The sequence below is a fragment of the Neobacillus sp. GCM10027624 genome, assembly GCF_042675345.1.
Taxonomy (GTDB): Bacteria; Bacillota; Bacilli; order Bacillales; family Cytobacillaceae; genus Neobacillus; species Neobacillus cucumis_D.
Map to the genome: position 1 here is coordinate 230,685 of NZ_JBHTHD010000010.1, position 57,671 is coordinate 288,355.

50 protein-coding genes (2 of these 50 cut by a window edge) are annotated in these 57,671 nt (G+C 40.6%); 39 read left to right on the forward strand and 11 right to left on the reverse strand.

Annotation, left to right across the window (positions count from 1 at the left end):
- A protein-coding gene (locus ACFQZ9_RS15430; protein ID WP_498944480.1) for a ComFC family protein crosses the window boundary here: on the forward strand, positions 1-355 show its end. It extends 362 nt beyond the left edge of the window; 355 of the gene's 717 nt are visible here — the last part of the coding sequence; the start codon falls outside the window, past its left edge; its stop codon occupies positions 353-355.
- A 47-nt stretch (positions 356-402) separates the two neighbouring features.
- Here ACFQZ9_RS15430 and ACFQZ9_RS15435 read toward each other — a convergent pair whose 3' ends face one another.
- Entirely contained in the window at positions 403-897 is a 495-nt protein-coding gene (locus tag ACFQZ9_RS15435; RefSeq protein WP_498944481.1) for a spore coat protein, read from the reverse strand.
- A gap of 272 nt (positions 898-1,169) precedes the next feature.
- Here ACFQZ9_RS15435 and hpf point away from each other — a divergent pair, with 272 nt between their 5' ends.
- Together hpf and ACFQZ9_RS15445 are read left to right on the forward strand one after the other, a co-directional pair.
- On the forward strand, positions 1,170-1,718 hold the full coding sequence (gene hpf, locus ACFQZ9_RS15440) for a ribosome hibernation-promoting factor, HPF/YfiA family (RefSeq protein ID WP_133333938.1): 549 nt from the start codon (positions 1,170-1,172) through the stop codon (positions 1,716-1,718).
- Between the two features lie 108 nt (positions 1,719-1,826).
- Entirely contained in the window at positions 1,827-3,437 is a 1,611-nt protein-coding gene (locus ACFQZ9_RS15445; protein WP_498944482.1) for a gamma-glutamyltransferase family protein, read from the forward strand.
- Positions 3,438-3,532: 95 nt separating this feature from the next.
- Here ACFQZ9_RS15445 and ACFQZ9_RS15450 read toward each other — a convergent pair whose 3' ends face one another.
- The 6 genes from ACFQZ9_RS15450 to ACFQZ9_RS15475 all read right to left on the reverse strand — a co-directional run bounded on the left by ACFQZ9_RS15450 (position 3,533) and on the right by ACFQZ9_RS15475 (position 12,025).
- A complete protein-coding gene (locus tag ACFQZ9_RS15450) occupies positions 3,533-5,452 on the reverse strand; it encodes a multiheme c-type cytochrome (RefSeq protein WP_498944483.1) in 1,920 nt (639 codons plus the stop codon).
- A gap of 292 nt (positions 5,453-5,744) precedes the next feature.
- On the reverse strand, positions 5,745-7,709 hold the full coding sequence (locus ACFQZ9_RS15455; RefSeq protein ID WP_498944484.1) for a cytochrome c3 family protein: 1,965 nt from the start codon (positions 7,707-7,709) through the stop codon (positions 5,745-5,747).
- 114 nt (positions 7,710-7,823) lie between these two features.
- Positions 7,824-8,783: an NHL repeat-containing protein gene (locus ACFQZ9_RS15460; protein ID WP_498944589.1), complete on the reverse strand. Its 960-nt coding sequence runs from the start codon at positions 8,781-8,783 to the stop codon at positions 7,824-7,826.
- A 26-nt stretch (positions 8,784-8,809) separates the two neighbouring features.
- A complete protein-coding gene (locus ACFQZ9_RS15465; RefSeq protein WP_498944485.1) occupies positions 8,810-9,523 on the reverse strand; it encodes a tetratricopeptide repeat protein in 714 nt (237 codons plus the stop codon).
- A 34-nt stretch (positions 9,524-9,557) separates the two neighbouring features.
- Complete coding sequence (locus ACFQZ9_RS15470; RefSeq protein ID WP_498944486.1) at positions 9,558-10,718, reverse strand: cytochrome c3 family protein; 1,161 nt, start codon at positions 10,716-10,718, stop codon at positions 9,558-9,560.
- Positions 10,719-10,744: 26 nt separating this feature from the next.
- Complete coding sequence (locus ACFQZ9_RS15475) at positions 10,745-12,025, reverse strand: cytochrome c3 family protein (RefSeq protein ID WP_498944487.1); 1,281 nt, start codon at positions 12,023-12,025, stop codon at positions 10,745-10,747.
- Between the two features lie 543 nt (positions 12,026-12,568).
- On the opposite strand from ACFQZ9_RS15475, the gene secA reads away from it, so the two are divergent.
- Both secA and prfB read left to right on the forward strand, forming a co-directional pair.
- Entirely contained in the window at positions 12,569-15,082 is a 2,514-nt protein-coding gene (gene secA / locus ACFQZ9_RS15480) for a preprotein translocase subunit SecA (RefSeq protein ID WP_498944488.1), read from the forward strand.
- A gap of 378 nt (positions 15,083-15,460) precedes the next feature.
- A protein-coding gene (gene prfB, locus ACFQZ9_RS15485; protein ID WP_133333946.1) for a peptide chain release factor 2 occupies positions 15,461-16,562 on the forward strand; the annotation gives its coding sequence in 2 pieces (ribosomal slippage) (positions 15,461-15,532 and positions 15,534-16,562; 1,101 coding nt in all).
- A gap of 133 nt (positions 16,563-16,695) precedes the next feature.
- Here the strand turns inward: prfB and ACFQZ9_RS15490 are convergent.
- Complete coding sequence (locus ACFQZ9_RS15490; protein ID WP_498944489.1) at positions 16,696-17,001, reverse strand: hypothetical protein; 306 nt, start codon at positions 16,999-17,001, stop codon at positions 16,696-16,698.
- A gap of 296 nt (positions 17,002-17,297) precedes the next feature.
- Between ACFQZ9_RS15490 and ACFQZ9_RS15495 the strand changes: the two genes are divergently transcribed.
- From ACFQZ9_RS15495 to ACFQZ9_RS15540, 10 genes are all read left to right on the forward strand, one after another.
- Positions 17,298-18,164 carry a YitT family protein gene (locus ACFQZ9_RS15495; protein ID WP_498944490.1) on the forward strand — a complete coding sequence of 289 codons (867 nt, stop codon included), beginning with the start codon at positions 17,298-17,300 and terminating at the stop codon, positions 18,162-18,164.
- A 52-nt stretch (positions 18,165-18,216) separates the two neighbouring features.
- Positions 18,217-18,579, forward strand: coding sequence for a cytochrome c551 (gene cccB, locus ACFQZ9_RS15500; RefSeq protein WP_198310468.1), 363 nt, complete (start codon positions 18,217-18,219; stop codon positions 18,577-18,579).
- A gap of 290 nt (positions 18,580-18,869) precedes the next feature.
- Positions 18,870-19,556 carry a cell division ATP-binding protein FtsE gene (gene ftsE / locus ACFQZ9_RS15505; RefSeq protein ID WP_198310467.1) on the forward strand — a complete coding sequence of 229 codons (687 nt, stop codon included), beginning with the start codon at positions 18,870-18,872 and terminating at the stop codon, positions 19,554-19,556.
- Positions 19,546-20,439 (forward strand): permease-like cell division protein FtsX, encoded by an 894-nt coding sequence (ftsX, locus tag ACFQZ9_RS15510; RefSeq protein ID WP_498944491.1) that lies wholly within the window; start codon positions 19,546-19,548, stop codon positions 20,437-20,439. The genes ftsE and ftsX overlap by 11 nt, the downstream gene beginning before the upstream one ends.
- A 90-nt stretch (positions 20,440-20,529) precedes the next feature.
- Positions 20,530-21,813, forward strand: coding sequence for a murein hydrolase activator EnvC family protein (locus ACFQZ9_RS15515; RefSeq protein ID WP_498944492.1), 1,284 nt, complete (start codon positions 20,530-20,532; stop codon positions 21,811-21,813).
- Between the two features lie 157 nt (positions 21,814-21,970).
- A complete protein-coding gene (locus tag ACFQZ9_RS15520; RefSeq protein WP_498944493.1) occupies positions 21,971-23,410 on the forward strand; it encodes a S41 family peptidase in 1,440 nt (479 codons plus the stop codon).
- 302 nt (positions 23,411-23,712) lie between these two features.
- Positions 23,713-24,909, forward strand: coding sequence for a PDZ domain-containing protein (locus ACFQZ9_RS15525; RefSeq protein ID WP_498944494.1), 1,197 nt, complete (start codon positions 23,713-23,715; stop codon positions 24,907-24,909).
- Positions 24,910-25,094: 185 nt separating this feature from the next.
- The gene (locus tag ACFQZ9_RS15530) at positions 25,095-25,463 is read left to right on the forward strand and encodes an ArsR/SmtB family transcription factor (protein WP_498944495.1); all 369 of its coding nucleotides are present in this window, start codon (positions 25,095-25,097) and stop codon (positions 25,461-25,463) included.
- Positions 25,456-27,591: a heavy metal translocating P-type ATPase gene (locus tag ACFQZ9_RS15535; RefSeq protein ID WP_498944496.1), complete on the forward strand. Its 2,136-nt coding sequence runs from the start codon at positions 25,456-25,458 to the stop codon at positions 27,589-27,591. Before ACFQZ9_RS15530 ends, ACFQZ9_RS15535 begins: the two co-directional genes overlap by 8 nt.
- A 74-nt stretch (positions 27,592-27,665) precedes the next feature.
- Complete coding sequence (locus ACFQZ9_RS15540; RefSeq protein ID WP_498944497.1) at positions 27,666-28,592, forward strand: cation diffusion facilitator family transporter; 927 nt, start codon at positions 27,666-27,668, stop codon at positions 28,590-28,592.
- Between the two features lie 86 nt (positions 28,593-28,678).
- Here the strand turns inward: ACFQZ9_RS15540 and ACFQZ9_RS15545 are convergent, their stop codons facing one another.
- Both ACFQZ9_RS15545 and ACFQZ9_RS15550 read right to left on the reverse strand, forming a co-directional pair.
- Positions 28,679-30,046: a sensor histidine kinase gene (locus ACFQZ9_RS15545; RefSeq protein ID WP_498944498.1), complete on the reverse strand. Its 1,368-nt coding sequence runs from the start codon at positions 30,044-30,046 to the stop codon at positions 28,679-28,681.
- Positions 30,047-30,058: 12 nt separating this feature from the next.
- Positions 30,059-30,760, reverse strand: coding sequence for a response regulator transcription factor (locus tag ACFQZ9_RS15550; RefSeq protein ID WP_498944499.1), 702 nt, complete (start codon positions 30,758-30,760; stop codon positions 30,059-30,061).
- A gap of 227 nt (positions 30,761-30,987) precedes the next feature.
- Here ACFQZ9_RS15550 and ACFQZ9_RS15555 point away from each other — a divergent pair, with 227 nt between their 5' ends.
- Together ACFQZ9_RS15555 and ACFQZ9_RS15560 are read left to right on the forward strand one after the other, a co-directional pair.
- The gene (locus tag ACFQZ9_RS15555) at positions 30,988-31,392 is read left to right on the forward strand and encodes a hypothetical protein (protein WP_498944500.1); all 405 of its coding nucleotides are present in this window, start codon (positions 30,988-30,990) and stop codon (positions 31,390-31,392) included.
- Positions 31,376-32,761: a 4Fe-4S binding protein gene (locus ACFQZ9_RS15560; protein WP_498944501.1), complete on the forward strand. Its 1,386-nt coding sequence runs from the start codon at positions 31,376-31,378 to the stop codon at positions 32,759-32,761. The genes ACFQZ9_RS15555 and ACFQZ9_RS15560 overlap by 17 nt, the downstream gene beginning before the upstream one ends.
- 72 nt (positions 32,762-32,833) lie before the next feature.
- Here the strand turns inward: ACFQZ9_RS15560 and ACFQZ9_RS15565 are convergent, their stop codons facing one another.
- Positions 32,834-33,898, reverse strand: a complete 1,065-nt coding sequence (locus ACFQZ9_RS15565; RefSeq protein WP_498944502.1) for a YncE family protein — start codon at positions 33,896-33,898, stop codon at positions 32,834-32,836.
- A 295-nt stretch (positions 33,899-34,193) separates the two neighbouring features.
- On the opposite strand from ACFQZ9_RS15565, the gene copZ reads away from it, so the two are divergent.
- The 22 genes from copZ to ACFQZ9_RS15675 all read left to right on the forward strand — a co-directional run.
- Positions 34,194-34,400, forward strand: a complete 207-nt coding sequence (copZ, locus tag ACFQZ9_RS15570; protein WP_198310459.1) for a copper chaperone CopZ — start codon at positions 34,194-34,196, stop codon at positions 34,398-34,400.
- A gap of 85 nt (positions 34,401-34,485) precedes the next feature.
- Positions 34,486-36,897 carry a heavy metal translocating P-type ATPase gene (locus ACFQZ9_RS15575; RefSeq protein ID WP_498944503.1) on the forward strand — a complete coding sequence of 804 codons (2,412 nt, stop codon included), beginning with the start codon at positions 34,486-34,488 and terminating at the stop codon, positions 36,895-36,897.
- A 145-nt stretch (positions 36,898-37,042) separates the two neighbouring features.
- On the forward strand, positions 37,043-37,276 hold the full coding sequence (locus ACFQZ9_RS15580) for a DUF2198 family protein (protein ID WP_232490062.1): 234 nt from the start codon (positions 37,043-37,045) through the stop codon (positions 37,274-37,276).
- Between the two features lie 316 nt (positions 37,277-37,592).
- The gene (gene uvrB, locus ACFQZ9_RS15585) at positions 37,593-39,572 is read left to right on the forward strand and encodes an excinuclease ABC subunit UvrB (protein ID WP_498944504.1); all 1,980 of its coding nucleotides are present in this window, start codon (positions 37,593-37,595) and stop codon (positions 39,570-39,572) included.
- A gap of 8 nt (positions 39,573-39,580) precedes the next feature.
- On the forward strand, positions 39,581-42,457 hold the full coding sequence (gene uvrA, locus ACFQZ9_RS15590; protein WP_198310455.1) for an excinuclease ABC subunit UvrA: 2,877 nt from the start codon (positions 39,581-39,583) through the stop codon (positions 42,455-42,457).
- Positions 42,458-42,598: 141 nt separating this feature from the next.
- A complete protein-coding gene (locus ACFQZ9_RS15595) occupies positions 42,599-43,729 on the forward strand; it encodes a DUF4097 family beta strand repeat-containing protein (protein ID WP_498944505.1) in 1,131 nt (376 codons plus the stop codon).
- 53 nt (positions 43,730-43,782) lie between these two features.
- Positions 43,783-44,142: a phage holin family protein gene (locus tag ACFQZ9_RS15600; RefSeq protein ID WP_498944506.1), complete on the forward strand. Its 360-nt coding sequence runs from the start codon at positions 43,783-43,785 to the stop codon at positions 44,140-44,142.
- 458 nt (positions 44,143-44,600) lie between these two features.
- Positions 44,601-45,536, forward strand: a complete 936-nt coding sequence (hprK, locus tag ACFQZ9_RS15605) for an HPr(Ser) kinase/phosphatase (RefSeq protein ID WP_133333966.1) — start codon at positions 44,601-44,603, stop codon at positions 45,534-45,536.
- Between the two features lie 21 nt (positions 45,537-45,557).
- The gene (gene lgt / locus ACFQZ9_RS15610) at positions 45,558-46,379 is read left to right on the forward strand and encodes a prolipoprotein diacylglyceryl transferase (protein ID WP_498944507.1); all 822 of its coding nucleotides are present in this window, start codon (positions 45,558-45,560) and stop codon (positions 46,377-46,379) included.
- A gap of 19 nt (positions 46,380-46,398) precedes the next feature.
- Positions 46,399-47,043, forward strand: coding sequence for a pyrophosphatase PpaX (ppaX, locus tag ACFQZ9_RS15615; RefSeq protein ID WP_498944508.1), 645 nt, complete (start codon positions 46,399-46,401; stop codon positions 47,041-47,043).
- A gap of 5 nt (positions 47,044-47,048) precedes the next feature.
- Positions 47,049-47,576: an acyltransferase gene (locus ACFQZ9_RS15620; RefSeq protein WP_198310450.1), complete on the forward strand. Its 528-nt coding sequence runs from the start codon at positions 47,049-47,051 to the stop codon at positions 47,574-47,576.
- A gap of 174 nt (positions 47,577-47,750) precedes the next feature.
- Positions 47,751-48,935 (forward strand): ATP phosphoribosyltransferase regulatory subunit, encoded by a 1,185-nt coding sequence (locus ACFQZ9_RS15625; RefSeq protein WP_498944509.1) that lies wholly within the window; start codon positions 47,751-47,753, stop codon positions 48,933-48,935.
- The gene (hisG, locus tag ACFQZ9_RS15630) at positions 48,928-49,569 is read left to right on the forward strand and encodes an ATP phosphoribosyltransferase (protein ID WP_498944510.1); all 642 of its coding nucleotides are present in this window, start codon (positions 48,928-48,930) and stop codon (positions 49,567-49,569) included. The genes ACFQZ9_RS15625 and hisG overlap by 8 nt, the downstream gene beginning before the upstream one ends.
- Complete coding sequence (hisD, locus tag ACFQZ9_RS15635; RefSeq protein ID WP_498944511.1) at positions 49,569-50,837, forward strand: histidinol dehydrogenase; 1,269 nt, start codon at positions 49,569-49,571, stop codon at positions 50,835-50,837. Before hisG ends, hisD begins: the two co-directional genes overlap by 1 nt.
- 127 nt (positions 50,838-50,964) lie before the next feature.
- Positions 50,965-51,552: an imidazoleglycerol-phosphate dehydratase HisB gene (gene hisB, locus ACFQZ9_RS15640; protein ID WP_026575951.1), complete on the forward strand. Its 588-nt coding sequence runs from the start codon at positions 50,965-50,967 to the stop codon at positions 51,550-51,552.
- A 96-nt stretch (positions 51,553-51,648) separates the two neighbouring features.
- On the forward strand, positions 51,649-52,275 hold the full coding sequence (gene hisH / locus ACFQZ9_RS15645; protein ID WP_498944512.1) for an imidazole glycerol phosphate synthase subunit HisH: 627 nt from the start codon (positions 51,649-51,651) through the stop codon (positions 52,273-52,275).
- Complete coding sequence (hisA, locus tag ACFQZ9_RS15650; RefSeq protein WP_498944513.1) at positions 52,272-53,009, forward strand: 1-(5-phosphoribosyl)-5-[(5-phosphoribosylamino)methylideneamino] imidazole-4-carboxamide isomerase; 738 nt, start codon at positions 52,272-52,274, stop codon at positions 53,007-53,009. The genes hisH and hisA overlap by 4 nt, the downstream gene beginning before the upstream one ends.
- The gene (gene hisF, locus ACFQZ9_RS15655; RefSeq protein WP_198310443.1) at positions 53,000-53,761 is read left to right on the forward strand and encodes an imidazole glycerol phosphate synthase subunit HisF; all 762 of its coding nucleotides are present in this window, start codon (positions 53,000-53,002) and stop codon (positions 53,759-53,761) included. The genes hisA and hisF overlap by 10 nt, the downstream gene beginning before the upstream one ends.
- Positions 53,758-54,375, forward strand: coding sequence for a bifunctional phosphoribosyl-AMP cyclohydrolase/phosphoribosyl-ATP diphosphatase HisIE (gene hisIE / locus ACFQZ9_RS15660; protein WP_498944514.1), 618 nt, complete (start codon positions 53,758-53,760; stop codon positions 54,373-54,375). Before hisF ends, hisIE begins: the two co-directional genes overlap by 4 nt.
- 161 nt (positions 54,376-54,536) lie before the next feature.
- Positions 54,537-56,030 (forward strand): tetratricopeptide repeat protein, encoded by a 1,494-nt coding sequence (locus ACFQZ9_RS15665; RefSeq protein ID WP_498944515.1) that lies wholly within the window; start codon positions 54,537-54,539, stop codon positions 56,028-56,030.
- A 118-nt stretch (positions 56,031-56,148) separates the two neighbouring features.
- Entirely contained in the window at positions 56,149-57,099 is a 951-nt protein-coding gene (gene trxB / locus ACFQZ9_RS15670; RefSeq protein ID WP_198310440.1) for a thioredoxin-disulfide reductase, read from the forward strand.
- Positions 57,100-57,436: 337 nt separating this feature from the next.
- Positions 57,437-57,671, forward strand: the 5' portion of a protein-coding gene (locus ACFQZ9_RS15675) for an NUDIX hydrolase (RefSeq protein WP_026575958.1). The gene runs 224 nt beyond the window's last position; only the first 235 of its 459 coding nucleotides appear in the window; its start codon is at positions 57,437-57,439; its stop codon lies off the right edge, out of view.

The window sequence follows — 57,671 nt, forward strand, 5'->3', positions numbered from 1 at the left end:
AATTCAAGAAGTCCTTCAAAAAATGAAAGCTGATGTGTTCGTACCAATTCCATTAAGTGAGGAGCGCCTTTATGAACGGGGGTTTAATCAAGCAGAGGCTCTTTTATTAGAAGCAGGTTTTACATCAACATTGCTGTTAACCAGGGTTCACTCTGAAAAACAATCTAAAAAAAGCAGGTCCGAACGGATTCATCTTCCACAAGTATTTGCCATTAACCCGCAAATCGATATCCAAGGAAAAAACATTGTATTAATCGATGATGTATACACAACCGGTTCAACCCTTAGACATGCTGCAAAGCTTATAAAAAAAGAAGGAGCAGCCGGTATTCAATCGCTGACTCTTGGAAGATAGGAAGCAAAATAAAGGTGACAAGCATTGTATGCCGCCACCCCAAAACACTAATATTTCATTCTAAGCGCGTGCTGTGCATTGTGAACATCCTGTCCAAGCAAAGGACCTAAATCATAGGAAGGATAATAGCCGTGTTTGTGCATGTAGTTGTAGGCCCGTTCGTGCGCGTGAATTGCAGCAATCAACTGATTGGTAAAGGTTTTTCTTAACGCAGGTGTTGCCGTTTCCGTAATGGCGGCTGCCAGGCAGCGGACTAACTCTTTAGAGAGGGCTAGCAGATCGGCGGCAAAAAAGCTGACATCCTGACGGGATTCTGCCTCTCTCCCCTGATATCCCGGTGCTGAAGGGTAAAATTGAAGCAGTTCATTTAAGTTTCCTTCAAGCTCCCCAATGCATGTTCTGTAAAGCTCTCTTAATTCCTGGTCTTCAACCTTTTTAAACGACATTTTTAGTTTCATTAAGCCAATGGATTGAAACGCAACAATTTCGTGTAATTCCATTGTTTCATGCCATGCGAGTAATTTTCTTTCTTGCTGAGCCATTTGGATGCCTCCAATCATTTTTTCATCCTTTGTAACCTATTCTATGGGCATATGAGTGGTAAATTGTCCTATATAATATTAAAATTTAGTTAAAATAAATTATCCATTTTACCCAAATTTACCCATGCCCATTCCTCTAAAAACATGTTTGCTACTATATATGCATTGTTTTTGTCATGAAATCGACAAAATAATGTACTGTTTTAGCAGGATATTCATAGGGTAAAATAGAAATGTATTTACATAGTTTTAAAAAAAGGAGGAGTTCACTTATGAATTATAACGTTCGTGGTGAAAACATTGAGGTAACTCCAGCAATTCGCGAGTATATTGAAAAGAAAATTTCAAAATTAGAAAGGTATTTTACTGAAGCACCTGAAGCAAAGGTTAATGTTAACCTAAGGTTCAATCAAGATAAAACTTCCAAAGTAGAGGTTACTATTCCTCTTCCACATCTCGTCCTTCGTGCAGAAGAAACAAATGTAGATATGTATGCGGGGATTGACCTGATTTCTGACAAGCTTGAGCGTCAAATTCGCAAGCATAAAACAAAAGTGAACCGTAAATTCCGCGAAAAAGGCGATTTTCCAATCACCTTTGCAACAGCTGAAAATACAGAGTCTCACGATTTTGAGGATGACGAACTAGAATTGGTTCGTACAAAACGCTTTGACTTAAAACCGATGGACAGTGAAGAAGCAATCCTGCAAATGAACATGCTTGGTCATAGCTTCTACGTGTTCACCAATGCAGATACAAACCGTACAAACGTTGTTTACAAACGTAAAGATGGTCGTTATGGCTTAATTGAGGCACATTAATAAAAGAGAAGCGCAGTTCCAGACCAGGGGCTGCGTTTTTATTTTTCAATATACCAATTTCAGAATGTTCAGTATAATAGGGTTACTAGAAGTAAAGAGGTGTTGACAATGGACTTTGATTTTCATGATCATCCTTATTCATCTCAACGGACCACCGTTTTTGCGGGACGGGGAATGGTCGCAACCTCCCAGCCCCTTGCCTCCCAAGCAGGACTCGATATCCTCAAAAAAGGCGGAAATGCCATTGATGCAGCAATTGCGACTGCTGCGGCATTAACCGTGTTAGAACCAACCTCTAACGGGATTGGCGGTGATGCATTTGCGCTCGTGTGGACTGAAAATAAGCTTCACGGCTTAAATGCCAGCGGTCCTGCCCCAAAAACCTTGACCATTGATGCGGTAAAAGCGAAGGGATATAACAAAATTCCTGCCTATGGCTGGGTGCCTGTTACCGTCCCCGGTGCTCCTTCTGGCTGGGCGGAGCTTTCAAAGAAATTTGGAAGATTGTCCTTAAAGGAAGTTTTAAAGCCAGCGATTGAGTATGCTGAATATGGTTACCCGCTAACACCGATTTTGGCGAAATACTGGGGTTATGCCTATAAACGCTACAAACAAATATTAACAGGAGACGAGTTCCAGTCCTGGTTTGAAACCTTTGCCCCAAAGGGACGAGCACCAAAGATGGGGGAAATCTGGCGGTCGGAAGATCACGCTTCGTCATTACGCTCTATCGCTGAAACAGCCGGTGAAAGCTTTTATCGTGGTGAAATCGCGAAACAAATCGCTGCTTTTGCCGAACACTATAATGGGTTCATTTCTCAAGAAGATCTTGCCGGTTACCGTGCAGAATGGGTGACCCCAATCAGGGTTCATTACCGCGGTTACGATGTCTGGGAGATTCCGCCCAACGGACAGGGACTTGTTGCCCTTCTCGCATTAAATATTGTCAAGGGCTTCAACTTCTCCGAAAAGGAAACCGTCGATACATACCATAAACAAATCGAAGCGATGAAACTCGCCTTTACAGATGGAAAGGCACATATTACAGACCCATTTTTTATGAAAATGAACGTAGCTGACGTTCTCTCCGACGAATACGGGTCCATCAGACGGAGCGAAATTGCTGAAGAAGCCTCCCTGCCACTCCCGTACAAGCCTCCAAGTGGGGGCACGGTTTATCTCGCCACGGCAGACGGTGAAGGAAATATGGTTTCCTTTATTCAGAGTAACTATATGGGCTTCGGCTCCGGATTAGTGGTGCCAGGAACCGGAATTTCCCTCCAAAATCGCGGACATGATTTTTCGTTAGATCCGGCACACCCTAATGCGTTAATGCCAGGGAAAAAGACATTCCACACGATTATACCGGGATTTTTGACAAAGGGAGATCATGCCGTTGGGCCATTTGGCGTGATGGGCGGTTATATGCAGCCGCAGGGGCATCTGCAGGTTATTATGAACACGCTTGATTTCGGTCTGAATCCGCAGGCTGCTTTGGATGCCCCTCGTTGGCAGTGGATTGAGGGAAAAAAGGTTCAAGTCGAGCCGCATTTTCCGCAGCATCTTGCCCATGCTCTGGTACGGAAGGGGCATCAAATCGAGATGGCATTAGATACAGGGGGATTTGGCCGCGGTCAAATCATCTGGCGCGATCCGGAAACCGGCGTGTTAATGGGTGGTACCGAATCACGGACCGACGGAGCAATTGCAGCGTGGTAAGAATTGTGTTCATGGGGACCATTTGGGGAGATATCAACGGAAGTGTCCGAAATAGGTGATATAAAAAACTCGAGAGGAAAGACCTCTCGAGTTTTTTATGGTGCTGTATTTGAATCTGTTGTAGTTGTTTTTGAAGAATCTGAAGGTGTTATTGTATCCGTGCTTTCATTAGTTCCTTTGACTGTAACAGCGCCAGTATTACTGCTTCTTGATTCTGAGGTTGTACCAATGGTTGAACCCGTGTTTAAATCGTTATCCGAATTTTTTAATATCTTTGGAGCATGTGCTGCACTTAGGGCTTTTTCGATTTCTGTGGTACCAGTCCCATGACAGCTAGAACAAGCATCATTATTATCGTGGCTTGTTGATAGTGCCTTACTTGATTCATCATAAACAGCTTTCCCTGTTACTCCATAAATTGCTGTTTTACCGTTGTGGCACTTTAAACAGAATTCCCTTTCAGTGCTAATACTCCAGTTTCCTGCTGTAAAGGAGAAAGCTTTGGAATCCTGGTTTTCATGCCCTAAAATAGCTTTTAAAAGCAGTTTGTTTGATGATCCATGTGTTTCATGGCACTCAGAACAAGGGAATTTGCCATCCAATTTACTTCCATCGATTGCCTTGATGGTATGGCCGGAAACTATCTTATAGTAACTGATCATATCTTTAGCCTTACCGCCATTATGACAGCGTAAACATAACGAATAATTTTCAATTACACCATTCGCAGTTGTTGAATCTTTGTATGCTAAAATCTCGTACTGCGAGTTTTCGTGGTAATCCTTCGGACCGCTAGCAGGGTCATCCTTGTGGCATCTCTGACAATTAACTTCTAAACCATCGATGGTTGATTTAATCGTCCCATCCTCATTTTTTTCTGCATAAACATAATGATCTTTTAATAAGTTAGGATTTTCTTCACTCCAAGTTAAGTGAGGATTATGACATGCTGTACAGGACCCGGATTTTGTTTGATAATCTGTAACGATTTGAGCATCGTGCTTTGATGTAATACTAGTGTCGAAATCATCCATTTTAGGCGCTGTCGTGCCATCGTGGCAAGCCATGCAATAATCATCCGCAAGTTTTGAACTTTCTAAACTTGTATTGTCTGCAACGTGAGTGCTATGGCAATTTGCACATGTGTTTACGTTATTGGTGTAATACCCATGAGGTTGGTTTGTCCACTCTGATTTGTATTTCTGTTCTTCTAGATTTACTGTACTTACGGTGCCGCTCACAGTAGTAAATTTTTTAATCACAGGAAAAACATTGTTTCCTGCGCCATCGGACACGTTATAAAGAATGTAGTAAGTTTTTCTTGGCAATAAAGGATTTGAAAAATGAAAAACCAACTGATTATTTTCCGTGATAGGAGAGATCGTACCTGAGATTGTTCCATCAACCATTCCTTTATTATCAAATACAGTAATTGGACTTAAAAGTTTATTATCTTCGTATTTAATAAAATAATCATCGCTAACAGTGATCTTAATAGATGTGTCTAAGGAAACTTTTGTCATATCATCGGTGGTTATGATATCAATCTGTTTCGTTTGATCAGGCTGTGGTTCTCCGTCTTTAGGAGAAACCTTTGAAATAAAAACCGAAAGATTTATTTCTTTAATATAAGGACGTATGATTTTAATTGGAAGCTTTCTTGATTGGTTAGACTCATCTGTTGCCAAAATAAACAATGTATTAACATCTTGAGTAATGTTTTCAATCGCCCAAGTCCCATCAGCAGATGGAATTATCAAGCCTCCGATGGGAGTATTAGTTGAGTCTACTACTTGCAGCTTGATTTTCTCGGCAGGGGTTTGGTTATCTGAAACCAGACCTTCAGTTGTTGTCGTTCCGTCAGGGTTGGCCGTTATTGTTTTCACAGAAAGAGAGGGGCTGACGGTATCTGCTGTTTCTGCCAGTGCAATATTGGGGCACATAGGGGACAGGAAAATCGTTAGGAGCACTATGAACATGAAATATATTTGTTGTTTTCTGTTTAGTAATAACATCTAATGGTCATCCCTTTTGCTTCAATTTGTAATTTTCATTTGATAAAGGATGTTTACAAAAATAAACAATTTAAACTCTAGCCGTATGTATTAAACCTATAATCTACATTATTATTATATGTTTATTGAAAAGATAAATCGAACGACAATCTAGTGAAGAATCTTTGACAGCTTTATGAACCTTTGCCATAATAAAATGTAAGAAAACAGCCTACCAAAGTAAGCTGTTTTCTCTAACTTAAATATTCATTTCAGGGCTATCAAATAGTGGGGCTATTTGGTAGTTTTTTTCTTACCATCCGTTTTGTAAGCCTACTTTATCGTAAGATCCACCTGCACCAGATTGGTTGTCAAATGTAGAACCATTACGGAAGCCTTCAGAGTGGGAAGAAGTATGACATCCCCAACATACTGACATGTTTGTATAGCGTTTTAACGCAGAGGATGGGTCTTTGTCTAACAAGTATTCTTTAGCTTTGGCTTCCCTTGCAGCTGTTCCTGTTACTTCTGGGAAGTAAGTATTGTCCGCAACAATATCATCTAGGTTTTTGCTTCTTGCGTCTTTCATAACTGTTACATCAGTACCATGAGCATAGTGGCAGCGTACGCAAGTATAGCTATCAGAGTTAGTGCTATGACGGTACGCCGTGTTCCAAGTACCTGAAGCTGAACCAGAGGCTGCAAGATAATCGGTGTGGCAAGAAGAACAGAATTTGTTCATTGCAACACCATAGCCTGCAAATTGCTTGCCAGCCCATAAAGATTTAACGTTTGTAGTGTATAATGGTAATTTGTATTGGTCAGATAACTCATTATCTTTAACCATGTCTAATTTTACAATATATGCACGTGCAATGTTTGCATAAGTAATCTTGTCCAGTAAAGCTGTTCCGGAAAGTTTAACATCATCACTAGTATCAGTAGAAGTATTCTTATTATCAGTAGTTACCGAAAATTTACTAGGATTATTTACAGCAAAGAATCCATTTCCTGAGATCATATAACCATCTTTTATGCTGTCAGTATTTAAAATTGAAGTATCCTTATCAGCTGTTGTAGCATTACCATCTTTATCATAAGATGTCATTGTAATTGAACCTTGTAGACTGGACCAATAAATCTTGTAAGCGTGACCGTCAGCCCAATCATAGCCATGGAGCCATGGATCTTTTTCTTCAACATATTTAGAGCCGTCCCAGCTCATAAGTTGATAAACAATGTTTCCAACTGCGACCTTCTTGGCAGCATAGTCAGGTTTTACAATATCTGTGCCAGTTGCAGTGAATTTGTAAACTACGTAATTAGGTTTGCCGTCAGCAGGTAAAGTAGACACAACCGGTACATTTGTTAATTTCTTACCACCCTCATCTACAGGTGTATTACCCATGCCGTTAGGGTTGAAGTTCAATAAACGGTCAGAGTAAGAACCGTGTGGTGCGTGACAGCTAGCGCAAGTGAATTCTTCAGACCAAGAACCGTCCCCGTTTTTGTTACCGCCAGGAGCTGCTTTGACAGAAACTGCACCGTTTGCCATGTGGATTGACATATTTCCATCATGTGTTCCACCGAAAGTACCTGCACCATCAGAACCTTTTCCAAAAACATTATAGAAGCCCAATGTACCGTCATGGCAGGCAGTACAAGTTGTGTATACGCCGTCTTTAAATAATAAATTCTTAGATGCAGCGGTATGTGTTTGGTGACAGCTTGCACAAGAGTTAGTATTGTTTTGATATTCACCGTGAGTACGATGAGTAGTTTGACCAGCGATTTGTTTACCATCTTGGGCAGTAGTTACTAGATCCTGTGATTTTATTACTTGATTAAAGTTAGCAGTTTGCCCACCAACACCTTCACCAGATTTGTTAGCATTTATGATTCCGTTATCAAAATCACTGTCATTTGAAGCTTTTGTTGCATCTAAAATAGCGTTCCAGCCAAATGAAGTTTTTTCACTAACTTCATTACTATCATTCACCGCTTCAATCTCCAATGATGTTGCTTTTTCTGGTTCTAGTGTAATAGATGCAATGTTATCTGTAATTGAAATTTCTTTTGTTTGTTTAGTGCCATCAAGATAAACATTATAGGTTAAACCGTCTACGGCTTTCCATTCAATTGTAATGGAATGGTCTTTATTCGCAACTGCTTTTAATTGTGTTGGAGAAAAAGGTGCAGCTGCAAATGCTACAATGCTTAGCATCCCTGCCAGTATTAGCATTAATGCGAATGAAAAGCTAAATTTCACCTTACTCATTCCAAAAACCTCCCTGAATTTCTCTTATTTCTCTCTCTTTATCTCATAAACTATGAACCTCTGGGACTCTTGCATTTTTCGTATGACATCACCTCCTTTAAGGATGATAGCAGGTTAATAATAAAGAGCAATTCGTTGGTTTACGGTGTCGGTGATGTATACATGGTCATTTCCATCAACGAACAAGCCGTTAGGAAGATAAAATTGCTCATTGCCGTCACCCATCGTGCCAAAGTGGAAGACTTCTTCACCATTGTTATCAAACCCATAAACTACGTGGGTTAGATTATTGACTACGTACAAGATTCCGCGTGAATCAACACCAATACCCCGAGGATTAACAAATACGGAAGAACCTTTGCCATCCTTTGATCCATTAATCGTACGAATGTATTTGCCATTTTTATCATATTCTAGTACTCTTTGATTTCCAGAGTCGGATACAAAAACATCATCATTTTTATCAATTGCAACTGCGTTAGGAGCTCTTAATGGATCCTTTGCTGTTTCACCGGATTTGATTTCAAGGAGTTTTTTTCCATTTAAATCAAAGACAAAAACTTTATTTAATTGGATATCGGTTACATATAAATGATCGTTGTAAATTCGAATTCCACCAGGGGATTTAAGAATATTCTTTTTATCTTGAATTTTAAAATAACGAATAAATTTGCCTTTTGGTTCATGAATGGAGATTTTTCCGTTGTATAAATCAGCTACATAGACGTTTCCATCTTTATCACCTGTAATTCCATAAGGGAATTTAAACTCTCCGGGATTTGTTCCTTCTTTTCCGAACTGAGCAATTGGTGTACCGGATTGGTCGAACATTTGAACCTGCTTGTTGTTTGTATCGGTTACATAAAGGAATTCTCCGATTTTAGCAACATCCATTGGTTTATCTAAAGAATGATCAAAATCGCCGTAAAACAATTGACTGAAGGTAGGAGGGCCATTTCGATCTACTATTTTTGTTACTTTATCTACCTTGGTTTGTAAGTTGAAATAGTAGATAATAGCAAAGGCAATAATGGTTAGAGAAACTATTACGCCCATCCAAATATAAACGTTCATTTTTTTCACAGTTATCAACCCCTTTATTAGCTGTTCTTATCATTTGAAGAAACTCTTTTTAATCCTTCAATTGCAGGTTTATACATTGGGTCATAGCCAAGCGCTTCTTTATAAACATCTTCTGCCATTTTTTTGTCGCCTTTATCTTCGGCTACTTGGCCAATTTCGAAAATGATATCTGTGTTTCCAGGCATAAGCTGGTTTGCTTCGTTAAGAGCTTTAATTGCATCTGAGTACATTTTTAATTTTCTGAACGCCATACCTTTTAGTAAATGACCCTTATAATCTCGAGGAGAGAGTTCTGTAGCCCTTTGAGCCATCTGGAGTGTATCATCGTTACGATTTTCCTCTTTGTAGGCAAGTCCAAGGTTGAAATAAGCATCAAAATTATTTTTATCCAAATCGAGAGCAGTTTTATATTGTTTAATAGCTTCGTCGTAATCTTCATTTAAAAAGTAAGCATATCCTAGATCTACTCGCGCTTTTGAGTCGTTTGGTTTTCCATCAACTTCATTTTTGGCACTTTCTAACTGTTGAGCAAGACGATTCATATCGTACTTAGGCCATAAATATTTTTTACTTATGATATAACCTGCACTTATTGATATTGCTAGGGTCATAGCCAATATTAGCAGCGTCTGCCACCAGTTGAATTTTTCATTTTTACTTGTCTTTTTATTTTTTTTCTTTTTTGGTGACTTCTCATGATCCTGTTTGAGAGGTTGAACATGCGATTCCATATGAACCCTCCTAATCTTGCAAAAATGATGTTAACTACTCCTTATGACAAGTAGAACATGTATCCTTTACGTGACAGGTATAACAGAGATTGGTAACTTTTTGTTTTTTTCCTAATGGTATAGGATGTATGGATTTATCAAATGATCTATGCATACTCGGATGACAAGAAGAGCAAGCAGAGATAGTTGTTTCATATTTTCCTGTTTGTTGGTAATTGTGACAGGCTAAACATTGCTGTTTATCCTTTAAAGCTTGGTCTTTATGTTCCATCATCCACCGACTATTATGGCTTGCCGGCCGTTTGCTATGACAATCCTTACAGAAAGTATTTTCTTTTGCATAATCCAATTCGGTAATATGTGGTTTGGTTGTTTCAATGTTTTGCAGGACCTTTTCTGCAGGAGAAGCAACTTCAAGCCCTTCAATTTTCTCCTTCGACATATACCCATGGCAGGAGTCACATTTTTGAAGATCCTTGCCGGCTTTTAAACCGTGAGTAGATGCTTTAAATTCAGGATTTTTATGACTCTTTGGTTCCATTCCTGTTTTATGACAGGTTTCGCAGGCTGTTGAAATATTTCTAGCCTTATGGCATTCCATACAAGTGTCCATGTCAGGTCGGGAAAATTTCAAATCGGACATTGCTTGTGTACCGACGGATTGATCCCATTTATCATAGTCTGTCCGATAGGTCATTTTTCTGTCGGCGATTTTCCCATGGGTGACGCTGCTATGACACTGCACGCACTCTACTCCTTCTTTTAAATGCTTATCATGGGGGATGATCAGATCCCCCGATGGTGTCACATCCCGTGTCTTTAAATTGTGACATTTTTCACATGCACTATTAGGTACCTCATTCGGCATCCGGATAGGGGTGGCGGTAACGCTTGAAGAATGGTTTTTTAATTGTTCAACCAGCCCTTCCGCTTTATCCTTCGCTAATTTCTTGAAAACTGGATCGGTATGGCAGTTTACACAATCCACTTCATTATGAGTCGATGCTTTCCACGTGTAATACTCCGGTTTCATTTCATGACAACTTTGGCAAAATTTCGAACTGGATGTTGCCTCTAACCCTGAAAATCCTGCAAAGAATAAGATGGTTAGAAAAAACAATGTGATCGTCATATATTTGATTAACTTATACCGATAACGGGGAGGGGCCGGCAGCTCAGTTTGTTCTTCTTCCATAAAGTGTCCCTCCATTTTTATAAAAATTATTTTCTTACAGGACTTTTAAAGCCGGTTCTATGACAGTACTCGCAATATACATCTGTAGGTGCTTTCGTATCAGTTGATCCTGGCTTTGGTTTTTTCTGATCATGGCAGACGAAGCATTGAGATTTCGCTTCAGCTGTCAATGCTTTCGTTGAGTGAGCTGTCAGCCATTGAGCGCTTTTCGTATGTCCAGGAGGACGTTTACTGTGACAGGTGCTGCAAAACTTATTAATACGGGACTGATCTTTTACCAAATTGATATCAGGCTGATAATGTGATTTTTTTGTACCTAATTTAAGGATTGAGATAATGTCCTCTTTTGGTATTTCTCTGATCCATTTGGAATCTTGATGGCAGTTTACACATTTATTTAACTCTTGAACCGCTGTACTTCCATGTTGTTGGTTCCATAGGGTAACTTTGTGGGATTTTGGTACTTTAAGTTTTTTATGACAGGTTCCACATTCCATTGAAACCTTTACATTTGTTTCTTGCTTTCCAATCGCTTGTAAAATGATTTCCTGTGTCTTTTGGTCATGTTTGGTTGCGAGTTCTGACGTATTTTCGCCTTTCTTCACTGGCTCCGTGGATGCTGACTTGGTTTTTCCTTCTGTAAGTTTTTCAAGTTCTTCTGGATTTGGCGGAACATTGTATGCGACATCTTTCCAAGGTTTTTCACCCTTGTTCACTTTATCGTGACAATCGATACACGTTCCCATGTTCGGACGCACATATTTTTCTTCAATTAATTTTTGCGCATTTTTTTCCGTCCACTCTCCACGGGCACTGTCAATATTTAAACCGCGGGCAGCGATCTTCGCGTGGACAACCCCTGCGTGACAGGTGATACATGGAATGCCTTTTTCAATATGGCCTTTATGGTTGACCTTTAAGTCACCAGATGCGGTGACAAGCCGGTTTTTCGAGTGGCACTGTAAACAGTTTTCATTTGAAACGGCTTCTTCCTCTGTTTGAACGATTTGTTTAGGGACACCAGTAACATGGTAGTAAACTTCCTTCATAGACTTCACCTTGTGTGTCAGCATGTTGGTGACCCCGGGCTTAATATGGCACTGCACACAGGAGATTTGGTTATGAGCGCTTGCTGTATAGGTGGTATACTCCGGTGCCATTTCGTGACAGCTGGAGCAAAAGGATGGCGAGTTTGTAATGGAAAGTACGCCATATCCTCCGCCAAAAACAACGATACAACCAACGAGGGATGCAAATAACAATTTCCAGCGGGTAACTGGATTTTTCCAATCTATATTTCTCCACATTTGCCAGAGTCTCTTTATTGGGCCCGATTTTTTTCTATTTTCTCTTGAATCGGGTTCGGCCTCGGAATCTTTCTTTACTCCCCAAAAGCCCATTTTGCTCACCCTTCCCATTTTTGATTGAGCTATCTCTCTTTTTTTCCATCCAAACCTCTCTAAAGGTAGTATCTAACATAGGATGTGTATATTCCAATGTACAATTTGTGAATATTTTTTCAAAAGGATTTTATGATGAAAACAACGTTAATACCTTGTAAAATAGGGGATTGATTAATAACTTGCAGGTAGTGGTTGGGTGTATAAGTGTTAATTTTTATACGGAATTTGGAACTTTTATTCACCTTTTTTAGTATTAAGAAACTATCGATTAATAGAAGAATTAAAAAAGATATTGATACAATTTTTCTTCAATGGGAACTTTGTTGTCACACACATAGTGAAGTGGTAAGATGGAAAGTGATATTCAATTCATTTTGGCAGGATTTAGTACCTAATATTGCGAATTCTTTATAATAGCAATCTCGATAAAAAGGAGAGTTCAATCACATGATGGGGATTTTAAATAAATTGTATGATGTGAATAAACGTGAGTTAAAACGGTTGGACAAACTTGCGAATCAAATAGAGGCACTTGCGTCTGATACTGAAAAATTAACCGATGATCAGCTCCGTGAAAAGACGGCGGAATTTAAACAACGCTATCAAAATGGTGAATCCCTTGATGATGTGCTAGTTGAGGCGTTTGCTGTCGTCCGTGAAGGGGCCCGTCGTGTCCTTGGATTGTACCCTTATCATGTACAGTTAATGGGGGGGATTTCTCTCCATGAAGGAAACATTTCGGAAATGAAAACCGGGGAAGGTAAAACGTTAACGGCTACGATGCCGGTTTATTTGAATGCTCTTTCCGGTAAAGGAGTTCACGTTGTAACGGTCAACGAATACCTTGCAAGCCGTGATGCTCAGGAAATGGGACAGCTTTATGAATTTTTAGGGTTAACGGTTGGATTGAACCTAAATAGTATGACCAGTGAAGAGAAGCAGGAAGCATATGCTGCGGATATTACTTATGGAACCAACAACGAATATGGCTTTGACTATCTTCGTGATAACATGGTCCTTTATAAGGAACAAAAGGTTCAACGTCCGCTTTTTTATGCAGTCATTGATGAGGTGGACTCCATCCTAATTGACGAAGCGCGTACACCGTTGATTATTTCCGGTTCTGCACAAAAATCAACGGCTCTATATATTCAAGCAAATGCGTTTGTGCGTACGCTGACGAAAGAAAAGGATTATACGTATGATGAAAAAACAAAAGGCGTTATGCTGACAGAAGAAGGGATCAGCAAAGCAGAGAAGGCTTTTGGTATTGAAAACTTGTTTGATATGTCTCATGTTTCGTTAAATCATCATATTAACCAAGCGTTAAAAGCCAATGTCAGCATGCATCTAGATGTGGATTACGTCGTTCAGGATGGCGAAATTGTGATTGTTGACCAATTTACCGGCCGTTTGATGAAGGGACGCCGCTATAGTGAGGGCTTACACCAGGCGATTGAAGCAAAGGAAGGCTTAGAGGTACAGAACGAAAGTATGACAATGGCAACGATTACGTTCCAAAACTACTTCCGTATGTATGAGAAATTAGCAGGGATGACGGGTACGGCTAAGACGGAAGAGGAAGAATTCAGAAACATTTATAATATGAATGTTATCGTGATTCCAACGAATAGACCGATTGCCAGGGATGACCGCGCGGATTTAATTTACTCTACAATGGAAGGGAAGTTTCGAGCTGTTGTTGATGATATTGCAGAGCGACATCAAAAGGGACAGCCTGTGCTTGTCGGTACAGTTGCAATCGAAACGTCTGAATTAATTTCCAAGCTCTTATTGAAAAAAGGCGTTCGACACAATGTCTTGAATGCGAAAAATCATGAACGTGAAGCAGAGATTATTGCGGAAGCAGGCCATCAGGGTGCGGTAACGATTGCAACAAACATGGCCGGCCGTGGTACAGATATTAAGCTTGGCGAAGGGGTTACTGATTTAGGTGGTCTTGCCGTTATTGGTACGGAGCGACATGAAAGCCGCCGGATTGACAACCAGCTCCGTGGGCGTTCCGGCCGTCAAGGAGACCCGGGGATTACCCAGTTTTATTTATCAATGGAAGATGAGCTTATGCGCCGCTTTGGTTCTGATAATATGAAATCGATGATGCAGCGCCTTGGGATGGATGATTCCCAGCCCATCCAGAGTAAAATGGTGTCAAAAGCAGTAGAATCAGCGCAAAAACGCGTTGAGGGTAACAACTTTGATGCGCGTAAACAGCTGCTGCAATATGATGATGTGCTTCGCCAGCAGCGTGAAATTATCTATACGCAGCGCGATGAATTACTTGAGTCTGAAAACTTGCGTGAAATTGTCGAAGGCATGATTTTACGAACAATAGAGCGGAATATTGAGGCGCATGCGTCAATGGCGGATGATGAAGAAAATTGGAACCTACAGGGCGTTGTGGACTTTGTCCATGCCAATCTTCTTCCTGAAGGGGATATCACCTTAGAGGATCTAAACGGTAAAGACCCTGAAGAGATGACCGAGGCTATTTTTGCTAAGGTGAAGGTGCGTTATGATGAAAAAGAGGAGCTGCTTTTCCCAGAGCAAATGCGTGAATTTGAAAAAGTCGTTACCCTTCGCTCTGTAGACTCGAAATGGATTGACCATATTGATGCAATGGATCAGCTTCGTGATGGAATCCATCTACGTGCATACGGACAGACGGATCCTCTTCGCGAGTACCAGGCGGAAGGCTTTGCAATGTTTGAAGCAATGGTTACTTCAATTGAAGAAGAAGCTGCCATGTACATTATGAAGGCAGAAATCCGTAATAATTTAGAGCGTCAAGAAGTGGCAAAAGGCGAAGCGGTTCATCCGAAGGAAGATGGAGAACCCGTTAAGCAGAAGCCAAAGGTGAAGCAAATGGATGTAGGACGAAATGATCCATGCATTTGTGGCAGCGGTAAAAAGTACAAAAATTGCTGTGGAGCAGGGAAATAATTGATTTTTTCATATAAGAAGCGAAATCATATGGGATTTCGCTTCTTGTTTTTCTTTGGGTTTAAATGATAGAGAACTATAAGTTGTGAATAACTTATTTGCGAATGTGGATATTGTTTATTGAATTGTTGATATTTTTTGTGAATTTGTTAATAACTAACTGAATATGTGGATGAATAAATGTATCTTGTTGATAAGTATTAAAAAACCATCAGGTATCCACAAGGTGTTTTTCCTTCGTTAAAAAAGTATCCCCAACCTAGCAAAAACGGCTTGTTTTGGATTTTTGGAAGGTATGACGTTATAATAGATTAGGACTGACTTAAATTATTTGCATATACTACGTTACAAAATGAATTTTTTATAGAGGTGACCAGAATGGAATTAGCAGAAATTCGGAATGAATTAGAGAAAACAGCTAAACGTTTAGCGGACTTTAGGGGGTCTCTTTGACCTTGAAAATAAGGAAGCAAGAATCGCTGAATTAGACGATCAAATGCTCCATCCTGATTTTTGGAATGATCAGCAAGCAGCTCAGGTCGTAATCAGTGAGGCGAACGGCTTAAAGGATCAAGTAAATGAATTTACTGATTTAAATGAAACGTATGAAAATTTGGAACTAACTTATGAGCTTGTAAAAGAAGAAAGTGATGCGGAATTACAGGCGGAACTGGAAGAAGAGCTGGGACAGCTGACAGAACGCTTAAATCAATTTGAATTACAGCTTTTGTTAAGTGAAGAGTATGACAAAAATAATGCGATTTTAGAGCTTCACCCTGGTGCAGGCGGTACAGAATCACAGGACTGGGGTTCAATGCTTCTTCGGATGTATACAAGATGGGCTGAGAAAAAGGGCTTTAAGGTAGAAACGCTTGATTATCTACCGGGAGATGAAGCTGGGATTAAGAGTGTAACTTTAGCCATCAAAGGGCATAATGCCTACGGTTATTTGAAGGCAGAAAAAGGTGTACACCGCCTTGTCCGGATTTCGCCATTTGATTCCTCGGGCCGCCGCCATACCTCCTTTGTTTCATGTGAGGTTATGCCGGAGTTTAACGATGAAATTCAAATCGATATCCGCACAGAGGATTTAAAAATTGACACTTACCGTGCTAGCGGCGCCGGTGGTCAGCATATTAACACGACCGATTCAGCTGTACGGATTACCCATGTTCCGACAGGGGTAGTAGTAACATGCCAGACGGAGCGTTCGCAAATTAAAAACCGTGAGTCAGCGATGAAAATGTTAAAAGCAAAGCTGTATCAGCGCGAAATTGAACAGCAGGAAAAAGAACTTTTGGAAATTCGCGGCGAACAAAAAGAAATTGGCTGGGGAAGCCAAATCCGTTCCTATGTTTTCCATCCGTACTCAATGGTCAAGGATCATCGTACGAGTACCGAGTCAGGAAATGTGCAGGCCGTAATGGACGGGGAAATTGATCCGTTTATTGATGCTTATCTAAGATCAAGAATTTCATAATCAATGAAAAAGCCTTTGCAGGATGACCCCGCAAAGGTTTTTTCATTTTTAAGGGACAAAACCTACCTGTAGAATAAAAAAATTGTGCCAAAAAATAATATTAAGGACGAAATCCAACAGAAGCGATAACGATTTAAGGATAAAATTCATCCCCTTGATGAAGGACGTTTTTAGGAATATCCATGGTATTTCGTCCTTCATTCCCTTGATGAACGACGTTTACAGGGTTATCCCCCGTATTTCGTCCTTCATTCCCTTGATGAAGGACGTTTTTAGGAATATTCATGGTATTTCGTCCTTCATCCCCTTGATGAACGACGTTTACAGGGTTATCCCCGGTATTTCGTCCTTCATTCCCTTGATGAAGGACGTTTTTAGGAATATCCATGGTATTTCGTCCTTCATTCCTTTGATGAACGACGTTTTCAGGGATATCCACAGTATTTCATCCTTCATTCCCTTGATGAAGGACGTTTTCAAGGATATCCACAGTATTTCGTCCTTCAGGAGCAATAGCGAAATGTCCAAAAAACCAATTCTAAGGGAGAAATCCAATTGTCGTACCAGCAAAACATCTATAAAATGGGCCTTTTAGGACAAAATGATTTAAAGAAGAAAAAGTCTTATCACTAATACCCCTATTCCACTTTATCGCTTCAACTGAATGCTATTTACACCAAAAAATACCCATGCTATACTCACACTCGAAATTGATAAACACAAGGGGAATACGAAATGAATAAAGTTCTAGAACTCACACAAACGAATCCTAAAATCGAAGTGGCCTTTGACTATGTTTTTGTCCTCATCGGATCAGCCATTATTGCGATTTCTTTTAACGTTTTTTTACTGCCTAATCAAATTGCTTCCGGCGGAGTAAGCGGCATTAGTACAATTTTACATACTGTTCTTGGATTAGAGCCAGCGTATGTTCAATGGGCCTTCAATATCCCGTTGTTTATTGCCGGCGTCATTTTTTTAGGAAAACAGTTTGGAGCAAAAACACTCGCCGGTACCATTTTTTTACCTTTCGTTGTTTATTTTACAAAAAATATGGACCCATGGACCCATGACGCTCTACTTGGAGCATTGTTTGGCGGTATTGGCGTTGGACTTGGCTTAGGAATTGTTTTTAGAGGCAGAGCATCAACAGGAGGAACAGACCTTGCGGCACAAATTATTAATAAATACACTGGTTTTACACTTGGGACATGTGTCGTACTCATTGACGGGTTAATTGTCCTAACCGCTGCGATAGTATTTGATATCGAAAAAGGGCTTTATGCCCTCATTGGTTTGTATGTGACCAGCAAGACCATCGATTTAATTCAAGTTGGTTTTGGTCGTTCAAAAATGGCCATGATCATTACTAGTAAACAAGAAGAGGTTCGCACAGGAATTTTGAATAAAATTGACCGTGGTGTGACAAAACTATCAGCATATGGTGGATTTACTGACCATGAACGCCCAGTACTCATGTGCGTGGTTGACCAAACGGAGTTCACAAAATTGAAACAATTGGTCAAAACCCTTGATCCATCTGCTTTCATCGTGGTTATGGATGCTGCGGAAGTATTGGGAGAGGGTTTCAAACGCGCGTAGACTTGGTATACTAGTTAGGTAATGGTAAAATTTTCTGAAGGGGGAGTAGCAGGTGAAGAAAAAGCTACTTACATTATTATTGGGAACTTCCCTAGTAATGGGACTTGCTGCATGCGGCGGCGGATCGGACACATCTAAAGACAAAGACACAACGACCAAAACTACTGACACAAGCGGCGGAGGAAATGATGTTGCCGCAGCAGCTGAGAAAATTACGGCTCAAAAATGCTCAAGCTGTCATGGTGAAAACCTTAAGGGTGCTGTGGGCCCAGACTTAACAAAGATTGGATCTAAGTATTCAAAGGATCAAATTTTAGACATTCTTAAAAACGGGAAATCTGGCGGAATGCCTGCTGGCTTAATTTCCGGCGATGATGCTGACAAAGTGGCTACATGGCTTGCGTCCAAAAAGTAGTAATTTGAAGGAAAAACGTTCTGTCCTAACACAGAACGTTTTTTTTATGTAGAAAAATGTCGAAGTTTGTAACAGCTGTAACTGTAGAATTTGCGGGAAAAACGTATATTCTTGTATTCTTTGAAAAGAAACTGTAATATATTTATCGCTTTTAATAGTGTTTGATGATGTTATAATAGGGCTATGCGAAATTTTGCACGTTTCGTATAGTATTTTGCGGTCTTTTGCAAAAAATAAAAGATTATTGTCGAATTTACTTCATTCACAATAACTTTCCTACAGGTGATTAAATGATAGAAATGCAAGAAGTATACAAGAAATACCCAAATGGTGTATCCGCAATTAATGGGATCGATGTTCGAATTAATCCAGGTGAATTTGTCTATGTGGTAGGTCCCAGCGGCGCTGGAAAATCCACTTTTATTAAAATGATGTACCGTGAAGAGGTTCCTACTTCCGGAACGATCACGATGAATGGTGTCAATTTAGCAAAATTAAAGATGAGAAAGGTTCCGATTTTTCGCAGAAATCTTGGTGTTGTCTTCCAAGACTATAAGCTTCTGCCAACCTTGACTGTTTATGAAAATATTGCCTTTGCCCTTGAGGTGATTGAGGCACAGCCTAAGTTTATTAAAAAGCGGGTCATGGAGGTTCTCGACCTCGTTAATTTAAAGCATAAGGCAAGAATGCTTCCGACAGAACTTTCAGGTGGGGAACAGCAGCGTGTGTCAATCGCTCGTTCCATTGTAAATTCACCGAAGGTTGTGATTGCCGACGAGCCAACTGGTAACTTGGACCCGGATACATCATGGGAAATTATGAAAATATTTGAAGAAATTAATAACCGCGGCACAACGGTTGTCATGGCGACCCACAATAAAGAAATTGTTAATACAATCCAACATCGCGTAATCGCCATTGAAGGTGGAAAAATTGTTCGTGATGAGCAGAAGGGGGAATATGGTTATGAAAATTAGAACCATTGGCCGCCATGCCCGCGAAAGTTTAAAAAGTATCGGCAGGAATGGATGGATGACATTTGCCTCTGTAAGTGCTGTTACCGTAACTCTCATTTTAGTTGGTGTCTTTTTTGTGATTATGATGAATCTCAATAAAGTGGCCCAAACGATTGAAGAAGACGTTCAGATCCGCGTTCACATCGATGTTGCCGCAAATAAAGCCGATACGCAAAAATTACAGAGCGAGCTTGAGGGCATTCCTGAAGTAAAAAGTGTGAAATTCTCATCAAAAAAAGAAGAATTAAAGGACTTAATTAAGGGTCTTGGTGAGGAAGGACAGGCATTTAAGCTTTTTGAACAGGATAATCCGCTTAACGATGTATTTATTGTAAAAACGAAAAATCCAACCGATACGATGATGGTTGCAAAGAAAATAGAAAAGTTTAATTTTGTTGCAAAAGTAAAATATGGCCAGGGCAGTGTGGAAAAGTTATTTAAATTTATTAAGGCAAGCCGAAACGTCGGTGTCGTCCTAATTATTGGTCTATTTTTTACAGCCATCTTCTTAATTTCAAATACAATAAAAATTACCATTATTGCGAGAAGAAGAGAAATCAAGATTATGAGATTAGTAGGAGCAACCAATAATTTTATTCGCTGGCCATTTTTCTTAGAAGGGCTATGGCTGGGAATATTAGGATCAATTTTGCCAATTATCTTAATCGCGATTGCCTACTATAACGCATATGATTATTTGGCTCCGAAACTTGCTGGCAATTTTATGCAAATTCTTCCTTACAAACCATTTGTCTATCAAGTATCCGGTATGCTGATACTCATGGGGGCGTTAATTGGTATTTGGGGAAGCGTTATGTCTGTAAGAAAATTCTTGAAGGTTTAGTCTTCTAGAGGAAGGGTTCTTTACTGCACCCTTCCTTCCTGTTTTATAAATAGGATTTACATAGATTGAGGGGAAAGGAGAGGAAGGAAAATGAAAAAATCAGTTGTTGCATTTACAGTTGCAGCTTCAATGGGAATAGGCAGTTTATTTACGGGGAATTCCCTTGTAACAGAAGCAGCTTCTATTTCAAATTTAAAAGATAAACAAAATGAAATTCACAATAAACGTTCAAATTTAAAATCCGATATTAATGATGCGAACACAAAAATCAATGATTTACAAGGGCAGCAAGCAAATGTGAAGTCCGAAATGAAACGCCTTGATTTTGCCATTGGTGATACCAATGCGAAGATTCGCGAGAAGACGGCTAAAATTAGTGAAACCCAGGGCAAAATCAATCAGCTTCAGGGAGAAATAAAAGTAATTGTGAATCGGATGGAACAACGCAATAATTTATTAAAAGAGCGTGCACGTAATTATCAAGAAACGGGCGGAATGATCAATTATATTGATGTGCTGATGGGTGCAAAAAGCTTCAGCGATTTCATTGACCGAGCCAATGCCGTTGCAACCATTATGGAAGCTGACCAAGAATTATTAAAACAGGCGGATATGGACAAAAAAGAACTAGAAGAAAAACGGACGAAGGTAGAAAAAGATTTGGCTAATCTTCAAGAGCTGAAGAGTGAATTAGAACAAATGAATAAGCAATTAAGTTCGCAGCGGAACGAAAAGGATAAATTACTCTCAAAACTCGTTCGGAAAGAAAAAGAAGTTCATGAAGGAAAACTAGCATTAGAAGAGGAAGAGCAAATCCTTGCCGGGCAGGAGGCAGCGGTTCAGAAAGCCATTCAATTGGAAAAGGATCGCCAAGCAGCAGCAGCGGCGGCTGCACAAGCAGCAAAAGCGCCTGCACAGCCTAACGGCGGTGGGGCTTCCGGTAAAGCACCGGCGATTTCGGGCGGTACCTTTACGAGACCTGCCGCTGGTGTCATAAGCTCCGGATTTGGGACACGTCCAGGATTCCGCCCAGGTGAATTCCACTACGGAGTTGATATTGCCAACCACGCATCGAATGTACCGATTCTGGCTGCGGCAGATGGGGTCGTGATTCGATCCTATTATTCTAACAGTTATGGAAACTGTATCTTCATTTCACATTCAATTAATGGACAGGTTTATACGACGGTTTATGCCCATATGGAAGCACGTCTAGTAGGAACTGGGGCAGTTGTGAAGAAGGGCCAGCAAATTGGAATCATGGGAAGTACGGGGGATTCTACCGGCCAGCACTTGCATTTTGAACTTCATAGGGGGCAATGGGTGCCAGATCGTCATAATGCGATCAATCCTGTGGGCATCGTGCCACTTTAAAGGAAGAAGCTAAGCTTCTTCCTTTTTTGATTGTAAAAATGTATGGAGAATTCATAACTCGTCCCTTTCCAACATATAAGTTAATAATTAGGCTGATATGTGGCGCCTTTTAAAATGTAAATGGACAGGCATTTTTCGCCAAAGGAGGGACGCGAGATTGAAACGAAAATGGATTGCCCTTATGATGACGGGTTCGCTTTTAACAGGGGCCGGCGGGACATATGCAGCAATGCAGTGGGTAGAAAAGCCAATAGGGAATTCCACCCTTGACAACAAGGATCATACCTCACTAACAAATGATACAGAAAATCTAGAAAAAGTAGATCAGGCTTATGATTTGATTTTAAATCGATACGTCGAAAAGGTAGATCGAAATAAACTAGTAGAAGGAGCCATCCAAGGGATGCTTTCGGTGTTAAATGATCCATATTCGGTCTATATGGACAAAGAAACCGCTAAGCAATTTACTCAAACCTTGGACTCCTCTTTTGAAGGCATTGGTGCGGAGGTTGGAATGGAGGATGGGAAAATTGTGATTGTTTCCCCATTCAAAGGCTCTCCTGCTGAAAAAGCCGGATTAAAACCACATGATCAAATTTTGAAGGTGGACGGGAAGAGTGTGCAAGGGCTTGACTTAAATAAAGCTACCTTAAAAATCCGCGGTAAAAAAGGAACGACTGTAAAATTAGAAATTGCCAGACCTTCTCTTAAAGACCCGATTACCATTGAAGTCATGAGGGATGAAATTCCGCTAGAAACCGTACATTCATCTATTAAGGAACAGAACGGGAAAAAGATTGGCTACCTTCAGGTAACTTCTTTCTCTGAAAATACGGCAGAGGATTTTAAAAAGGAATTGAGTATACTTGAAGACAAGCATATGAAAGGACTTATTATTGATGTTCGCGGAAATCCGGGCGGATATCTAAACAGTGTTGAAAATATTTTGAAGGAATTTGTCCCAAAAGATAAGCCGATGGTTCAAATTGAAAAGAGAAATGGCGATAGAGAACGATTTTTCTCTTCATTAAAAGAGAAAAAGGAATATCCAGTGGTTGTTCTTGTTGATAAAGGCAGCGCATCTGCATCCGAAATTTTAGCTGGGGCTTTAAAAGAGGCAGATGGGTATCATCTGGTAGGTGAAACTACTTTTGGAAAAGGAACGGTTCAACAACCCGTTTCAATGGGGGATGGCAGCAATATTAAATTAACCCTATTTAAGTGGCTGACTCCAGATGGAAATTGGATTCATAAAAAAGGAATTAAGCCGGATGTGGAGATTAAACAGCCGGAAATATTCCATACCCATCCGATTCAGGTTACCGACCCGCTCGAGCAGGATATGAATAATGAACAAGTAAAGAATGCTCAAGAAATATTAGCCGGACTGGGATTTTCCCCTGGACGTAACGATGGATATTTTAGTGCTGAAACCACAGCTGCAGTAAAAGGATTCCAACAATATAATGGATTACAGCCAACAGGAAAAATCGATTCCATCACAGCAGCAAAGCTTGAAGAATCAGCTATTAAGGAAATGAAAAAAGAGAAAAATGATCTGCAGCTTCAAATTGCTTTAAGGATTGCTGCAAAATAGGAAACAACGGCTTCGGTCGTTGTTTTTTGTTTTATATAAACAAATTATGACAATTCTGTGAACATTGTGGAATAATAGGAGATTTCCACGGAAATAGTGATGGGCTGGATGGAAATATAATTAGCGACAGCTGAATATATGTGGAAACGTGCAGAATAACCAAGGAATTTAGCTGATTGTATTTTTTGTCCAATTTCAAGAAACTAGCAATAGGTTTTATAGCGGCAATTTGATAAAATATACTTTAAGAGACTTTACAGAATAGATTGAGAGATTTATTTATAAAGGCAGGTGACAAAAAGTTGGCGCAAATATGGTTGGTAGAACTGCTAAAAGGAATTGGCAAGTTATTTCTACATCCCATTTTTTATTATCTTCTATTCTTATCAGCAATTTTAGGAGTAATGAGAGTAAAGCGGGAACGAAAAAATTTCCATGTTCGGGCGCATGATGCATATTTTGAGCTTCGGCAGCTGTTTCCTCTAGGGATCATGGTAGGTCTTTCACTTTCGATTGTTTCCATTTTGGCGGGCATTGTTGTTCCGTTTGAGGCAATCGTTCTCACAGCTGCCTTTACGTTATTGTGGAGTTTTACTGCCAATATTCGGTTGATGTCACCCGTTTACACAGTTGGTGCGGCATTTTTTGCCTTAATCATCATGGCAGAAAATAAATGGTCAATACCCCTTTTTTCACAAACGTTTCATTCGCTTGACCAAAAGGTATATCCGTCAGTAGTGGTATTATTGGCACTTTTATTTATTGCCGAGGGAGTCATGATTGTTAAGAACGGCAGTAAAGGGAGCTCTCCCAAACTGGTAAAAAGTAAACGGGGTCAGAGTGTTGGGGCCCATGAGGTAAAAAGATTATGGTTTTTACCGATATTTCTCCTCGTACCGGGGGATGCACTTAGCCTTCCGTTCGATTGGTGGCCTGTTTTTCATGTCGGGGCTGAAAAGTACTCGATCATCCTTGTTCCCTTTGCAATTGGTTTTCAACAGCAAATCCAAGGGATGCTTCCAAAAGCGGCTATTCAGCTTTATGGACGTCGTGTAATTGTACTTGGCTCGTTGATCGCGATTCTTTCCATTGTCGGCTGGTGGTATCCGCTTCTGTCGATTATTGTAGCTGCATTTGCTGTGATTGCCCGTGAGTCATTAGCGTTAATCCAAAAATTGAAGGATGATAGTCTGCCATTTTATTTTTCAAAAAAGAACAATGGTTTGATGATTCTTGGAATTATTCCGGAATCCCCGGCAAGTAAAATGGAATTGAAGGTTGGGGAGCTTGTGACAAAGGTCAATAGTGTTGCAACTTATAACGAAAAGACCTTTTATGAAGCGCTGCAAAAAAACCGCGCTCATTGTAAACTAGAGGTTCTCGATACGAATGGAGAGATTCGTTTTGTCCAGAGGGCTTTATACGAAGGCGACCATCACGAACTTGGAATCCTTTTTGTTCAGGATGCGCGGAAGTTTGATGATGAGAAAATCAGCTGAAAAAAAAGAACCATTGCGGTTCTTTTTTTTTGCCTTTAAACCTTACTCGCCTAAAAAATCTTTTTAAATACTATAAGACAATGATTTATACATATATTGAAACATTCAAATAATTGTTTGACCATTTTAACAACCTAACATATACTAATACTCAAATAAACATTTGAATAATGGTGGTGAAGGAATTGAAACATGATGATATTTGTGAAGTAACCTGTGTGGATGAAGGAAAAGTTAAGAAGGTAAAGGAAACAGTTTCCCAGCAAAATACAGTGGCTGTTTCACAAATATTTAAAGCGTTGTCAGATGACACTAGAATTAAAATTGCCTATGCCTTAAGCGTTGAAGATGAATTATGTGTATGTGATGTAGCGAACATCGTAGGCAGTACCACTGCAACAGCATCCCATCATTTACGACTGCTTCGAAACCTCGGTTTAGCGAAATATCGAAAAGAAGGTAAATTAGTCTATTATTCTTTAGATGACGACCATGTGAAACAATTGATTCAAATCGCGTTCGAGCATCAAAAGGAGGTGGTGGTCCTTGAGTAACGCTTTAGAAAAGTCGAACGAAAAAACCATTTACCGTGTACAAGGATTCACCTGAGCGGGCTGTGCGACAAAGTTCGAAACGAACGTAAAACACCTGGATGGTGTTTCTAATGCAAGTGTAAATTTCGGAGCATCGAAGCTTACGGTTTATGGTGAAACAACAATTGAAGAGCTTGAAAAAGCAGGAGCTTTTGAAAATATAAAAATAATTCCCGAAAAACAACGATTCGAAGAGAAAAAGGAACCATTCTTTAAAAAACATTCTTCCGTCATTGCCTCATTTGTTTTCCTTCTCGTCGGATGGTTTTCAGCGCAAATGAATGGCGAAGAGAGTATTTCATCCATCATCGCTTATGGGGCGGCAATTTTAATTGGCGGATATCGCCTTTTTACCACGGGATTTAAAAATTTATTTCATTTAGAATTTGATATGAGAACTCTAATGACCATTGCCGTAATTGGAGCAGCAATCATTGGTGAGTGGGGAGAAGGAGCAACCGTTGTCATCCTGTTTGCGATCAGTGAGGTCCTAGAATCTTATTCAATGGACAAAGCTAGACAATCGATTCGTTCCCTAATGGATATTGCTCCAAAAGAGGCTTTGATACGGAGGGGAAATCAAGAGTTTACTGTAGAGGTGGACGATATTAGGATTGGCGATATTTTAATCGTGAAACCCGGACAGAAAATCGCTATGGACGGACTTGTAGTAAAAGGGGCATCGGCCATTAATCAGGCCGCGATTACAGGGGAATCTGTCCCTGTTTCGAAAACAGTTGATGATGAAGTATTTGCTGGAACACTTAATGAAGAAGGCCTTCTTGAAGTCAAAGTGACTAAACATGTGGATGATACGACGATAGCGAAAATCATTCATCTGGTTGAAGAAGCTCAAGCAGAACGTGCTCCATCTCAAGCATTTGTCGATCGCTTTGCCAAGTACTATACTCCTGTTATTATGTTCATTTCTCTGTTAGTAGCGGTACTTCCACCGTTGTTAGCTGAAGCTGATTGGAATAAATGGATTTACCAAGGGCTTGCAGTTTTAGTGGTTGGGTGTCCTTGTGCCCTTGTAATTTCCACACCTGTATCGATTGTGACTGCCATTGGGAATGCAGCACGAAATGGAGTTTTGATTAAAGGCGGAATTCACTTAGAAGAAATGGGAGCCATAAAAGCCATTGCCTTTGATAAGACAGGAACCTTAACAGAAGGAATTCCAGTGGTAACGGATTATCTACCACAATTGAATAAAAATTCGAATGAGATCCTTATGATTGTGGCTGCTTTAGAAAAAGGATCCCAGCATCCCTTAGCATCTGCCATCTTGAAAAAAGCAGAGCAGGAAAATTTACCTTACGAAGATTTAGAGATTGAAGACTTCTCTTCTATTACCGGTAAAGGGATTAAAGGTAAAGTAAACAACAAGATGTATTATGTAGGAAGCCCTAATTTATTTGAAGAAATTCTATCTGACGGAATACCATCAAACTTAGACGAAATGATTTCTGAATTGCAAATTCAAGGGAAAACCGTTATGGTGGCGGGTACTCCAACAGAAATATTGGCATTACTTGCCGTTGCAGACGAGGTTAGGGGGAATAGTAAATCAGTAATTCAGAAACTTCACTCGTTAGGAATTCAGAAAACCATCATGTTAACAGGTGATAATAAAGGGACTGCTACTGCGATTGGCCAGCAGGTTGGAGTTTCTGAAATTCAAGCTGATCTCTTGCCTCAAGATAAACTAACCTTTATTAAAGAATTGAGAAATAAATATGACCGAGTGGCAATGGTTGGGGACGGTATAAATGATGCCCCAGCTCTCGCTGCATCAACTGTCGGAATCGCTATGGGTGGTGCTGGAACGGATACTGCTTTAGAAACAGCAGATATTGTTCTAATGGCAGATGATTTAGGTAAACTTCCATTTACTTTAAAACTAAGCAGGAAAGCATTATTTATCATCAAACAAAATATCACATTCTCATTAGGGATTAAGCTATTGGCTTTATTACTAGTGATTCCAGGATGGTTGACCCTTTGGATTGCGATTTTCGCAGATATGGGTGCAACGCTTATTGTTACATTAAATGGGATAAGACTTCTTGGAGTAAAAAACAAATAATATTGGCTTCTCTTTAGTGGGGAGCCTTTCCAATATCGTTGTCGCAATTAAATCTTTGTAAAGGAGTTATTAAAATGGGACATAATCACAGCCATCACCATGGTCATGGTCATGGACACAGTCATGCCCCTGCAAGTTATGGTTTCGCATTTGGATTTGGTATTATTTTAAACACAATTTTCATTATAATTGAAATTACCTTTGGTATCCTGGGGGATTCTCTAGCACTGCTTGCGGATGCGGGGCATAACGTAAGTGACGTACTCGGATTAGTTATTGCTTGGGTTGCCGTTTGGTTAGGAAAAAAAGCACCGACAAAAAAAAGGACCTACGGGTATAAAAGAAGTTCTATCTTAGCAGCATTATTCAATGCGGTTTTCTTACTCGTAGCGATCGGTGCAATTGCCTGGGAAGCAATACAGAGATTTTCTTCTCCTGAACCAGTTGCTGGGAAGACGGTTATCATCGTAGCTGTTATTGGTATCGTAATTAATACTGTTACGGCGTTATTATTTATGTCAGGGAGAAAAAACGATCTGAATATTCGTGGAGCCTTCCTGCACATGGCTGCAGATGCATTCGTTTCTTTAGGCGTAGTGGTTGCGGGTTTTGTCATTCTTTGGACGGGATGGCAATGGCTTGATCCATTGGTCAGCCTCGTTATCTCCATCGTTATTTTCTTTGGTACATGGGGATTGTTAAAGGAATCCATTAACTTATCGTTAGACGCTGTCCCAGAAGGGATTGACTTAACTAAAATAAGAGAGTATTTAAGTAATTGGCCAACTATTATCGAAGTCCATGATTTGCACGTATGGGGGATGAGTACGACAGAAGCGGCCTTAACCGTTCATTTAATTCGATCTGAAATCGATGATAATGATGAGCTGCTTCAAAAATTAACGAAGGAATTACATGACCAATTTGGTATTGAACATGCCACTATCCAAATTGAAAAAGGAACCTTTAGTTGCTCGCTTCAGCCCGAAGGTACTATTTAGATAAATTAACTTATTAGTCCTTATAAATCTACAATGAAAAAAACAACGAATTTTCGTTGTTTTTTTTCATTGTGTAGAAACTGTCTTTATTTTTGATTCAAAATAATGTTAAAAGATGTTCCCTGTCCAACTTGGCTTTCAACAGATATTTCTCCTCCATGGGCTTCAACTAATTGCTTTACAATTGCTAGCCCCAATCCATAGCCCCCAGTTGATCTTGAACGAGATTTATCCACTCTGTATAAACGGTCAAAAATATGTGGTAAATCTTCTTCCGGAATACCTATTCCTTGATCTTTGATTGACAGATGAATGACTTCATTTTCTTTAAAAACTGTAATTATGGTAGTAGTATTTTCTTTTGAGTATTTGCGGCTATTATCTAAAAGGTTTAAAAGAACTTGCTCGAAACGAATAGGATCCAACTCAAAAGATAAATTTTTAGGGCAGGCAAGTTGCAATTTTATTTTATTACTTTTAAAGGCTGGTAAAACTTTATTAAAGATAGATTGTAAAAAATCGCTGATATTAACTTTTTCTTTGGAAATTGAAAAGGTATTATGATCCAATTTAGCGAGGTCAAATAATTCTTTAAGTAATAAGCTTACATGCTCGGATTCCTCTTGGATAATTTCGAGGTATTGGGCACGGTCTGTTTCACTAAGTTCCTTTCTTTTAGCAATATCTGCATAGCCCTTAATATAGGTTAAGGGTGTGCGGAGTTCATGTGAAATACTTGCCAGAAATTCATTTCGCTCTTGTTTTAAATAATTTAAGTCATTTGCAAGAGTCTGTATGGATTGTGCTAATTCTCCCAGTTCATCACGGGAAGGCGGTGGAAGTGTAACGGAAAAGTCTCCTTTGCTTAATTTTTTTGTTGCTTCTTTCATCGAGATCAATGGCTTTGTTAATGCCTTCGATAAAAAGAAAATCGTTATAATCATGAAGATAAGAACTAAAATAGATGCTAAAAGGAAATGTTTATTTAATTGAGAAATTAACTTCTGGACCTCATCTGTGTTCTTGAACATATATACATATCCCGCTTTTTCTCCGCCCTTATTAAATGCGGTAACAGTTGCAATATATTGTTCCTTTTGCCAATCCGATTGCAGTACTCGTCCATTTCTTGGGAGGTTATCGATCGGTTTATTTAATATAGTTCTCATGCTACGGTTGATTTTACTAGATGAAAGTAAAATATCACCGATTGTGTTCGTGATAACAACTTCAGTATCTGTATGGGATTCCATTAAACCGATGTGATGGAGTGTGGCTGAATCTGAAGTGATTTCTAAAACAGCCCGATGACTATTTCCCCTTGCCTGAAGTGAACCCAGCTCCTGATGAACCTGCGAATGGACTAAATTATTATGTAAAAAAAACATCGAAAAAATTTCAATCACCAAAATACAGAAAAAAAACCACAAGCCTAATTTAATCGAAATCTTCATACCTTCCACCTATTATGATTTTAATTCAGAGCCCTCTTTTATCCACTTATATCCCATTCCCCAAACGGTATGTAGATGGTTGTCAATTGGAAAGCCTGCATTTCTTAATTTTTCTCTTAAATTTCTGATATGGGAATCTATCGTTCGGTCATCAATATTCGAATTTAGACCCCAAAGGGCTGTCACTAAATGATCTCGTGAGTAAACTTTCTGTGGATTTTTTAAAAACAATCCCATTAAAGCAAATTCCTTCGGTGTAAGTGGAATAAGCTGGTTTTGAAACTTTAATTCCACCGTTTCTTCATTCCATACTAGTCCTTTAAAAACAAGCTTACGCTGAGGATCGATTGAATGATTTGTTCTTCTTAACAATGCTTCAATTCTTGCTAATAGTTCCTCTTCATGGAATGGTTTCGTCACATAATCATCGGCGCCATACTTTAATCCTTTGATTACATCGACTGTTTCACTTCTAGCCGTTAACATGATAATGGGAATATCTGAAAATTCCCTGATTTTTCGGCAGGTCATCCACCCATCTATTTCAGGCATCATCACGTCAAGGAGCACGATGTCGATATTTTCCTTCTTCAGGTGAGTTAAAGCATCTTTCCCCGATTCAGCCTTCAAACATCTATAATCATAAGGTGTTAAATATAGAGATAAAAGGTCGAGCATACGGGTTTCGTCATCCACTAGTAAAATTGTCTTCATAATTATCCCACCTTACCCTTGTTACTATCATTATAAAAGAAAAATATGAAGAAACCTTGCAGATGGAAGTGTTTTATTATTTCGATTTTGTGTCAATTGGCTCGGTTTTTATAAAAGACAAACTTTGTCCAAGGAAAAACCATAGTTTCTGCACACTTTTCCATTAAAGTGAAACCATGTTAATCAATACTCTTATTTTAAAATTTATGGGAACGAGGTGAATGGTTTTGAAAGTTAAATGGTTGTTGATGATTATTCTGGTTATTGTATTTTCGGGTGGAAGAATGGCTATGGCACATGAAGGGGATCAAAAGATGCAATCTACATCAAGCCCTAACGGAAATGAACATTCCGAGCACAACATGGAAGGAATGGACATGAGCGGGGAACACAACACTGACAGTCATGATATGGAAGGAATGGATATGAGCGGGGACCAAGGCACTGACAATCATGATATGGAAGGAATGGACATGGAGGGCAGTGGACACTCCCATGGACCAGTAATTGAAAAACCAGCCAATTTAAAGGTGTTGGGTACTTATGGTGCAGTTAATCTTTCGTTTATTGTGATTGGAATATGGAATAAGTGGTTTAGAAGAAAGGATGTTTCTAATGGCAATTCCAAGTAATCAATTAGATAAAGAGAAAAAACGGATGAAAGAAAAGCAGCCTTATAATCTATTATCCATACCGATTATAAAAAAATTTATTCAAAGCCGATGGTATCCAGGCATTTTTCAATGGATCGTCCTCACCGTTTTTTCCGTTATTGTTTATGAATTAGTTGCCGGAACCGTTGACCCAACACGAAATGTCGGAACTTCGTTAACCTGGGTTTTATGGTGGCCGCTAATCCCAATCTTTTTCCTCGTAATCGGAAGGTTTTGGTGTGCGATTTGTCCATTTGGCAAATTGAGCGATATTGTTCGAAAAACGATTGGCAGCAATCGGCCGATGCCGAAGTTTTTAAGAAAATATGGGCTTTGGATGATTGACCTTTTTTTTATCGCGATTACCTATAGCGATCATATTTGGGGAATTGTTGAATCACCAAGAGGGTCAGGTTATTTACTACTATTACTTGTTACTATGGTGGTTGGGACATCCGTTTTCTATGAAAGAAGAACATTCTGTAAGACTCTTTGTTTCCTAGGAGGATTATCTGGTAACTATTCACGTTCCGGTTCATTAGAACTTCGCGGTACTCTGGAGATTTGTAAGACGTGTAAAACTCAGCCCTGTTTTAAAGGGAACGATAAGGCAGAAGGCTGCCCAATGTTTCAATTTGTACGGACAATGGATTCATCGGCTGATTGTAACTTATGCGGAAATTGTGTAAAATCTTGTCCTAATAACTCGATTCGAATTTCTCCAAGAGTTCCTACATCGGAATTATGGGGAATTAAAAAACCGAGACTAGAACATACCTTCTTAGCCGCCGTCATTATGGGAATTGTGTTTGTTCAAAACATTACAATGGTGGCGATTTGGCAGGATATTTTAAAAGCAATTGGTACTGTAACGGGTACAGATCATTACAATGTAAACTTTACGGTTGCCTTTATTATTTCAATGGCCATCCCAGTTTGCCTATTATTTGCAACAGCAAAAATTGCTACTTTAACAGGTGGTTCTGTTGAGAAGGTAAAGAAAAACTTTATTCGATTCGGTTATGCAATCATTCCATTAGATTTAGCCGGACATCTTGCTCATAATTTATTTCATATCATTACAGAAGGAAAGGCTATCTGGTATAATACCGCGGGATTATTTGGATTGAATGTGACGAGAGGCGATTTAGCTTTTGCTCCGGCTTCATCCGTTCAAATGCTCCAGTATATTATTATCGTGATTGGAATGATTGGTTCCATTTATACAGCTTATCGAATTGGCAACAAAGGATCTTTTAAAGTATTGATGCCGTATTATACTTTAATGGTAATACTTGCAGTAGCAAATATTTATTTGTTCTCACTCCCAATGATGCACAGGGTCTGAAACACTAAAAACCTTAGCCTGTAAGATCAATTCATTCGGCTAAGGTTCTTTTAATTCCGCATGCGGTGGGAATCACGGCATGATACTAATTCCGTTTGGTGTTTTTCCAACGTTTATCGTCTTGATCACCTTATTTTGGGAGTTGTCGATAACATTCACGGTATTTTCAAACATATTGGTTACATATGTTAATTTATTGTCTGGACTCGTTACGACCCCATGTGAGCCTTTGCCCGTTTCAATCGTTGCAGCCACTTGTTTAGATTTTAAATCTACCTTAGTTAAAGAATGTGAAGGAGCATCTTCTGTTCCTTGATTAGCAACGTAAGCAAATTGATCGCCCTGTCCAATATAAACCTGTGCAGGACCGTTCCCAACTCTGACTTTATCTACTTTTCCTGAAGCTAAATCTACAATGGCTAAGGCATTTTCTTTATTTAATGTTACAACTAATGTCTTACCATCCGTTGTAATTCCAGTCGTGACGGGTGTTTCTCCAACTTTAATTTTTTTGTCTTCCTTCAGGGTTTGAAGGTTTAGAACACTCACAGTGTCCTCCCCCATATTTGCCACATAGGCGAACTGGCTATCCTTTGATATTCTGAATCCGTGCGGACCCTTTCCGGTCGGAATGGTTTTAACTATCGCATAATTCTTAGCATCAATCACTGAAACTGTATTATCCTCATTGTTTGTAACCATGACGTACTTCCCATTTTCCGTAAAGACGATATGCGCAGGATGGTTGCCTACTTTTACCTCTTTAATAATCTTATCTTGAATTGGATCAAAGAATATTGCTTTTCCTGTCATATCCATAGAATCGTCATGGCCATGCCCATTCATCATTTCTGGAATAACCGTAGCAGCTACCACTTTTCCATTAGGCGACACCTGAATATTATGAACGGCTCCTTCAAATTTAAAGGTTGAAATAACCTTTTGCTCATTCGGGCTTATTTTTGAAATACTTCCACCTTCATTTGCTGTAAAGAGGAATCGAGCTTCCTGATTTGTTTTTGATACCTGAGTTTTTTCTGTTTTTCCATTTTCCTTATTGGTTGTATTTCCACACCCTACAAGAAATAATGACAAAATTAACATGCTGGTAAAAAATAAAGCTAAATATTTTTTCAATGATTTTTCCTCCTTTGCAATTTCAATACCATGATAATGATTAAATTTGCAGAAAGTATGGATTTTGATAAAAATGTTACAATAGTCGGCTATAAATGTACGTGAGTTTTGGCGAATTTTTGACAAAATCAAAAATGCATTATTTCTTGATATTTATCTGATAAAGTTATTTTTGTAGTAATGCTGTTAAAAAAATATAAATTAATTATAAAATTGGGCTTTACATAGGGTAGGGGGGTATAGTATTATAAAAACAAGGGAAAATATAATAAAATATTCGAAGGGAATGAACATAATGGAAAAGGTATCATTAAATGTTATAGGAATGTCTTGCGGTCATTGTGTAAAGGCAGTAGAAGGAAGCGTCGGTGCACTTAACGGTGTCAGTTCCGTTAAGGTCGATTTGAAAGCAGCAAAAGTAGATGTGGAGTTTAATTCACAAGAAGTTTCATTAGAGAAAATTAAGGAAACCATCGATGACCAAGGTTATGATGTGAAATAAAGATTGTGAAAAAGACGTGCTAGCTCCTAGCACGTTCCTTTTCACAAAAATATATACCTATACAGGGTATAAGGAGCTGGCTTTTATGAGTCAAAATATAAAAGAGACCAATTTACAAATCTCTGGAATGACCTGTGCAGCATGCGCCATTCGAATTGAAAAAGGTCTTAATAAATTAGAAGGCGTTGAAACTGCAAATGTGAATCTGGCCTTAGAAAGATCCAATGTTAAATATGATCCCGAAAAAGTCAAGGTGGAGGAAATTGAAAAGAAGATTAAGGATTTAGGATACGAGGTTATCAAGGAAAAAACTGAATTTGATATCACCGGAATGACCTGTGCCGCTTGTGCGACCCGAATTGAAAAAGGCCTTAATAAGTTAGATGGTGTTGTAAAAGCAAATGTGAATTTAGCGCTTGAGAAAGCGACAGTGGAATACAATAGTGCGGTTCTTTCAACGGGTGAAATCATTCAAAAGGTGGAAACCCTCGGTTATGGTGCTCATATAAAGGAAGATGTAAAAGATACGATTGACTATCGGCAAAAGGAAATTGAAAAACAAACAGGGAAGTTTCTCTTTTCGAGTATCCTTTCAATCCCGCTTTTATGGGCAATGGTAAGTCACTTCAGCTTCACTTCATTCATATGGGTTCCGGAAATGTTTATGAATCCGTGGGTTCAATTAGCTTTGGCCACTCCAGTTCAGTTTATTATCGGGAAACAGTTTTATGTTGGTGCCTATAAAGCCTTAAAAAATAAGAGTGCCAATATGGATGTTCTCGTTTCACTGGGAACTTCCGCTGCTTATTTTTATAGTTTATATCTATCTATTGCATCCATCGGAAGTCACGGGCATTCAGTGGAGCTTTATTATGAAACAAGTTCAATCCTGATTACATTGATCATTCTTGGAAAGCTGTTTGAGGCGAAAGCAAAAGGTCGTTCATCTGAAGCGATTAAGAAATTGATGGGGCTTCAAGCGAAAACAGCAATGGTTGAAAGAGCAGGAATCGAACAGGAGGTCCCGATTGAGGAAGTAATCGTTGGGGATATCCTTCATATTAAACCCGGTGAGAAGATTCCAGTCGATGGAAAGATAATTGAGGGCCGTTCGGCTATTGATGAGTCGATGTTAACAGGTGAAAGCGTTCCTGTTGATAAAAGTCCTGGTGATGAGGTAATTGGATCTACCATCAATAAAAATGGATTTCTCAAAGTGGAAGCAACAAAAGTTGGCAGGGATACAGCTTTGGCACAGATCATTAAAGTTGTGGAAGAAGCCCAGGGATCAAAAGCGCCGATCCAACGTCTAGCTGATAAAATTTCCGGCATATTTGTCCCTATTGTTGTGGCACTTGCCGTCCTAGCCTTTGTTGTTTGGTATTTTTTCGTAACACCCGGGGATTTTGCAGAGGCTTTGGAGAAGTTGATTGCTGTTCTCGTAATTGCCTGCCCGTGTGCATTGGGATTGGCAACACCAACTTCGATTATGGCTGGTTCAGGGCGTGCAGCAGAATATGGAATTCTGTTTAAAGGCGGGGAACACTTGGAAATGACGCATAGAATTTCTACTGTTGTTCTCGATAAAACTGGCACAGTTACAAATGGAACACCGGTTTTAACCGATGATTTCACATACAACTCTCAATCAGAAGAATTTTTATCACTTGTGGGATCTGCTGAGAAACAATCCGAACACCCGCTTGCTCAAGCAATCGTTCAAGGAATTAAAGATAAAGGAATTGCCTTAAAGGATGTAACGGAATTTGAAGCGATACCTGGATTTGGTATAAAAGCAATTGTCGATGGAAAAGAGATGCTGGTGGGAACAAGAAAGTTAATGAAAAAGTTCAATGTATCTGCGGAAAACGCTCTTGATCAGATGGATGCTTTAGAAAAGGCAGGAAAGACTGCAATGCTTACAGCAATAAATGGTCAATTTGCTGGGATTGTGGCCGTTGCGGATACGATAAAAGAAACATCCCAAACAGCGATCAGCCGCCTGAAAAATATGGGAATTGAAGTGATTATGATTACAGGAGATAATCAGCAAACCGCGAATGCAATTGCAGCTCAGGTTGGGATCGAACGGGTAATTGCCGAGGTACTTCCTGAAGGGAAGGCGGATGAAATAAAGAAGCTGCAGGCACAAGGTAAGAAGGTTGCCATGGTCGGAGATGGAATCAATGATGCACCCGCCCTTGCTATTGCCGATATCGGTATGGCGATTGGGACTGGTACGGATGTGGCGATGGAAGCAGCTGATATTACGCTGATTCGCGGGGATTTAAATAGTATTGCTGATGCCATTTTTATGAGTAAAAAGACGATTCTCAATATTAAACAGAATCTTTTCTGGGCGCTTGCCTATAACACACTTGGTATTCCTGTCGCTGCCCTTGGGTTCCTTGCTCCATGGCTTGCAGGGGCAGCAATGGCATTCAGTTCCGTTTCGGTTGTTTTAAATGCATTGCGGTTGCAAAAGGTTAAATTGTAAAGGTGTGGATATGATCCACGCCTTTTTGACGGTGAAATCCTTAAGGAAATACGGAATTTCAAGAGCTAAATTCATTTTTCTGTTGCAATTTTGTGAATAAATTTTTAGAATTAATTAACAGAAAGAAATGAATGAGGTGTACCCATTGGTGATTGAATATTTATCGGCACTTATTTTGCCGGGTTTACTCGTTTTATTATTTACCCGGGTCACTTACAATCGGCTTATTGGTCTTGCATTAACCGTCGCACTTATTGCTGCCTCTGCTTATAAAGGTTATACCAACACATTACCGCTTATTATCATTGATGCTTTATCATTAACGGCCGGTTTTTGGCTGGCTGCAAAAATGAAGCCGAGAATAATAAAAAAAAGTTAGATACTGCTTTTATAGTCTGCCAAATCGAGATTTGGCAGACTTTTTAATTTGATCCGCAAATAAAGGGGGACAATTCGCAAATAAGTAGATAAAATTCGCAAATAAACTAGAAATTTCCGAAGAAAAACACCAAATATAATGGTAATCTCAAAAAAAACGAATATTCGTTCGCATATTATTGGTTTGTTTTTGGGGTTTTGTGGTAAGATGGTAATATATTATGGAAAGAATCACTTTTCAGCCGCAACCGGTCCGAGACTTTTTTAAAAGGCAGAAAAGTAATGAATCGAACCTATTGTATTTAGGGGGAAATTTTGTGAAGGACCAATTTGAATTAGTATCTAAATATTCGCCGCAGGGCGATCAACCGGAAGCTATCCGTCAATTAGTGCAAGGAATCCATGAAAATAAACGTTATCAAACCCTTTTAGGAGCAACAGGGACGGGTAAGACGTTTACGATTTCCAATGTCATCAAAGAGGTAAATAAGCCAACCCTTGTGATTGCCCACAATAAAACCTTGGCCGGCCAGCTGTACAGTGAGTTTAAGGAATTCTTCCCAAACAATGCTGTGGAGTACTTTGTCAGCTACTATGATTACTATCAGCCGGAAGCCTATGTTCCACAGACTGATACATTTATTGAAAAAGATGCAAGCATTAACGATGAAATTGATAAATTGCGGCACTCAGCAACCTCGTCGCTTTTTGAGCGAAACGATGTCATTATCATTGCCAGTGTCTCGTGTATTTATGGTCTCGGTTCGCCAGAGGAATATCGTGAAATGGTACTCTCCCTTCGAACAGGGATGGAAATTGAACGCAACCAGCTGCTCCATCGTCTCGTCGATATCCAATATGAACGAAACGACATCGATTTCAAACGGGGAACATTCCGTGTCCGCGGTGATGTGGTCGAGATCTTCCCCGTTTCACGGGATGAGCACTGTATGCGCGTTGAATTTTTCGGCGATGAAATCGACCGGATCCGTGAAGTAGATGCCTTAACAGGAGAAATTATCGGAGAACGGGACCATGTTGCTATTTTCCCTGCCTCCCACTTCGTTACAAGAGAAGAAAAAATGCGCATTGCCATTGAAAACATTGAAAAAGAACTCGAGGAACGCCTAAAGGTCCTTCGGGAAAATGATAAATTGCTTGAAGCACAGCGAATCGAACAGCGGACACGCTACGATCTGGAAATGATGCGGGAGATGGGCTTTTGTTCAGGTATTGAGAACTATTCGCGCCATCTAACATTACGGCCGCCAGGTTCGACACCTTACACCCTATTAGACTATTTTCCTGAGGATTTTTTAATGGTTATTGATGAATCACACGTGACATTGCCGCAGGTCAGAGGAATGTTTAATGGGGATAAAGCGCGGAAAGAAGTGCTCGTTGAACACGGATTCCGCCTGCCTTCCGCATTAGACAACCGGCCGCTTACGTTTGATGAATTTGAAAAGCATATTCACAATATTATTTTTGTGTCCGCCACCCCTGGTCCCTTCGAACTGGAGCATACACCGGAAATGGTTGAACAAATTATTCGGCCGACCGGCTTGTTAGACCCACCAATTGAAGTTCGTCCAATTGAGGGGCAGATTGATGATTTAATCGGTGAAATCCAGGATCGGGTGAAGCGCAATGAACGTGTGCTAATTACAACATTAACGAAAAAAATGTCCGAGGACCTAACCGATTACTTAAAAGAAATCGGCATTAAAGTTCAATACCTTCATTCAGAAGTTAAAACGCTCGAGCGGATTGAAATTATTCGCGAGCTGCGTCTTGGTAAATATGATGTCCTCGTCGGAATTAACCTGCTCAGGGAAGGTCTCGATATTCCGGAGGTTTCGCTTGTAGCTATTTTAGATGCGGATAAAGAAGGTTTCCTCCGTTCCGAACGCTCTTTAATCCAAACGATTGGCCGTGCTGCGCGGAACGCCAATGGAAAGGTAATTATGTATGCTGATCGGATTACCAATTCAATGGAAATGGCAATCAGTGAAACGAAACGCCGTCGTGAGATCCAGGAGGAATATAACCAAAAGCACGGGATTACACCACAGACGATTCAGAAGGATATTCGTGATGTTATTCGTGCCACGCATGCGGCTGAGGAGCAGGAAGACTACAAACCGGCAGCAGCACTTGGCAAGCTGTCCAAGAAAGAAAAAGAGCGCTTAATTGCCGATATGGAAAAAGAAATGAAAGAAGCTGCCAAAGCACTTAATTTCGAGCGTGCTGCCGAGCTTCGTGATTTAATTTTAGAATTGAAAGCGGAAGGATAACGTTAATCATGGCAATGGAAAAACTTATTGTAAAAGGAGCAAGGGCTCACAATCTTAAAAATATAGATGTTACTATTCCGAGAGATAAACTAGTGGTCTTAACGGGACTTTCCGGGTCAGGAAAGTCCTCGCTTGCCTTTGATACGATATATGCAGAAGGTCAGCGCCGTTATGTTGAATCCCTTTCCGCCTATGCCCGGCAATTCCTTGGACAGATGGATAAGCCGGATGTCGATGCGATTGAGGGATTATCCCCGGCAATCTCGATTGATCAAAAAACCACAAGCCGAAATCCGCGGTCAACAGTAGGAACAGTAACCGAGATTTATGATTACTTACGACTGATGTTTGCTAGAGTTGGCCATCCCACTTGTCCGATTCACGGAATTGAGATTTCATCACAAACGATCGAGCAAATGGTGGACCGAATTCTTGAATTTCCGGAACGCACGAAAATGCAAATCCTTGCCCCGATTGTATCTGGCCGTAAGGGAGCACATGTAAAGGTGTTCGAGGATATTAAAAAGCAAGGCTTTGTTCGTGTCCGGGTCGATGGCGAAATGCTGGATCTCAGTGATGAAATTGAGCTGGAAAAAAATAAAAAGCATTCCATCGAAGTAGTTGTGGACCGGATTGTCGTTAAAGAAGGCGTTTCTTCAAGGGTAGCTGACTCCCTTGAAACGGCCTTAGGACTCGGCGGTGGAAAAGTAATTGTCGACGTTATAGGGGAGGAAGAACTATTATTCAGTGAAAACCATGCCTGTCCGCACTGTGGCTTTTCCATTGGGGAATTAGAGCCGCGAATGTTTTCTTTTAATAGCCCATTTGGTGCCTGCCCTCAGTGTGACGGGCTCGGCTCGAAGCTTGAGGTCGATGTTGACCTTGTGATTCCAAACAAGGACTTAACGCTAAAACAGCATGCAATTGCCCCGTGGGAACCGACCAGCTCGCAATACTATCCACAGCTGCTTGAGGCAGTCTGTGATCATTATGGTATCGATATGAATATTCCAGTTATAGATATTCCAAAACACCAAATGGATAAAATATTATACGGATCTGACCGTGAAAAAATTTATTTTCGCTATGAAAATGATTTCGGACAAATCCGTGAAGGGCATATTGAATTTGAAGGCGTACTCCGAAACGTTGAGCGCCGTTATAAAGAAACAAGTTCCGATTATATTCGTGAACAGATGGAAAAATACATGGGGCAGCAGCCATGCCCGGCTTGTAAGGGGTATCGTCTAAAACCAGAAAGTCTCGCTGTCTTAATCTCCGGCAGGCATATTGCCCAAATTACCGATCTTTCGATTGAAGAAGCACATCAATTTTTCTCCGGATTGCATCTTTCAGATAAAGAGATGCAAATTGCCAGATTAATTTTTCGTGAAATTAGCGAGCGCTTAGGATTTTTGATCAACGTCGGTCTTGATTATTTAACCCTCAGCCGTACAGCGGGAACTCTTTCCGGTGGTGAGGCACAGCGGATTCGCTTAGCCACCCAAATTGGTTCACGGTTAACCGGGGTTTTATATATTCTTGATGAACCTTCTATTGGACTGCACCAACGGGATAATGACCGTTTAATTGGAACCTTGCAGAACATGCGCGATATTGGAAATACACTGATTGTCGTCGAACATGATGAGGACACAATGCTCGCAGCGGATTACTTAATTGATATCGGTCCAGGTGCAGGGGTGCATGGCGGGGAAGTGGTTTCTGCTGGTACACCGGAGGAAGTGATGGCGGATCCTAATTCTTTAACCGGCCAGTATTTATCAGGAAAGAAATTTATCCCGCTGCCACTTGAACGACGAAAATCTGACGGTCGTTTTCTTGAAATTAAAGGGGCCTCGGAAAACAATTTAAAAAATGTCAATGTGAAAATTCCACTTGGAATGTTTATCGCAGTTACCGGTGTCTCCGGTTCAGGAAAAAGTACGTTGATTAATGAAATCCTTCATAAATCACTGGCGCAAAAGCTGCATCACGCCAAAACGAAGCCGGGTGAGCATAAGAGTATTAAGGGGATTGACTATTTAGAAAAGGTCATTGATATTGACCAATCGCCAATCGGCAGAACCCCGCGTTCGAACCCGGCGACGTACACAGGTGTATTCGATGATATTCGCGATGTTTTTGCGACAACGAATGAGGCGAAGGTCCGCGGCTATAAAAAAGGCCGTTTCAGCTTTAATGTTAAAGGCGGCCGCTGTGAGGCCTGCCGTGGTGACGGGATTATCAAAATTGAAATGCACTTTTTACCTGATGTGTATGTTCCTTGTGAAGTGTGCCATGGGAAACGCTATAACCGTGAAACACTTGAAGTAAAGTACAAAGGAAAGAACATTGCCGACATATTAGATATGACCGTGGAAGCGTCCGTTCAATTTTTCGAGAACATTCCAAAAATCAGCCGTAAGCTGCAAACGATTTTGGATGTGGGTCTTGGCTACATCAAATTAGGGCAGCCCGCAACAACCTTATCGGGCGGGGAAGCGCAGCGGGTGAAGCTGGCTTCAGAGCTGCATCGACGTTCAACTGGAAAGTCCTTCTACATTTTGGATGAGCCGACTACTGGTTTGCATGTCGATGATATTTCTAGGTTGCTTGTTGTGCTTCAGCGCTTGGTAGAGAATGGCGATACCGTTCTTGTTATCGAGCATAATCTTGATGTGATTAAAGCAGCGGATTATTTAATTGATCTAGGTCCGGAGGGTGGCGACAAGGGCGGTACCATTGTGGCGACCGGTACACCGGAAAAAGTCGCAGAGGTCCCTGAGTCCTATACAGGGAAATATTTAAAACCAATTCTTGAACGTGACCGCCTGCGGATGAAAAAGCAAATTGATGAAAAAGAAATGATTGCAAAAAGCTAAGGCTAAGTGCCCTAGCTTTTTTGCTTGGGAAAAACTGAAACTTTAATTCCACTCAATTCGTATTAATAAAGTAGTAGGGAAGGCGTAAAAATCCCAAGAACGGAATAAGATGAATAGAATAAATGATTCGGGGTGAAAAACATGAAAGAGGAAAGAAAACGGATTTTACAAATGGTTGAAGAGGGGAAATTGAAGGTTGACGAGGCACTATCCTTGCTTGAGGAGCTAGAAAAGGCACAGCAGACCATGGAGCAAAAACAGGAACAAATCGTTCGTGAGCTTTCCACTGCAGTCAAGTTTGAGGAAGCGAATAAGGAAAATCAAGAATATGCAAATGGAAATAGGTTCCAGTCTACAAAAGATAAAATATTTGAGTTTGTTGATTCCGCTTTGAAAAAAATTAAAGACTTTGATCTCGATTTAAACTTCGGACAATCCGTAGAAATCTCCCATATTTTTCATCATGGCGACGTTTATTTAAAGGATATGGATTTGGATGTGGCGAACGGCTCATTAAAAATTGCTGCGTGGGATCAGAAGGATGTTCGGATTGAATGTCAGGCAAAGGTATATCGGGTTGATACACCTGAACAGGCAAGACAAAACTTCTTAAAGGATGTCATTTTTGCCATTGAAGGGGAAAAACTACGCTTTACGACGCAGCAAAAATGGATGAAGGTCGATGCGGTTGTGTATATCCCGCAGGCACAGTATGAACGAATTCGTGTGAGAATGTTTAATGGACCGATTTCAGGTGAAGAATTGAATGTAACAGATTTTCGCGTCAAAACCGCTAATGGTAAAATTGACTTAGCAAAGGTAACTGGAAAGCGGGCGGAAATCGAAACAGCCAATGGTCATATAAAGCTTCAAAATAGTATTATTGATGATATTGAGGCTGAGACCATTAATGGAGCAATTAAGCTGGATGGGAATTTTAGAAAGATGGCAACGCAAACATTCAATGGCAATGTAACTTACAGCCTGAATGGCAGTCGCTGTGAGTTAATCTCAGCAAAGGCAACCACAGGCAGTATTGATCTATATGTTCCGGAGGGTGTTCCAGTTAATGGGGAATTAAAGACCAATCTCGGCGGCTTTAATATGAAGCTTGAGGGGGTCCAAATTCTCGAGGAAAAAAGCGAGATGATACAAAAATTACTGCGTTTCGAATCGATTAATCATCCTGACCGACAGTTAAAGGTATTTGCCGACACAAAAACGGGTTCTATTACCATTCATAAATCAGACGGAGTTATTCCATTTAAATAGGTGGGAGTTTACATGAAAGAAACATTATTACCAAATGAGCAGGATGCAAGAAGATGAGATGGCTGATAGGAGTCCTAATTAATGCTATTTTATTTATGGCGCTTGCCGGATATTTTCGCGAAAGTATCCAACTGGCAGGTTTTACAGCTGCCCTTCAAGCAAGTTTTCTGCTCTCCATACTAAATATTTTGGTACGCCCACTGTTAATCCTGTTAACCCTGCCGGCAACCATTTTAACACTTGGTTTATTTTTGTTTGTGATTAATGCGCTTACTCTTGAGATTACCGATGCCATTATGGGACCGGCTTTTGAGATATCCGGCTTTGGAATGGCTTTGTTTGCTGCCGTTATCATGGCAATTGTTAACCTGATTATTCAAAAAACCATTCTGGAACCTTCTAAAAAACATTAAAATGAAAAAGGCTGTTAAACTTAGGTGTTGATTTCCGCTCCAGGCACAAGCGGTTCGTGGGCGGTCCGGGGAGCTTCCTCGTCGCTTCGCTCATGCGGGGTCTCCCCTGTTCTGTACTCCCACAGGAGTCTTCGTGCCTTCCGCTCCAATCAACGTTGTTCAAAAATCAACATTGTTTTTTAACACCCAAATGAAAAAATAGCGCGGGAGGCGACTCTGCGCTATTTTTTTGCTTGTAAATGGACAAGGTCATGGGATATTTAATAGAGTTGCATCTATTAGTTTTTTTTCTTCTATGGCGTCATTTCAGAGAAGTTGTCTAAATTATTTGGTTCTTGTTTAAAAAATGCTAAAATAAGAGGAAACTTATTTTAATTAATACCGCTAGCATCAGCACTTATAACCAAATCATCAACATCATTAGAAGTTTGCGCTTTTCTAAAAAAGGAGGAACCTACTTGGTAAAGGTACGCACGAAGGAAATTTTAGAAAAATTTCATCTAGAACTTATGAGTGGTGAAGAAGGAATTAATCGCCCGATTACCACAAGTGATATTTCCCGCCCTGGAATTGAAATGGCTGGATACTTTGAGTTTTATCCTGCAGAGCGAATCCAACTGTTAGGAAAAACAGAGCTTTCCTTTTTTGAGGAACTCACACCAAGTGAACGCATGTCCCGAATGGAACAGCTATGCACCGATATTACTCCGGCAATCATTGTCACACGTGGATTAGAGGTTCCTCAAGAACTGATTGAAGCCTCCGAACGCGAATCTGTTCCTGTCCTCCGCAGTGGTATGAAAACAACTCGTTTCTCCAGCCGGTTAACCAATTTTTTAGAAAGTAAACTTGCACCAACGACCGCTGTTCACGGTGTATTAGTCGATATTTACGGCGTCGGGGTGTTAATTACTGGTAAAAGTGGCGTTGGTAAAAGTGAAACTGCTTTGGAATTGGTGAAACGCGGACACCGCTTAGTGGCAGATGATTGTGTTGAAATCCGCCAAGAGGATCAAGATACCCTTGTTGGAACTTCTCCAGAATTAATCGAGCATTTATTAGAAATCCGCGGGCTCGGAATCATCAATGTTATGACGTTATTTGGTGCGGGAGCTGTCCGCAGTAACAAAAAGATTTCACTCGTCATTAGTCTCGAAAATTGGGATTCTCAAAAACAGTATGACCGCCTAGGTTTAGATGAAGAAAAAATGAAAATTATTGATACGGATGTCACCAAACTGACTATTCCTGTTCGCCCCGGACGAAACATTGCCGTAATAATTGAAGTTGCTGCGATGAACTTCCGGCTTAAACGGATGGGTGTAAATGCCGCCCAGCAATTTACTGAGCGTCTCTCCGAGGTCATTGAAGAAGGGGAACATGAAGACATTTAAGGGAAATAAGGAGACTAGAACATGAAAGAAAATATTCAGCCGCTTAATCCCATTGCCTTTACACTTGGACCTATTCAAGTGCATTGGTATGGAATTATTATTGGTTCAGGGTTAGCGCTTGCATTGTTCCTTGCCATCAGGGAGGGGAATCGCCGCGGCCTGCCAAAGGATACCTTTGCAGACTTAATGCTCTGGGCGATCCCGATTGCGATTATTTCAGCGCGGATTTATTATGTGATTTTTGAATGGAAGTATTATGCCCAGCATCCAACTGAGATTCCAGCCATATGGAATGGCGGGATTGCCATCCATGGAGCCCTCATCGGTTCTGTGATTACCACCTATGTTTTTGCGAAAAAGCGGGGAATTTCCTTCTGGAAAATTACCGACATTGCTGCTCCAAGCCTCATCCTTGGTCAAGCCATCGGCCGATGGGGGAATTTTATGAACCAGGAAGCTCATGGTGGGGAAGTCACAAGAAGCTTCCTAGAAAATTTACATTTACCAAACTTCATTATCAATCAAATGTATATTAATGGAACTTATTATCATCCGACATTTTTATATGAATCTGTCTGGGACTTTATTGGCTTTATCTTATTAATGCTGCTTCGCCGTGTTAATCTGCGCCGTGGGGAGTTATTCCTTTCCTATGTTATCTGGTATTCCGTCGGTCGTTTCTTCGTTGAGGGAATGAGGACTGACAGTCTTATGCTGACGAGTACCCTCAGAATGGCGCAAATGATTTCCATTGTCCTGGTCATTGGTGCGGTGGCAATCCTGCTGATTCGACGAAAAAAGCATCTGTCAGAAGAGCGTTATTTAGATCAATCCATTTCATAAGGCGGTGTAAGAAGCAACCATGATGAGCAACATTACCACCCTTCTATTTGATTTAGATGGGACATTAATCGATACGAATGAATTAATCATTGCGACTTATTTACACACACTTGAAAAATATTATCCAAACAAATATAAACGAGAAGACGTCCTTCCATTCATGGGTCCTACCCTTCATGAGGCATTTTCAACCGTTGACCCAGACCGGGTTGAGGAAATGATTTTGGAATATCGGACCTATAATCTTGCCAACCATGATTTGCTTGTGAAGGAATTTCCTAATGTGCTGGAAACCATCGGTACTTTGAAGGAAAAAGGCTATAAGCTTGGAGTTGTCACAACCAAGCGTCATGATACGAGTTTAAAGGGTCTTCGCTTAATGAAGCTGGAGCAATATTTTGATGTTGTAGTTGCGATGGATCATGTGACAAAAGTGAAACCAGATCCGGAACCGATTCTTAAAGCGTTGGAGCAATTAAATTCCCAACCTGAGGAAACCATCATGGTCGGAGATAATTTCCATGATATTTTGGCTGGGAAAAATGCCGGAACAAAAACAGCAGGAGTTGCTTGGACCATTAAAGGCCGAGACTATCTTGCTAAATATGAACCAGATTACATGTTAGAGAACATGGCAGACTTATTAACCATTCTCGGAGAGTGAGAAGGATGAGAAATACAACCCGCTATCCGGTTGAAGGGGCGAATTCCCTATGGCATGTTTATAAGACCGTGCCATTTTGGAAGGTGGTCAAAAATTTTATTGTCATTCAGCTGGCCCGTTATACGCCGTTTCTCGGAATGAAAAATTGGCTGTACCGTACCTTTCTTCGGGTAAAGGTGGGGGAGCAAACATCCTTTGCCTTAATGGTGATGCTTGATGTTATGTTCCCGGAAAAGATCAGCGTCGGCCGCAATACGGTGATTGGTTACAATACCACCATCCTGGCCCATGAATATTTAATCAAAGAGTATCGGCTTGGCCCAGTCGACATTGGCAGTGAAGTCATGATTGGCGCGAATTCGACGATTCTCCCTGGCGTCACAATTGGAGACGGGGCTATCGTTTCAGCCGGAACCCTTGTACATAAAAATGTACCTCCTGGAAGCTTTGTTGGCGGAAACCCCATGCGCGTCATCTACACAAAGGAAGAACTTGAAAAAAGATGGGCAGATGACCCAATTTATCAAAAATAAATAAGTTTTAAGATAGAGCCCGGTTTTTAGACTAGGCTCTTTTCTATAGTACAGACTATTCATAAGATTTTTTCGTTGACGAACCGCTAAGCTAGGGGTAAACTACTAATAACTTTACTTTACTTTACTACCATATTAGCAGACTAAAGGATTACCATAAAAAGGATGATAGTAATGAGCCGTTTGTTTATGTTTGAAAAGCCTTTGGGCATGAGAGATACTCTCCCGGAGTTATTTGAAAAGAAACATCATGTTCAATCTTTGTTAGCTGAGACAATTAAGTATTGGGGCTATCAATTTATGGAGACCCCAACTCTTGAATACTATGAAACGGTTGGAGCGGCATCCGCCATTCCCGATCGTCAGCTTTTTAAATTACTGGATAAAGAAGGGCATACGCTTGTATTAAGGCCAGAGATGACCGCACCGATTGCGCGTGTCGCTGCCTCGAAGCTATTGCAGGATGACCTGCCATTAAGGTTAGCCTATACTGCCAATGTTTATCGAGCTCAACGGCGCGAAGGAGGACGGCCAGCTGAATTTGAACAAATTGGCGTCGAGTTTATCAATGATGAGACCATCTCGTGTGACGGTGAAGTGATTTCTCTTCTGGCCTCCTCTTTAAAACAATCCGGTTTGGAGAAGTTTCAAGTATCGATTGGCCATGCGTCCTTTACCGAGGAATTATTTTTACAAATATTAGGTACAGAGGAACGGGCAGATTCATTAAGGAAATTTTTATTTGAAAAAAATTATGTAGGGTATCGCGAGCATATTTCTTCGCTTTCGTTGTCCTCAATTGATAAACAAAGGCTTCTGCAATTCCTCGAATTACGCGGCGGGGAAGAAGTAATAGGCATGGCGCTCGATTTAATCGAAAACGAACAAGGGAAGAAAGCCATCCTTCAGCTCAAAGAATTATGGGAGGTCCTCCGTGACTACGGTGTACAGGATCAAGTAAGGTTTGATTTGACCCTTGTCAGCCATATGAGTTATTATTCCGGGATTTTCTTTGAAGCCTATGCAGGTAATGTTGGTTTTCCAATAGGAAATGGCGGACGATATAGTTTAATTGAGAAGTTTGGTAAAAAAGCAAGTGCGACTGGTTTTGCACTTCAACTCGACCGGATATTGGAAGCAATGGGTGAATTTGAAACCCCAAATGAACTACAATGCATTTTCTTCAGTCAGGAACGGCGGAAGGAGGGCATTAAGTTAGCCCAAAAAATGCAGGGGCAGGGAGAGCGTGTCGTGCTCCAGGATATTTCTGGCGTTAAAAATCTTGATGCTTTTTCAAAGAAATTTTCTAATACCATTTATTTAATCGGAAAAGCAGGAAAGGAGCCTGCAGATGAGTGATTTACTAACGATTGCAATGCCAAAAGGACGGATTTTTGAAGAGGCGGTTGTTTTACTTAGGAAAGCAGGTTATAAGCTGCCACCGGAATTTGACGATTCCCGCAAACTGATAATCGATATTGAGGAAGAGGGCCTGCGATTTATTTTAGCAAAACCAATGGATGTCCCTACCTATGTGGAACATGGGGTTGCCGATGTTGGTATTGCTGGGAAGGATGTTATGCTTGAAGAAGATCGGGATGTTTATGAACTACTTGATTTAAAAATCAGCAGCTGTTATTTGGCAGTAGCTGGTCTCCCAAACACGAAAATGAACGATGTAGCCCCAAAAGTGGCTACAAAATATCCAAAAGTAGCCGCCGCCTTTTTCCGCGAGCAGGGCGAGCAAGTGGAAATTATCCGTTTAAATGGATCGATTGAACTTGCCCCGATTATTGGTTTATCCGATCGGATTGTAGATATCGTTTCTTCCGGCCGGACATTAAAAGAAAACGGTCTTGTGGAATATGAACGAATTGTCGATGTCACTTCACGGGTCATCGTCAATCCTGTTAGTTATCGAATTAAGGATGTAAAAATAAATGAACTCGTATCAAGGCTAAAAGAAGTGGTTTCAGCGGAGGTGGATTTATAATGAAAATTCAAAAAGTGGATGATTTGGTTTCCATTAAACGTTCGATTGAGACCGGTACGTCGGAACAGCTGTCGATTGTAAAAAATATTCTCTCCGATATCCGCACCCGCGGCGATGAAGCGTTACGGGAGTTTACAGAAAAATTTGACCGTGTACAATTAGCTTCTTTTTCCGTAACGGAAGAGGAAATCGCGGAAGCCTACAAGTCGGTGGATGAGGATTTTGTTGCAATTGTTCGGGAAGCAGCGGAAAACATCCGCTCCTTCCATGAAAAACAGCTGCGTCCTTCCTGGATGACAACAGAAGAAAATGGAACAATCTTAGGACAAAAAATCACACCGCTTGATTCCGTGGGCGTCTATGTACCGGGTGGAACCGCCGCATACCCTTCTTCGGTGCTGATGAATGTGATTCCGGCTAAAGTCGCAGGGGTTAAACGGATTGTTATGGTATCGCCGCCCGACAAGGAAGGGAAGCTGCCTGCAGCCGTTTTAGTTGCCGCAAATGAAGCAGGCGTGAAGGAAATCTATAAGGTCGGCGGGGCACAAGCGATTGCTGCACTTGCCTATGGAACAGCCTCAATTGTGGCTGTTGATAAAATTACCGGACCAGGGAATATATTTGTTGCTCTGGCAAAACGTGAAGTTTTTGGTGATGTCGATATCGACATGATAGCCGGACCTAGTGAGATTGCAGTTCTTGCGGATGAAACAGCTAGGGCCGAAGAGATTGCAGCAGATTTATTATCACAGGCAGAGCATGATCCACGTGCCTGCAGTGTTTTGGTTACACCATCACAACGATTGGCAGACGAGGTTTCTTTGGAGGTTGAAAAGCAGCTGGATTTGCTGCCGCGAAAAGAAATTGCTGCGCGTTCCATTGCAGATTATGGTGTCATTTATGTGGCGGCAAATCTAGATCAGGCAGTGGAGACAATCAATGTCCTAGCACCTGAACATTTAGAAATTATCACGGAAAATGCAATGGAGCTACTTGGAAAAATCCGTCACGCAGGGGCGATTTTTATTGGACGATACAGTTCAGAGCCGGTGGGCGATTATTTTGCCGGTCCGAATCATGTATTACCGACAAATGGAACAGCACGGTTTTCCAGCCCGTTAAATGTGGATGATTTTCAAAAGAAATCCAGTGTCATTGTTTACAGTGAAAAAGCTTTAAGGGATAACGGTGCAAAAATTGCAGCGTTTGCCCGTATGGAAGGGCTAGAAGCACATGCAAGGGCAGTGGAAATAAGACTGAAAAACTAACTTTGGGACAATTTTTTGCTATTCGCAAATAAACCCAGGCAATCTGCAAATATAAGTCTTGGATTCGCAAATAAGCAGTGGATTCTCGAATAAATTTAGAATAAAAAACAACGTGGGAGGCCCCTTCATGGAAAGAGTGGCAGGAATTGAACGGAAAACAAATGAAACACAAATTAAACTTTCTTTAGCAATCGATGGTGAAGGGCATTCAGAACTTGAAACAGGGGTGCCATTCCTTACACATATGCTTGACCTATTTACAAAACATGGGCAATTTAATCTTATGGTGGATGCAAAGGGCGATATCGAAGTTGATGATCACCATACCACAGAAGACATCGGAATATGTCTCGGACAGGCACTTCGGGAAGCACTTGGTGATAAGCGGGGAATCAAGCGCTATGGAAATGCATTTGTCCCAATGGACGAAGCACTAGCTCAAGTAGTCGTTGATCTCAGCAATCGCCCGCATCTTGAAATGCGTGCGGAGTTCCCAGGTCAAAAGGTAGGGACTTTCGATACCGAACTCGTCCATGAGTTTTTATGGAAGCTGGCACTTGAGGCGCGAATGAACCTTCATGTCATTGTACATTACGGAAAAAATACACACCATATGATCGAAGCTGTTTTTAAAGCATTGGGCAGGGCGCTTGATGAAGCGACGACGGTTGACCCACGTATCAAAGGGGTTCCATCGACAAAAGGGATGTTATAAAGAGTATAAAATTACATTAAGTTTGTTTTTATCCGCGGACCTACGCTGTTATCCGCGAATCATCAAATGCAACAAACATCGAAGGGAGTGTACTTAATGATTGGCATTGTCGACTACGGAATGGGCAATCTTTTTAGCGTCAGTAAGGCACTTGAGCGTTTAGGCGCAGATTATTTTATTTCCGCCCAAAAAAGTGAATTGCTCGCAGCAGATGCGTTAATTCTTCCGGGCGTCGGTGCGTTCCGAGACGCAATGGAGCTCTTGCCAGTGGAAACGATTAAAGAATTTGCCGCAACAGGAAAACCGCTTCTTGGCATCTGCCTTGGCATGCAGCTTCTTTTTGAAGAAAGTGAAGAAAATGGGCCAACGAAAGGCTTAGCTCTTTTACCTGGGAAAGTACGCAGGTTCCCGGGGAAAACAGCAGAAAATGAAACTTACAAAGTTCCCCATATGGGCTGGAACCGCCTTGAATTTGTAAAAGCTTCGCCTCTTTTAAAAAATCTTGAAGAGGATTATGTTTATTTTGTCCATTCCTATTATGTGGACGCAGCTGACTCGGATGTATTATTGGCGAAGGCAAACTACCATGAGGAAGTATCTGCGGTTGTTGGCAGGGATAATATCTTTGGAATGCAGTTTCATCCGGAAAAAAGCAGTAAGCTTGGAATGGCACTTTTAAATAATTTTTTACAATTGGTTGATAAAAAGGAGGCTGTGCGATGAGTATCACAATTTATCCTGCGATTGATATGCGGGGCGGAAAATGCGTACGCCTTCTTCAGGGAGATTACGAAAAAGAAACGATTTATGGGGACTCCCCTTTTGCGATGGCACAACAATTTGCGGCAGATGGGGCAGAATGGATTCACATGGTAGACCTTGATGGGGCAAAGGATGGAAAACGCGTTAATGACGGATTTGTTATTGAGGCAGCAAAGCAATTGTCGGTGAATATTCAAATTGGCGGCGGCATTCGCTCTGAAGAAGATATCGCCCACTACTTAGAAAATGGGGTAAATCGGGTGATTATTGGAAGCATTGCCGTTTCTAATCCTGATTTTGCAATTGAAATGATAAAAAAATACCGAGAGCAAATTGTAATCGGCATAGATGCAAAGGATGGCTTTGTGGCAACACATGGCTGGCTAGATACATCAAAGGTAAAGGCAGTTGATTTAGGCAAGCGGTTTGCTGAAGCCGGTGCCGAGACGTTCATTTTTACAGATATCGCCACGGATGGAACGCTTGCCGGACCAAATATTGCCGCGGTTTGCGAACTGGCAAAAGTGACGGGCAAAAATGTGATTGCTTCCGGAGGCGTGAGCAGTTTAGCTGATCTCAGTGCCTTAAAATCGGTTTCCTATCAGGGCGTAAGCGGTGCGATTGTTGGAAAGGCCCTCTATGAAAAACGGTTTACTTTAAAGGAAGCACTTGACGAGGTGAGAGTATGGCCTTAACAAAACGAATAATTCCTTGTTTGGACGTAAAAGAAGGCCGGGTTGTAAAAGGAATCCAGTTCGTCGAGCTTCGCGATGCCGGTGATCCTGTGGAACTAGCGAGATTTTATGACGAACAAGGTGCTGATGAACTTGTATTTCTTGATATTTCCGCATCAGTTGAAGGAAGAAAAACGATGGTTGAAGTTGTAAAAGCAGTTGCCTCCGAGCTTGCGATCCCCTTTACGGTTGGTGGGGGAATCAATGCTTTAGAGGATATGAAACGAATTCTTCGGGCCGGCGCAGACAAGGTATCATTAAATACAGCTGCCGTTTTAAATCCGAAGCTGATTGAAGAAGGCGCTAATTTTTTCGGATCTCAGTGTATCGTTGTTGCCATTGATGCAAAATTTGATGAAGAGATCGGGACGTGGCGTGTTTATACCCATGGCGGCCGCACACCAACAGATAAAAAAGTAGTAGAATGGGCACAAGAAGCCGCTGCCCTTGGTGCTGGAGAAATCTTATTAACGAGTATGGACAGCGATGGCGAGAAAAATGGCTTTGACCTTGAACTGACAAAAGCTGTGAGCGATGCTGTATCGATCCCGGTTATTGCTTCAGGCGGAGCTGGAAATGCAGCCCATTTTGAAGATGCATTTTTAACAGCAAAAGCGGATGCGGCACTTGCTGCTTCGATTTTTCACTATAAAGAAACGTCGGTACATGAAGTGAAGGGCTACTTAAGGGAAAAGGGAGTGACAGTAAGATGAAGGTGATTTTTGATGAAAAGGGACTTGTACCCGCAATTATCCAAGATGCGGGTACAAAAGAAGTATTAACTCTTGCTTATATGAATGAAGAATCGCTCAAAAAAACATTGGAAACAGGAGAAACATGGTTTTACAGTCGCTCGCGCCAAGAGCTTTGGCATAAGGGGGAAACAAGCGGAAATACACAGTCTGTAGTGAGTATTAACTATGATTGTGATCAAGATGCGCTTCTAGTACTTGTTTATCCAAAAGGTCCAGCCTGCCATACTGGTGCGGTTAGTTGTTTTTCCGAAAGAGTATATGAAGGCGTATCAAGTTTGGGCGATTATCAAATTCTCCAAACACTTGAGAAAGTGATTTTAGACCGGCAGCGGGAACGTCCGGAAGGGGCGTATACGACCTACCTTTTTGAAAAAGGCGTCGATAAGATTTTGAAAAAAGTAGGAGAAGAAGCAGCGGAAGTGATCATTGCAGCAAAAAATCGCAGCCACGAAGAACTAAAGTGGGAAGCATCAGACCTACTCTACCACCTTCAAGTTTTATTGGTCGAACAAGAACTTCCTTTTAAAGAAGTATTAAAAACCTTAGAAGAAAGACACAAAGACCGGTCATAAGTTGACTGGTTTTTTCTTTTCGACAAAATTCGGGCGGTGCCTGTCACCGCCCGAGTTTTGTCGATTCTCTCCTGTCTTTGCTTTCCAGGCTCTTCTCGTACAAGCCCCTATTATGTTATACTACATTAGTTATGTATGTTTACTGAAAGATGGAGGACTTTATGGGAAAAGACTCGAAAGCAAGAATTCAAAAGGGAAAGATTCTCTCATTTGTCCCAACAGGGGAATATTACTTCAAGAAGGGATTAAAGGCCTACTATCGACGTGACTTTATCAAAGCAAAAAAATATCTGGGGCGTGCCATGCAGCTTGAACCAGGTGAGCCGATTATTATTTGCCAGCTGGCGATTGTATCGACAGAACTAGGTGAATTTGAAAATTCAAATCGACTTTTGCATCAGATCCTTGAAGAACTTGATGAACAAATGGTAGAATGCCATTATTTTCTAGCTAATAATTATGCCCACATGGGATTGTTTAAAGATGCTTATCACCATGCAAAACTTTATATAGAGCTTGAGCCCGACGGTGAATTTATTGAAGATACAGAAGACCTGCTAGAGTTACTTCTCTTTGAAGAAGAGGATCTTGAAGATGAGCTATATCAGCAGGATGATCTAATTGTAAAACAAGAACAAGCCAGAGATTTATTAGAGTCAGGATATTTTCCAAAGGCAATTGAATTATTAAAAGACGTTGTCGAAGAATACCCAGAGTATTGGTCAGCCTATAATAATTTAGCCCTTGCCTATTTTTATTTAGGGAAAACGGAAAAAGCAGAATCGATTTTAGAGGATGTTTTGGTGAGAAATCCAGGAAATCTTCATGCCCTTTGCAACCGGCTTGTATTTGCCCATTATCAAGGGCAATTTAAGAGTGCTGAAAGATTGATGGAATCGTTGAAAAAGATTAAACCGCTTCTTGTTGAACAACAGTTTAAATTAGGAGCAACGTTTGCCTTGGTAGGGGAATATGAACCTGCCTACTTTTGGCTTAAAAAGCTATATAAAAATGGTTTTGATGGAGACGGTCCATTCTACTATTGGCTCTCATGTGCTGCCTATCACATTGGTAATAAACCTTTTGCCAAAAATATTTGGAAAAAAGTTCTGGAAATCAATCCAGAAAAAGAAGGCTTTGAGCCATGGAATTCTGACAAAGTGCAGGGGGGCGGATTTGAGGACCATCCAAGTTCTATTTTTCAAAAATTAGACAGCGATTATATTGAGGAACGATTATTTGCTCTCTTTCTTACAGCTTTATCTGATAAGGCGGAAGATATTTTTTCATCCAAACGATTTTTGGATAACCAAAAGCTGACGCCGATGGAACAGGAATACATGTCGTTTATCAAATCCGGTACCCCATCGATTTCGGCTGATGCCCATGAAATTGCCGAGCTATTATACCAAAATCATCAACCAATTGGTCCAATTGAATCGGGTTTATATTTAATCTGGTTTTCGACATTTGTGGAAATCTCGAAGTCGAATGTCAAATTAAAAAATAAGCAGGCCTGGGCCGGAGCAATTGAATATGTTTGGAACAAGCTTCGCAGCGAAAAAGTAACGCGTGAGGAAATTGCAGAACGGTATGGTCTTTCGGTAGCAACTGTCGGAAAATATGTAAAGTTTGTGAACAACTTTTTAAACTGAAATAAGGTATTTTCGCTCTTTTAACAAGCATATTTTTGGACTATAATCTATTTGTTTTATACGATTAGGGAAAGGGAATGATATAACCTAATCGTATTTTTTATAGGGAGTGAAAAAAGTGTCCGAAGAGAAAATTTATGATGTTATTATTGCGGGTGCCGGCCCAGCTGGTATGACCGCTGCAGTATATACTTCACGTGCAAACCTTTCAACACTTATGATTGAGCGCGGAATGCCAGGCGGGCAGATGGCCAATACTGAAGATGTTGAAAATTACCCAGGCTTTGAAAGTATTTTAGGCCCGGATTTATCCACCAAAATGTTTGAGCATGCTAAAAAGTTTGGTGCAGAATATGCCTACGGTGATATTAAAGAAATTGTGGACCATGGTGAATATAAAGTAGTGAATGCTGGTTCAAAACAATATAAAGCCTATTCGGTCATCATTACGACTGGTGCTGAGTATAAAAAGGTTGGCGCACCTGGCGAAAAGGAACTTGGCGGACGCGGTGTTTCTTATTGTGCAGTTTGTGATGGTGCTTTCTTTAAAAACAAAGAACTTGTTGTAATCGGAGGCGGAGACTCTGCCGTTGAAGAAGGTGTATATTTAACAAGATTTGCATCAAAGGTAACGATTGTTCATCGCCGTGATCAGCTTCGCGCTCAAAAAATTCTTCAAGACCGAGCGTTTGCCAATGAGAAAGTGGACTTCATTTGGAATCATACCATCAAATCGATTAATGAAAAGGATGGCAAGGTTGGCAGTGTTACATTGGTTTCTACGGTAAATGGTGAGGAGCAGGAATATAAGGCGGATGGTGTATTTATTTATGTCGGAATGCTGCCGTTATCGAAACCATTTACAAACCTTGGGATTACTAATGAAAATGGCTATATTGAAACAAATGAACAAATGGAAACAAAGGTTCCTGGAATTTTCGCTGCTGGTGATATTCGCGAAAAAACATTGCGCCAAATCGTAACCGCTACAGGCGACGGCAGTATTGCCGCACAAGCTGCCCAGCATTATGTCGAGGAGCTAAAAGAAGAATTAAAACAAAGACAATGAAAATAATGGAAAAAAGTAACTCTGTTTTAATTCTTTTGTAACAGTAGTGAAATATTGATGGGGTATGATAGAGATAGTAATTGACCCCCTTTAAAAATATACCTTTTTGCGCACAGGCCAAAGCCTGTGCTATTTTTTTGCTTTTCCAGAGGATTTAAATATAGTAGGAAATTTTTAGTTAATTATCAAATTTGTATTCATTGTGACTGGATATTAAAAATAGTATAATGAAATGAATCATTATCACGGAAATTCTTTTGAAGAAAAATTAATCGATAGAGGCTAGTTTTTAGTGCGTGGGGTTAGGCGCTTACGTTTGTGAAAGAAGGTGAGAAAAGTGCAGCGAGTCACCAATTGTGTTTTAATAAGGGATAATCAAATCTTGTTGCTGCAAAAGCCACGGCGTGGCTGGTGGGTGGCTCCGGGCGGCAAAATGGAGCCGGGTGAGTCTGTCAGAGATTCCTGTATTCGTGAATACCGCGAAGAAACGGGAATATATTTGAAAAACCCACAATTAAAAGGCGTTTTTACGATGATTATCAGAGAAAATGATTGTGTGGAATCTGAATGGA

What these genes read in the sequence shown, in the direction of transcription:
- ACFQZ9_RS15560 (WP_498944501.1), top strand. Translation starts at nt 31,376, where the DNA reads ATGGCAATTCCAAGTAATCAATTAGATAAAGAGAAAAAACGGATGAAA.
- uvrA (WP_198310455.1), top strand. Translation starts at nt 39,581, where the DNA reads ATGGCAATGGAAAAACTTATTGTAAAAGGAGCAAGGGCTCACAATCTT.
- hpf (WP_133333938.1), top strand. Translation starts at nt 1,170, where the DNA reads ATGAATTATAACGTTCGTGGTGAAAACATTGAGGTAACTCCAGCAATT.
- ACFQZ9_RS15625 (WP_498944509.1), top strand. Translation starts at nt 47,751, where the DNA reads ATGAGCCGTTTGTTTATGTTTGAAAAGCCTTTGGGCATGAGAGATACT.
- hisIE (WP_498944514.1), top strand. Translation starts at nt 53,758, where the DNA reads ATGAAGGTGATTTTTGATGAAAAGGGACTTGTACCCGCAATTATCCAA.
- ACFQZ9_RS15600 (WP_498944506.1), top strand. Translation starts at nt 43,783, where the DNA reads ATGAGATGGCTGATAGGAGTCCTAATTAATGCTATTTTATTTATGGCG.
- ACFQZ9_RS15470 (WP_498944486.1), bottom strand. Translation starts at nt 10,718, where the DNA reads ATGGAAGAAGAACAAACTGAGCTGCCGGCCCCTCCCCGTTATCGGTAT.
- hisB (WP_026575951.1), top strand. Translation starts at nt 50,965, where the DNA reads ATGGAAAGAGTGGCAGGAATTGAACGGAAAACAAATGAAACACAAATT.
- ACFQZ9_RS15595 (WP_498944505.1), top strand. Translation starts at nt 42,599, where the DNA reads ATGAAAGAGGAAAGAAAACGGATTTTACAAATGGTTGAAGAGGGGAAA.
- hisG (WP_498944510.1), top strand. Translation starts at nt 48,928, where the DNA reads ATGAGTGATTTACTAACGATTGCAATGCCAAAAGGACGGATTTTTGAA.
- ACFQZ9_RS15540 (WP_498944497.1), top strand. Translation starts at nt 27,666, where the DNA reads ATGGGACATAATCACAGCCATCACCATGGTCATGGTCATGGACACAGT.
- ppaX (WP_498944508.1), top strand. Translation starts at nt 46,399, where the DNA reads ATGATGAGCAACATTACCACCCTTCTATTTGATTTAGATGGGACATTA.
- lgt (WP_498944507.1), top strand. Translation starts at nt 45,558, where the DNA reads ATGAAAGAAAATATTCAGCCGCTTAATCCCATTGCCTTTACACTTGGA.
- copZ (WP_198310459.1), top strand. Translation starts at nt 34,194, where the DNA reads ATGGAAAAGGTATCATTAAATGTTATAGGAATGTCTTGCGGTCATTGT.
- ACFQZ9_RS15465 (WP_498944485.1), bottom strand. Translation starts at nt 9,523, where the DNA reads ATGGAATCGCATGTTCAACCTCTCAAACAGGATCATGAGAAGTCACCA.
- ACFQZ9_RS15445 (WP_498944482.1), top strand. Translation starts at nt 1,827, where the DNA reads ATGGACTTTGATTTTCATGATCATCCTTATTCATCTCAACGGACCACC.
- ACFQZ9_RS15475 (WP_498944487.1), bottom strand. Translation starts at nt 12,025, where the DNA reads ATGTGGAGAAATATAGATTGGAAAAATCCAGTTACCCGCTGGAAATTG.
- ACFQZ9_RS15515 (WP_498944492.1), top strand. Translation starts at nt 20,530, where the DNA reads ATGAAAAAATCAGTTGTTGCATTTACAGTTGCAGCTTCAATGGGAATA.
- ACFQZ9_RS15665 (WP_498944515.1), top strand. Translation starts at nt 54,537, where the DNA reads ATGGGAAAAGACTCGAAAGCAAGAATTCAAAAGGGAAAGATTCTCTCA.
- ACFQZ9_RS15550 (WP_498944499.1), bottom strand. Translation starts at nt 30,760, where the DNA reads ATGAAGACAATTTTACTAGTGGATGACGAAACCCGTATGCTCGACCTT.
- ACFQZ9_RS15495 (WP_498944490.1), top strand. Translation starts at nt 17,298, where the DNA reads ATGAATAAAGTTCTAGAACTCACACAAACGAATCCTAAAATCGAAGTG.
- hisH (WP_498944512.1), top strand. Translation starts at nt 51,649, where the DNA reads ATGATTGGCATTGTCGACTACGGAATGGGCAATCTTTTTAGCGTCAGT.
- hisD (WP_498944511.1), top strand. Translation starts at nt 49,569, where the DNA reads ATGAAAATTCAAAAAGTGGATGATTTGGTTTCCATTAAACGTTCGATT.
- ACFQZ9_RS15575 (WP_498944503.1), top strand. Translation starts at nt 34,486, where the DNA reads ATGAGTCAAAATATAAAAGAGACCAATTTACAAATCTCTGGAATGACC.
- hisA (WP_498944513.1), top strand. Translation starts at nt 52,272, where the DNA reads ATGAGTATCACAATTTATCCTGCGATTGATATGCGGGGCGGAAAATGC.
- ACFQZ9_RS15450 (WP_498944483.1), bottom strand. Translation starts at nt 5,452, where the DNA reads ATGTTATTACTAAACAGAAAACAACAAATATATTTCATGTTCATAGTG.
- ACFQZ9_RS15435 (WP_498944481.1), bottom strand. Translation starts at nt 897, where the DNA reads ATGGCTCAGCAAGAAAGAAAATTACTCGCATGGCATGAAACAATGGAA.
- ftsX (WP_498944491.1), top strand. Translation starts at nt 19,546, where the DNA reads ATGAAAATTAGAACCATTGGCCGCCATGCCCGCGAAAGTTTAAAAAGT.
- ACFQZ9_RS15460 (WP_498944589.1), bottom strand. Translation starts at nt 8,783, where the DNA reads ATGAACGTTTATATTTGGATGGGCGTAATAGTTTCTCTAACCATTATT.
- ACFQZ9_RS15620 (WP_198310450.1), top strand. Translation starts at nt 47,049, where the DNA reads ATGAGAAATACAACCCGCTATCCGGTTGAAGGGGCGAATTCCCTATGG.
- secA (WP_498944488.1), top strand. Translation starts at nt 12,569, where the DNA reads ATGATGGGGATTTTAAATAAATTGTATGATGTGAATAAACGTGAGTTA.
- ACFQZ9_RS15545 (WP_498944498.1), bottom strand. Translation starts at nt 30,046, where the DNA reads ATGAAGATTTCGATTAAATTAGGCTTGTGGTTTTTTTTCTGTATTTTG.
- ftsE (WP_198310467.1), top strand. Translation starts at nt 18,870, where the DNA reads ATGATAGAAATGCAAGAAGTATACAAGAAATACCCAAATGGTGTATCC.
- hisF (WP_198310443.1), top strand. Translation starts at nt 53,000, where the DNA reads ATGGCCTTAACAAAACGAATAATTCCTTGTTTGGACGTAAAAGAAGGC.
- ACFQZ9_RS15455 (WP_498944484.1), bottom strand. Translation starts at nt 7,709, where the DNA reads ATGAGTAAGGTGAAATTTAGCTTTTCATTCGCATTAATGCTAATACTG.